Origin of the sequence: Streptomyces cinereospinus, assembly GCF_042430725.1 — a bacterium.
GTDB lineage: Bacteria > Actinomycetota > Actinomycetes > Streptomycetales > Streptomycetaceae > Streptomyces > Streptomyces cinereospinus.
This window is the reverse complement of sequence record NZ_JBHMCY010000048.1, coordinates 1-57,671: the sequence shown is the minus strand read 5'-3', so window position 1 is coordinate 57,671 and position 57,671 is coordinate 1. Positions and strand designations below refer to the sequence as shown.

Annotated in this window: 44 protein-coding genes and 3 pseudogenes; 18 read left to right on the top strand and 29 right to left on the bottom strand. The window is 71.7% G+C overall.

All coding sequences use genetic code 11. From position 1 onward, the window contains the following. Positions 1 to 193 precede the first annotated feature (193 nt). Positions 194 to 1,369, top strand: a complete 1,176-nt coding sequence (locus ACFF45_RS23355) for a PucR family transcriptional regulator (protein ID WP_381348392.1) — start codon at positions 194 to 196, stop codon at positions 1,367 to 1,369. A 19-nt stretch (positions 1,370 to 1,388) separates the two neighbouring features. Here the strand turns inward: ACFF45_RS23355 and ACFF45_RS23350 are convergent, their stop codons facing one another. Then, complete coding sequence (locus ACFF45_RS23350) at positions 1,389 to 2,600, bottom strand: acyl-CoA dehydrogenase family protein (protein ID WP_381348391.1); 1,212 nt, start codon at positions 2,598 to 2,600, stop codon at positions 1,389 to 1,391. Between the two features lie 268 nt (positions 2,601 to 2,868). Here ACFF45_RS23350 and ACFF45_RS23345 point away from each other — a divergent pair, with 268 nt between their 5' ends. Then, positions 2,869 to 3,435 (top strand): flavin reductase family protein, encoded by a 567-nt coding sequence (locus ACFF45_RS23345; protein ID WP_381348390.1) that lies wholly within the window; start codon positions 2,869 to 2,871, stop codon positions 3,433 to 3,435. A 129-nt stretch (positions 3,436 to 3,564) separates the two neighbouring features. On the opposite strand, the gene ACFF45_RS23340 is transcribed toward ACFF45_RS23345, so the two are convergent. Beyond that, entirely contained in the window at positions 3,565 to 3,987 is a 423-nt protein-coding gene (locus ACFF45_RS23340; RefSeq protein WP_381348389.1) for a hypothetical protein, read from the bottom strand. Positions 3,988 to 4,000: 13 nt separating this feature from the next. On the opposite strand from ACFF45_RS23340, the gene ACFF45_RS23335 reads away from it, so the two are divergent. The 4 genes from ACFF45_RS23335 to ACFF45_RS23320 all read left to right on the top strand — a co-directional run bounded on the left by ACFF45_RS23335 (position 4,001) and on the right by ACFF45_RS23320 (position 8,084). Then, a complete protein-coding gene (locus ACFF45_RS23335) occupies positions 4,001 to 4,150 on the top strand; it encodes a hypothetical protein (RefSeq protein ID WP_381348388.1) in 150 nt (49 codons plus the stop codon). 145 nt (positions 4,151 to 4,295) lie between these two features. After that, on the top strand, positions 4,296 to 6,194 hold the full coding sequence (locus ACFF45_RS23330; RefSeq protein WP_381348387.1) for a CASTOR/POLLUX-related putative ion channel: 1,899 nt from the start codon (positions 4,296 to 4,298) through the stop codon (positions 6,192 to 6,194). Positions 6,195 to 6,936: 742 nt separating this feature from the next. After that, positions 6,937 to 7,491 (top strand): choice-of-anchor K domain-containing protein, encoded by a 555-nt coding sequence (locus ACFF45_RS23325; RefSeq protein WP_381348386.1) that lies wholly within the window; start codon positions 6,937 to 6,939, stop codon positions 7,489 to 7,491. A 53-nt stretch (positions 7,492 to 7,544) separates the two neighbouring features. Next, on the top strand, positions 7,545 to 8,084 hold the full coding sequence (locus tag ACFF45_RS23320; protein WP_381348385.1) for a hypothetical protein: 540 nt from the start codon (positions 7,545 to 7,547) through the stop codon (positions 8,082 to 8,084). Positions 8,085 to 8,147: 63 nt separating this feature from the next. On the opposite strand, the gene ACFF45_RS23315 is transcribed toward ACFF45_RS23320, so the two are convergent. From ACFF45_RS23315 to ACFF45_RS23305, 3 genes are all read right to left on the bottom strand, one after another. Then, positions 8,148 to 9,830: a SpoIIE family protein phosphatase gene (locus tag ACFF45_RS23315; RefSeq protein ID WP_381348384.1), complete on the bottom strand. Its 1,683-nt coding sequence runs from the start codon at positions 9,828 to 9,830 to the stop codon at positions 8,148 to 8,150. Positions 9,831 to 10,645: 815 nt separating this feature from the next. After that, positions 10,646 to 10,999: an antibiotic biosynthesis monooxygenase family protein gene (locus ACFF45_RS23310; RefSeq protein WP_381348383.1), complete on the bottom strand. Its 354-nt coding sequence runs from the start codon at positions 10,997 to 10,999 to the stop codon at positions 10,646 to 10,648. Beyond that, complete coding sequence (locus ACFF45_RS23305; RefSeq protein ID WP_381348382.1) at positions 10,996 to 12,255, bottom strand: ATP-grasp domain-containing protein; 1,260 nt, start codon at positions 12,253 to 12,255, stop codon at positions 10,996 to 10,998. The genes ACFF45_RS23310 and ACFF45_RS23305 overlap by 4 nt, the downstream gene beginning before the upstream one ends. A gap of 669 nt (positions 12,256 to 12,924) precedes the next feature. Between ACFF45_RS23305 and ACFF45_RS23300 the strand changes: the two genes are divergently transcribed. Continuing rightward, entirely contained in the window at positions 12,925 to 14,214 is a 1,290-nt protein-coding gene (locus ACFF45_RS23300; protein ID WP_381348381.1) for an MFS transporter, read from the top strand. A 194-nt stretch (positions 14,215 to 14,408) separates the two neighbouring features. Further along, a complete protein-coding gene (locus ACFF45_RS23295; RefSeq protein WP_381348380.1) occupies positions 14,409 to 15,518 on the top strand; it encodes a mandelate racemase/muconate lactonizing enzyme family protein in 1,110 nt (369 codons plus the stop codon). Positions 15,519 to 15,871: 353 nt separating this feature from the next. Here ACFF45_RS23295 and ACFF45_RS23290 read toward each other — a convergent pair whose 3' ends face one another. After that, positions 15,872 to 17,302: an amidase gene (locus ACFF45_RS23290; RefSeq protein ID WP_381348379.1), complete on the bottom strand. Its 1,431-nt coding sequence runs from the start codon at positions 17,300 to 17,302 to the stop codon at positions 15,872 to 15,874. A 130-nt stretch (positions 17,303 to 17,432) separates the two neighbouring features. On the opposite strand from ACFF45_RS23290, the gene ACFF45_RS23285 reads away from it, so the two are divergent. From ACFF45_RS23285 to ACFF45_RS23265, 5 genes are all read left to right on the top strand, one after another. Next, positions 17,433 to 18,026 (top strand): TetR/AcrR family transcriptional regulator, encoded by a 594-nt coding sequence (locus tag ACFF45_RS23285; RefSeq protein ID WP_381348378.1) that lies wholly within the window; start codon positions 17,433 to 17,435, stop codon positions 18,024 to 18,026. A 690-nt stretch (positions 18,027 to 18,716) separates the two neighbouring features. Then, entirely contained in the window at positions 18,717 to 18,983 is a 267-nt protein-coding gene (locus ACFF45_RS23280) for a hypothetical protein (protein WP_381348377.1), read from the top strand. Between the two features lie 160 nt (positions 18,984 to 19,143). Further along, entirely contained in the window at positions 19,144 to 20,100 is a 957-nt protein-coding gene (locus tag ACFF45_RS23275; RefSeq protein ID WP_465269423.1) for an amidohydrolase family protein, read from the top strand. Between the two features lie 252 nt (positions 20,101 to 20,352). Beyond that, a complete protein-coding gene (gene mhpA / locus ACFF45_RS23270; protein WP_381348376.1) occupies positions 20,353 to 21,993 on the top strand; it encodes a bifunctional 3-(3-hydroxy-phenyl)propionate/3-hydroxycinnamic acid hydroxylase MhpA in 1,641 nt (546 codons plus the stop codon). A gap of 531 nt (positions 21,994 to 22,524) precedes the next feature. Continuing rightward, positions 22,525 to 25,125 (top strand): ricin-type beta-trefoil lectin domain protein, encoded by a 2,601-nt coding sequence (locus ACFF45_RS23265; RefSeq protein WP_381348375.1) that lies wholly within the window; start codon positions 22,525 to 22,527, stop codon positions 25,123 to 25,125. Positions 25,126 to 25,679: 554 nt separating this feature from the next. Here the strand turns inward: ACFF45_RS23265 and ACFF45_RS23260 are convergent. The 6 genes from ACFF45_RS23260 to ACFF45_RS23235 all read right to left on the bottom strand — a co-directional run bounded on the left by ACFF45_RS23260 (position 25,680) and on the right by ACFF45_RS23235 (position 31,987). After that, the gene (locus ACFF45_RS23260) at positions 25,680 to 26,942 is read right to left on the bottom strand and encodes an amidohydrolase family protein (protein ID WP_381348374.1); all 1,263 of its coding nucleotides are present in this window, start codon (positions 26,940 to 26,942) and stop codon (positions 25,680 to 25,682) included. After that, on the bottom strand, positions 26,929 to 27,864 hold the full coding sequence (gene kce / locus ACFF45_RS23255) for a 3,5-dioxohexanoate:acetyl-CoA acetone transferase (protein WP_381348373.1): 936 nt from the start codon (positions 27,862 to 27,864) through the stop codon (positions 26,929 to 26,931). Before kce ends, ACFF45_RS23260 begins: the two co-directional genes overlap by 14 nt. A 94-nt stretch (positions 27,865 to 27,958) precedes the next feature. After that, a complete protein-coding gene (locus ACFF45_RS23250) occupies positions 27,959 to 29,089 on the bottom strand; it encodes an FAD-dependent monooxygenase (RefSeq protein ID WP_381348372.1) in 1,131 nt (376 codons plus the stop codon). Between the two features lie 18 nt (positions 29,090 to 29,107). Continuing rightward, on the bottom strand, positions 29,108 to 29,707 hold the full coding sequence (locus ACFF45_RS23245) for an NADPH-dependent FMN reductase (RefSeq protein WP_381348371.1): 600 nt from the start codon (positions 29,705 to 29,707) through the stop codon (positions 29,108 to 29,110). Positions 29,708 to 29,733: 26 nt separating this feature from the next. Continuing rightward, positions 29,734 to 30,624 carry a cyclase family protein gene (locus ACFF45_RS23240; protein ID WP_381348370.1) on the bottom strand — a complete coding sequence of 297 codons (891 nt, stop codon included), beginning with the start codon at positions 30,622 to 30,624 and terminating at the stop codon, positions 29,734 to 29,736. Positions 30,625 to 30,631: 7 nt separating this feature from the next. Further along, positions 30,632 to 31,987, bottom strand: coding sequence for an MFS transporter (locus ACFF45_RS23235; RefSeq protein WP_381348369.1), 1,356 nt, complete (start codon positions 31,985 to 31,987; stop codon positions 30,632 to 30,634). Between the two features lie 376 nt (positions 31,988 to 32,363). On the opposite strand from ACFF45_RS23235, the gene ACFF45_RS23230 reads away from it, so the two are divergent. Then, positions 32,364 to 33,113, top strand: coding sequence for an IclR family transcriptional regulator (locus ACFF45_RS23230; RefSeq protein WP_381348368.1), 750 nt, complete (start codon positions 32,364 to 32,366; stop codon positions 33,111 to 33,113). 509 nt (positions 33,114 to 33,622) lie between these two features. Here ACFF45_RS23230 and ACFF45_RS23225 read toward each other — a convergent pair. Genes ACFF45_RS23225 through ACFF45_RS23210 form a run of 4 tightly spaced genes read right to left on the bottom strand, consistent with a single transcriptional unit; the run spans position 33,623 to position 38,317 of the window. Next, entirely contained in the window at positions 33,623 to 34,672 is a 1,050-nt protein-coding gene (locus ACFF45_RS23225; RefSeq protein ID WP_381348367.1) for a 2-hydroxyacid dehydrogenase, read from the bottom strand. Between the two features lie 24 nt (positions 34,673 to 34,696). Further along, positions 34,697 to 35,329 (bottom strand): histidine phosphatase family protein, encoded by a 633-nt coding sequence (locus ACFF45_RS23220; protein ID WP_381348366.1) that lies wholly within the window; start codon positions 35,327 to 35,329, stop codon positions 34,697 to 34,699. Next, positions 35,326 to 36,813 (bottom strand): FGGY-family carbohydrate kinase, encoded by a 1,488-nt coding sequence (locus ACFF45_RS23215; RefSeq protein WP_381348365.1) that lies wholly within the window; start codon positions 36,811 to 36,813, stop codon positions 35,326 to 35,328. The genes ACFF45_RS23220 and ACFF45_RS23215 overlap by 4 nt, the downstream gene beginning before the upstream one ends. Continuing rightward, positions 36,806 to 38,317: an FGGY-family carbohydrate kinase gene (locus ACFF45_RS23210; protein WP_381348364.1), complete on the bottom strand. Its 1,512-nt coding sequence runs from the start codon at positions 38,315 to 38,317 to the stop codon at positions 36,806 to 36,808. The genes ACFF45_RS23215 and ACFF45_RS23210 overlap by 8 nt, the downstream gene beginning before the upstream one ends. Before the next feature lie 253 nt (positions 38,318 to 38,570). Here ACFF45_RS23210 and ACFF45_RS23205 point away from each other — a divergent pair, with 253 nt between their 5' ends. Both ACFF45_RS23205 and ACFF45_RS23200 read left to right on the top strand, forming a co-directional pair. Then, the gene (locus ACFF45_RS23205) at positions 38,571 to 39,341 is read left to right on the top strand and encodes a DeoR/GlpR family DNA-binding transcription regulator (protein WP_381348395.1); all 771 of its coding nucleotides are present in this window, start codon (positions 38,571 to 38,573) and stop codon (positions 39,339 to 39,341) included. A 264-nt stretch (positions 39,342 to 39,605) separates the two neighbouring features. Continuing rightward, complete coding sequence (locus ACFF45_RS23200; RefSeq protein WP_381348363.1) at positions 39,606 to 40,925, top strand: MFS transporter; 1,320 nt, start codon at positions 39,606 to 39,608, stop codon at positions 40,923 to 40,925. 223 nt (positions 40,926 to 41,148) lie between these two features. On the opposite strand, the gene ACFF45_RS23195 is transcribed toward ACFF45_RS23200, so the two are convergent. Next, positions 41,149 to 43,668 (bottom strand): ricin-type beta-trefoil lectin domain protein, encoded by a 2,520-nt coding sequence (locus ACFF45_RS23195; protein WP_381348394.1) that lies wholly within the window; start codon positions 43,666 to 43,668, stop codon positions 41,149 to 41,151. Between the two features lie 65 nt (positions 43,669 to 43,733). After that, the gene (locus tag ACFF45_RS23190; protein WP_381348362.1) at positions 43,734 to 44,138 is read right to left on the bottom strand and encodes a hypothetical protein; all 405 of its coding nucleotides are present in this window, start codon (positions 44,136 to 44,138) and stop codon (positions 43,734 to 43,736) included. Between the two features lie 972 nt (positions 44,139 to 45,110). Here ACFF45_RS23190 and ACFF45_RS23185 point away from each other — a divergent pair. After that, on the top strand, positions 45,111 to 45,860 hold the full coding sequence (locus ACFF45_RS23185; RefSeq protein WP_381348393.1) for a class I SAM-dependent DNA methyltransferase: 750 nt from the start codon (positions 45,111 to 45,113) through the stop codon (positions 45,858 to 45,860). 63 nt (positions 45,861 to 45,923) lie between these two features. On the opposite strand, the pseudogene ACFF45_RS23180 reads toward ACFF45_RS23185, so the two are convergent. Both ACFF45_RS23180 and ACFF45_RS23175 read right to left on the bottom strand, forming a co-directional pair. Beyond that, a pseudogene (locus ACFF45_RS23180) lies at positions 45,924 to 46,209 on the bottom strand (transposase); the annotation flags it as partial. Between the two features lie 425 nt (positions 46,210 to 46,634). Continuing rightward, entirely contained in the window at positions 46,635 to 49,064 is a 2,430-nt protein-coding gene (locus ACFF45_RS23175; RefSeq protein ID WP_381348361.1) for a GH92 family glycosyl hydrolase, read from the bottom strand. 455 nt (positions 49,065 to 49,519) lie between these two features. Here ACFF45_RS23175 and ACFF45_RS23170 point away from each other — a divergent pair. Beyond that, positions 49,520 to 49,606 (top strand): annotated as a pseudogene (locus tag ACFF45_RS23170) (IS5/IS1182 family transposase); the annotation flags it as partial. Positions 49,607 to 49,787: 181 nt separating this feature from the next. Here the strand turns inward: ACFF45_RS23170 and ACFF45_RS23165 are convergent. From ACFF45_RS23165 to ACFF45_RS23125, 9 genes and pseudogenes are all read right to left on the bottom strand, one after another. After that, positions 49,788 to 50,687, bottom strand: a complete 900-nt coding sequence (locus ACFF45_RS23165; RefSeq protein ID WP_381348360.1) for a TauD/TfdA dioxygenase family protein — start codon at positions 50,685 to 50,687, stop codon at positions 49,788 to 49,790. Positions 50,688 to 50,933: 246 nt separating this feature from the next. Next, a complete protein-coding gene (locus ACFF45_RS23160; protein ID WP_381348359.1) occupies positions 50,934 to 51,239 on the bottom strand; it encodes a hypothetical protein in 306 nt (101 codons plus the stop codon). Further along, complete coding sequence (locus tag ACFF45_RS23155) at positions 51,236 to 52,591, bottom strand: LLM class flavin-dependent oxidoreductase (protein ID WP_381348358.1); 1,356 nt, start codon at positions 52,589 to 52,591, stop codon at positions 51,236 to 51,238. Before ACFF45_RS23155 ends, ACFF45_RS23160 begins: the two co-directional genes overlap by 4 nt. 90 nt (positions 52,592 to 52,681) lie before the next feature. Next, positions 52,682 to 53,716, bottom strand: a complete 1,035-nt coding sequence (locus ACFF45_RS23150; protein WP_381348357.1) for an ABC transporter permease — start codon at positions 53,714 to 53,716, stop codon at positions 52,682 to 52,684. Then, positions 53,713 to 54,564, bottom strand: coding sequence for an ABC transporter ATP-binding protein (locus ACFF45_RS23145; protein WP_381348356.1), 852 nt, complete (start codon positions 54,562 to 54,564; stop codon positions 53,713 to 53,715). Before ACFF45_RS23145 ends, ACFF45_RS23150 begins: the two co-directional genes overlap by 4 nt. 2 nt (positions 54,565 to 54,566) lie before the next feature. Continuing rightward, on the bottom strand, positions 54,567 to 55,610 hold the full coding sequence (locus tag ACFF45_RS23140) for an ABC transporter substrate-binding protein (RefSeq protein ID WP_381348355.1): 1,044 nt from the start codon (positions 55,608 to 55,610) through the stop codon (positions 54,567 to 54,569). Positions 55,611 to 55,769: 159 nt separating this feature from the next. Beyond that, on the bottom strand, positions 55,770 to 55,862 hold the full coding sequence (locus tag ACFF45_RS23135; protein WP_381348354.1) for a putative leader peptide: 93 nt from the start codon (positions 55,860 to 55,862) through the stop codon (positions 55,770 to 55,772). Between the two features lie 423 nt (positions 55,863 to 56,285). Further along, a pseudogene (locus tag ACFF45_RS23130) lies at positions 56,286 to 56,420 on the bottom strand (sulfite exporter TauE/SafE family protein); the annotation flags it as partial. A 743-nt stretch (positions 56,421 to 57,163) separates the two neighbouring features. Beyond that, positions 57,164 to 57,367, bottom strand: coding sequence for a hypothetical protein (locus ACFF45_RS23125; RefSeq protein WP_381348353.1), 204 nt, complete (start codon positions 57,365 to 57,367; stop codon positions 57,164 to 57,166). Between the last annotated feature and the right edge of the window lie 304 nt (positions 57,368 to 57,671).

The window sequence follows — 57,671 nt, the reverse complement described above, 5'->3', positions numbered from 1 at the left end:
CGCGGACCGCGCACCCGCGGCCCCGGAACATGGCGGACGCGGCGGTACCCTGCCGGATCTGCGCTGGTTGCGGCGCCTGGCGCCCCGCCGCCCGGGAGGTGTCCGTGCGGCCAGCTCCCCCGAGACGGTCGCCGAGACGACGGCGGTCCTCGGGCCGGGGCCGGTGGAGTGGGCCGTCGAGGTGGGCCATGACATGGCGACCACCATCTCCCACGAGATCCCGGAGTTCGGCAGCGGCGAAGGCCCGTTCGAGACGCTGCGCATGGGCACGGAGTCGGCGATCCTCCGGTCGCTGATCATGCTCGTCGACCCGTCGGTGAGCGCCCCGATCACCGAGGAGGCGCTCCAGGGAGACCGCGACTTCGTGCGCCGCGGTGTGCCGTTGGACAAGGTCATGCGCGGTATTCACCTCGGGCATGCCGGGATGGCCCACGCCTTCATGGCCGCGTGCGAGACCCTCGTCCCGGCCGAGCAGCGGCCGGCGCAGATGCGGCACCTCTCGTCCATGCTGTTCCGGTTCATCAACGGCTTCTCCTCCCACATGGCGGAGGAGTACCTGGCCGAACACGACCGCTGGGTCACCAGCACCGCGGCGGCGCGTGAGGCGACGGTGCGTGCCATCCTGGCCGGTGAGGCGGTGGACGTCGAGGCCGCCGCACGCATGCTGGACTACCCCCTGGCGCGGGAACACATCGCCCTCAGCGCCTGGTTCGACCGGCCCACGGGCACCAGCAGCGCCGAGCTGCAGCGAGCGGCCGTCGGCTTTCTCCGTGGTTGTCAGGCCACGGCCACGCTGGTGGTGCCGATCGGACGGACGGGGCTGTGGGCATGGGGCTCGCGGGGTGCCTGGCTCGACGACGCCGTCCCGCCCGCCGGATCGCTTCCGGTCCGCGACAACATCCGTCTGGCCTGCGGCTCGGTGGGGACGGGCGTGGCGGGCTTCCGGCAGACCCACGAGGAAGCGCTGCTGGCCGCCCGCCTCGCGCAGGCGAACCCGCGCCCGGACACCCAGGTCGTCCGCTACGAGGACATCGAGGTGGCCGCGCTGCTCAGCGCCGACCTGCCGCGCGCGCGGCGGTTCCTCCAGCGTGAGCTGGGGCCCCTGGCCGCCCGGACCGAGCAGGCCGCGGAACTGCGGGAGACCCTGCGCCACTACCTGGCGTCCGGGCGCAGCCTGAAGGCGGCGGCCGAGCAGACACATGTGGCCCGCAACACCGTCGCCTACCGGGTCAAGCGGGCCCAGCAGCTCCTGGGACACGACATCGGCGCGCGGCGCTTCGAGACGGAGACCGCCCTGCACCTGGTGTCCGTGCTGGGGCCCGCCGCCCTCACCCCGGCCGAGGCGCCCGAGAGCGCCCCGGCGTGGTGACGGCACATGGTCGCGACCGTCAGACGAGCGGGGTGACCTGCTCCTCGATCCCGAGCAGCGCCCGCCCGTAGAGCTCGGTGGAGATCGCCGGATTGATCACGGCGTGCCGGCTGCCGGTCTCCTGGTCCCGCCAGATCCGCTGCAACGGGCTCACCTCGGCGAAGCTCCCGGCACCCTGCACGCTCAGCAGCATGTCGATGGCCTCCCGGCAGCGCCGGGCCACATAACCGGTGTCCATGCGGGCCCGGGCACGGTTGAGGACCGGCATGTACCGGCCCGCGCCGGCCCACGCGTCGATGTCGTCGGCGGCCCGCATCAGATGCAGGTACGCGGTGTCGATCAACTGCGCGGCCTCTGCCACCTGCATCTGCGTGGACGGCGACTCACTGGCCCGGTCGTAGAAGGTGTACGAGATGCCCTTGCCCTTGGCCAGCGAGGCGGTCACCGTCTCCAGGGCTCCACGCGCCAGCCCCAGTTGAGGGCCGGCCAGCACCAGGGCGAGTACGGGGACGAACGCCGAACGGTACAGCGCCTCCTCCTTGTACTCCGTGGGGTACTCGCCCTCGATCGCCCGGGTCACCGACATGATCCGGTGGGACGGCACGAAGACCTCGTCGGCGACGAGCGTGTTGCTGCCGGTGCCGCGCATCCCGGCGACGTGCCAGGTGTCCTCGACGGTCAGGTCCTCCATCGGGATCAGGGCCAGACCCTGGTCCACCTGCTCGCCGGAGTCGTCGACGACGGGCATCCCGAGCAGCGCCCACTGGGAGTGCAGACAGCCCGAGGCGAAGCCCCAGCGGCCGGTCACCACCTGTCCGCCCGCCGCGGCCCTGCTGGTGGAGCTCGGGGCGATCACGCCGCACACCCGCGCCTGCGGATCGGCGCCCCACACCTCCTTCTGGGCCTGCTCCGGATAGAGGGCGGTCAGCCAGCCGCACACGTTGATCAGCGTCGCCGCCCAGGCCGTGGACCCGCAGCCGCGTCCCAGCTCCGCCCCGACCTCCAGGAACGTCCTGAGGGTCGTTTCGTGGCCGCCGAGCCGACGGGGCACGGTCAGCCGGAACAGCCCGGCCTCGGCCAGCGCGTTGATGTTCTGCTCCGCCACACGGCGGTCGCTCTCGGTCCGGGCCGCGTTGTCGCGCAGCATCCCGACCAGGCCTGCGGCCCGTTCGACGAGCTCGGCGGCCTGCCCGGTCGGCTGGGGCGGGACTGGATTGATGCTGGTCGTCATGGTGGTTCCTCAGATTGTCGGCCGCGGCGACGCGTGGTCACGTCGCACGGGGTGCGGTCTTGTACGAGGGATTCGACGCCCTGCGCGGCACCGGTGTCCTCGTGCCGGGACGGCAACATTCGGTGCGGCCGTGGGGTTGTGGGGCCGTGGCCGGACGACTGTAGGACTCGCGCCCCAGCCGTGTTCCGCACCTTTGGACCCTGAGCCCATGTCATCTCGACGTGATGGTGAGTTCACTTTCCCGAAACTCCCCTTCTTGGAGGTCGTGATGTCAGGACCGAGCACTTCCGAAAAGCCCCGGCCGGTGGAAGCGGTGGACGCGGCCCTGTTCCGCAGGGTCCTCGGCCGGGTGCCGACCGCGGTGTCGGTGGTGACGGCCGAGGGTGCCGACGGGCCCGTCGGCGTGACCGTGGGCAGCTTCACATCGGTGTCCCTGGATCCACCGCTGGTGGCCTTCTTCTGCGGTCTGCACTCGGCCAGCGCCGCGGCCATCGCGGCCGCGGGCCGGTTCTGTGTCAATGTGCTGGCCGAGGACCAGCAGCGCCAATGCGCCGCATTCGCCAGTCGTACCGGTGACCGGTTCGCCTCCGGCGCGTTCGACGCCGGTGAGAACGGCGCACCGCAGCTGCGGGACGCGATCGCCTGGATCGAATGCGAGGTCGACAGCACCTTCGAGGCCGGTGACCATCTGGCGATCATGGGCCGGGTGCAGCGGATGACGGCGGCGGGGAGCGACCGTCGGCCGCTGGTCTTCTACCAGGGACGGCTGGTCAAGCTGGACAGCGCCGCCGTACGCCATGCGCCGTCGCATCCCTTCGCCTGGTGGGACGCCTGAGGAGAAGTCACCGACCGTCCCGCGGGTCCGCGGTGCGGGGCGGGTGCCTGCCGGAGTGACGGGACGAGACCGGTGAAGCCGCCGCACTGCGGCCTCCGCGCCCGGCGAGGGCCGCCGCACGGCGCGCGATCAGGCGGCCGCTGTGCGGGCGACCTCGGCGCCGGCCCAGTCTGCCACCCGGCACACCTGGCGGTTCATCACCAGCCGGCCCGGGGCGTCGCCGTCGACGCCTCGCCCGCCCAGCACGGCACGGCCACCGGCCTGTGCGCCCACCTCGCGCCTCGTCTGCGCCTCGTGCAGTCCGACGCGGTGCCCCACCCACAGGCGATGACCGGCACGTACGACGTGCTGTACGGCATCCTCGGCGCCGTGGACCTCACCGAGCCGCGCGAGCTGCTGCCTGCGGCGGCCGGTGCTTGCCGCCGGGCGGCGGCTGGTGTTCGCGACCCTCGCCCACAATCTGAACGGGGCTCCCGCCCAGGCCGACGCGGTGGCTGCCGGCATTCCCGCGAAGACACCGGACGGCGGGGCGACGAGGATGCGCCGTTGCATCCTCCAGGAGGGCATGGGGACCGAGCTGCTCGACGAGGCCGGGTTCACCAGCATCACGGCCGACGTGCTGCCTGCCGCCACCGGCGGGCCGCGCGCCGCCGCCACGCTGCCGGTGAGCGCGTACCGCCCGTCCTGGAGCAGGGCGCTGAGCGCGCGGCGGTGATCTGCCCGAAGGTGTGAAGCGGAGGTGATCTCCGTCCGTCCGGGCGGTCCGGACAGCACACTGCTGGTTCTGAAGAGCGGACGGCCGTGCCCGCGGGGAGCGCGCCGGGCCGGCCGCGACCGGACGAACGGCGACGGGGGAGCAGGTGGCGCCACGACGTACTCCGCTCGGAGACAGGCTCCGCTACTGGTTCGACAGCACGCTGGCGCGCGGCGCCCCGGCTCTCGGGGGCTGGCTCGCCCTGCTGTGCCTGGCGGTCGTGGTGCCGGCCAGCGCGGCGGTGGTGTGGACCGACCCCGACGCTCCCGCCTCCCTGACCGGCCGGCTGTCCCAGGTCTGGCGGCTCACCGGCGAGACACTGCGGCTCGGCGGAGTCACCGGGGCGCCGCTCAGGGTCGCGCTGTCCGTGCTGCTCGCCCTCGTGGCCCTGCTGTACGTCTCCACACTCGTCGGACTGATCACCACGGCCCTGACCGAGCGGCTGATCGCGCTGCGCCGGGGCCGTTCCACGGTCCTGGAGCGCGGGCACGCCGTGGTGCTGGGCTGGTCCGAGCAGGTGTTCACGGTGGTCGGTGAGCTGGTCGCCGCCAACGCCAACCGGCGGGGAGCGGCCCTCGCCCTGCTGGCAGACCGGGACAAGACGGTGATGGAGGAGGCACTGAACACCAAGCTGGGGCCGAGCGGCCGTACCCGGCTGATCTGCCGCAGCGGTCCCACCACCGACCCCGCCGTCCTCGCCCTGACGAACCCGGCCGAGGCCGGTGTCGTCCTGGTCCTTCCCCACGACGAGCCCGACGCCGACGCCCAGGTCGTCAAGACCCTGCTGGCCTTCCGGGCCGCGCTCCCCGACCGCGACACGGGCCCGCCCGTCATCGCCGCGCTGCGCGACGACCGCTACCGGCTGGCGGCATCCCTCGCCGCAGGCCCCCACGGCATCGTCCTGGAGAGCGACACCGTCACCGCCGCCCTGATCGTGCAGGCCGCCCGCCGCCCCGGACTCTCCCTCGTCCACCGCGAACTGCTCGACTTCGCCGGGGACGAGTTCTACCTGACCGGCGAACCGTCCCTGGTCGGACGTACGTTCGGCGACGTGCTGCTGGCCTACACCGCTTCGAGCGTCGTCGGACTCGTACGCGGCCACACCCCCCTGCTCAGCCCACCACCGGACACGCCGATCGGCCCGGACGACCAGCTCGTCGTCATCTCCCGCGACGACGACACCGCACGGCCGGACGACTGCTCCCACCACGTGGAGGAGACCGCGATGGCGAGCGAGCAGCCGCCCCCCGCACCGCCCGAGCGGGTGCTGCTGCTCGGCTGGAACCGGCGGGCGCCCCTCGTCATCGAGCAACTCCGCCGCTGCGCCCGACCCGGCTCGGCCGTCGACGTGGTCGCCGAGGACGGCGAGGTCACACTCCAGCAGGTCGATGACGCCGACCGGGAAGCCGGCGCCGGTCTCACCCTGACCCTGCGGCGGGGCGACGTCACCCGCCCCGGCACCCTGTCCGACCTGGAGATCACCTCGTACGACAGCGTCATCGTGCTCGGCCGGGACCCGGCCCCCGAGCGACCTTCGGACGAACCCGACCTGCGCACCCTCGTGACCCTGCTGCTCCTGCGCCGGCTGGAGCAGGCCGCCGGACGAGAGCTTCCCGTGGTCACCGAACTGATCGACGACCGCAACCGGGCGCTGGCCCCCATCAGCCCGGGCGCCGACGTCATCATCAGCGGCAAGCTCATCGGCCTGCTGATGGCGCAGATCTCCCAGAACCGGCGGTTGGCGGCCGTGTTCGAGGAGCTGTTCTCCGCCGAGGGCGCCGGCGTCCACCTGCGACCGGCCTCCGACTACGTGCTGCCGGACCGCGAGACGGCCTTCGCCACCGTCGTGGCCGCGGCGCGGCTCAGGGGCGAGTGCGCCATCGGGTACCGAAGCCACGCCGACGCCTCCCTGAAGCCCGGCTACGGCATCCGGATCAACCCGCACAAGACCGAGCGCCGCCGGTGGGACGCGCGGGACGAGGTCGTGGTCGTCGGCCGGGAATGACCTGGACCACCCGGACGACGTGCGGGACCTCTGGTGCCGGAGCCGTCGAGAGAGACCGACATGTCGGCGATGCTGCGAGTCATGCCCGGGCAGACCCGAACCGCCGCCCGAACCCGTCGCTCACGCTTCCCCGACCTCGCGATACGACAGCCGGTGAGCCCTGGGGGCTTGCCCACGCCGACTTCGCGGACCGGTTCCGCGCGGGTCGGAATGGCGGTGGCGTGACCGTCATGACGGCTGAGAGCGGGGCGCCGGCCGGCGGGACGGTGAACGCGGGGGCGGTCCTCCGCCGGGGTGCCCCCCGGGGCATCGGCCGGCCCGACGGCTGGTGCCGTTCGTCGACGGCACCGAGCGTCCCGTCGAGGCCGGGCGGAGCGCCGCCTTGGACGGTGACGCCCCCACGCCTACCGCGGCGCGGGCGCCGGGACATGCCGCCTGATCACGACCGTGCACATCCCGCCCGGCCCTGCCCCTGCGGCTTGATTCGTGGCGCAAAAGGCAGCCTTGCGTGCAGTACCGGACATCCCCGACTCTGATGCGCAACGGGCGGGTCGAAGGGGGCGGAGGGGAGGGGCGCACCGGACCGTGGCGCCGGCACGCGCACGTCACGCGGCAGAGGGCGCGCGTCCCGCACCGGCCGCCGCCACCGTCACCGCCGGTTGACGTCAAGGACACGGTCGAAGTCCGCAGCGGCCAGGTAGGCAACTCATCGAGCGATGCCATGGGAAAGGGCGCCATCACCATGCCTGAAATCAACATCAGCGGTGTCTGGCAGAACGTGAAAGGCCCGTCGGACCTTTCGTCCTTCCGGGGCCTGGGAACCGGCAGGATCACCTGGGGCCAGCCCGCGGAGACCGAGACCAGCTCCTACGAGTTCGAGGGCGGCACCAACAACGTGGACGTCGACGGTGCCGCGTGGGTGCTGGGCACCTTCACTCACTCCAACTACCCGATCCTCACGCCGTTCGAGCGGTTCACGGTGGATCTGTACATCACGGCGAGTGTCGCGAACGGACCGACGCGCGACCTCACCATCACCTTCGACCACTACGAGTCGCCCAACCGGGGCCCCGAGGCGGCCCAGGCGGACGAAGTCACGGTGCACCCTCTCAGCGCGGAGGACAAGTGGCGGGCCCTGCGCTTCGTGAAGATCGGGGGAGTCGAGTCCGACATGATCTTCGAGGGCTTCTACTCACACGACACCCAGGTACTCAACCAGAAGTACCGCAGCCCTGAGGGCAAGAGCAACATGGCGGACCTGCACGTCCGGTTGGCCCGCTACAACGGCCCGAGGTAGCCACACCGCGCACGGACAGGGCGAGCGCCACCAGGCGGCGTATTCCCGTCGTCATGAAGCAGGCGCTCGCCGGCCCGCTCACCGAACACCCGGTCACGACAGCGATGGGACCACGCACGGTGGAAATGATCAAAAAGGTGACCGTCACGCTGCGGACGAGTACGCAGGAGGCCGGCTTCGAGATCCTCTACCGGACAGCCGAGACGCTCCAGGACAGTCGGGTCTTCGTCGGTCTCGCCGGCCGCGAGTTCCGCTGCTCGACAGGCCAGGGCGGGAAGCTGTTGGCAGGCTCGGTCGAGACCTTCGTCTTCGGACGCGACTCCAACGTCGTATCCGCCGCGGCCAACGACCCGACGCACCGCACGATGGCGGACGTCCGCGCCTACCCCGTCTACATCCGCTTCGAGCCCATGCCGAACGCGAGCGACCCCCAGGAGGACGACTGGTGCCTGGAGCACGTGCGGCTGGGCGTCGAGGGGACCGAGGGCAGCAGGGTCGACCTCGTCGGGCTGGAGGGACCGGAGCGGCTCTTCATGGGAAGTGACGGCGGGCACTTCCTCTACCTCCAGCCCGGCGCCCCTCACACCTGGTAGGGGTGGTGAACTGTCGCCCCCAGGGCCGGGAAGAGGCGGAGGCCGGCGACCGGAGGACCCACCTCATTCCGTGGCGCGCCGGCGGGCGGCGAGAACCGCGACGTCGTCCTCGTACGCACCGTTCGCCAGGCCGGCCAGGAACGTGTCGAGCATGCCGTCCAGGGGGCCGTCCGCGGGCAGGGTCAGCCCCTCCAGCGCCCTTACCGCGACGTCGATGTCCGTGCCGCGTCTTTCCACCAGTCCGTCGGTGTAGAGCAGCAGCACGGTGCCAGGGTCCGTGCGTACGGTGAGTGATTCGTAGCCACCGAGTCCGGTGCCGATGGGCGGGCCGGGCGGGAGCCACAAGACCTCGACGCTGCCGTCCGGCCGCAGGGCGGCGGGCGGCAGATGTCCCGCGCTGGCCGCCGTGCAGGTGCCCGCCTGCGGATCCAGGACCGCGAGGAGACAGGTGGCGAGGCGGTCGAGGCCGAGTTGCGCGACCTGGCGGTCGAACTCGCCGAGGGTCTTGTCGACGCTCGCGCCGGACGTGGCGACGGTGCGCAGAAGCGAGCGGTACTGGCTCATGGCGACAGCGGCCTGGAAGCCGTGGCCCATCACGTCGCCCATGACCAGCAGGGTGCGGGAGTCAGGCAGCGGAATCGAGTCGTACCAGTCGCCGCCGACGAGGACGCTGCGGCCGCAGGGGAGGTAGCGGGCGGCCACTTCGACGGCGGGGTGCGGGGTCCTGGGTTCGGACAGCAGGGCCCGCTGGAGTTCCAGCGCCATGGTGTGTTCGTGGCTGTAGCGGCGCGCGCTGTCGATGGCGAGGGCGGCCCGGTCGGCCAGCGCCTGGATCGTCACGAGGTCGTCCTCGTCGAAGGGCTGCGATGCGCCGGCCCGCCCCAGAAGGATGACACCGACCGGGCGGCCTGCCGTGATCAGGGGAGCGACGAGGACCGAGTGGATGCCGGCGGCACGGAAGAGCCTGGTTCGTTCGGGGTCTACGGTCACCTTCTGGAACAGCTCGTCCGAGGCCAGGTTGCCCAGCCAGGGCCGTCCGGTGTCCAGGCAGTGCCGCGTGGCGACGCCACGGGGAACGTCGACGTACGGACCTGGTCCGCCCAGTTGGCGCAGTAGCCATTCCATCCCGGGGGGCGCTGCGCCCCTCGCCTCGCGCAGCCGCAGGAAGCCGGGCGGGGGCGGGGGAGCACCGGTGGACTCCTCCTCGACGAGTGCCACCGCGGCCAGGTCGGTCAGTGCGGGGGCCAGGAGGTCGACCAGCTCCTGGCACGTGGTTTCGACGTCCAGTGTGGTGCCGACGCGCGTGGCGGCGGCGTCCAGCAGGGCAAGCCGCTGATGCGCGGTCTCCAGGTCGTCCAGATAACGGCGCAGACTACTGATCTCCACGCCGATCCCGCACAGACACGCGCCCCGGCCCGGCAGATCCACACGGTGATAGACCGCTCGCCAGAGCCTCTGCCCCAGCGGCGAGGAGACGTTTGTCGTTCCTGAGATGGTTGCCTCCCGAGGCTGCCCGTCCTTGAGCACCTCGCACAGGACGTCGTCCGGTCTCCGGAGGTCCGGCAGCACTTCCCCGAGCGTTCGCCCCAGGAACGCGGAGGCGGGCAGGCCACTGACCTCGACCCATGCCGGATTGACGTACAGATGACGCAGCTGGGCGTCGAGAACGGCGACGGGGGCCAAGGTCCCCTCTACAAGCTGACGCGCCGGAAGGTCATCACCTTCCGGGAAGTGCCACTGCGGCATGAACCCTCACCGTTCACCAGTTCCGTCTCGCGGCTGTCGCTGGAGCCCATGCATACCCCGTCGATGCCTGATCGTGTTGGTCAGCGCCTCCTGTACGACGTGATACGCCGCGAGGTCCACCCCGGTGGCAGCGGATCCGGCGGCAGCGACACCCGGACGCGTACGGGCGGGACCGGCGGCGCGTACGCGTGCGACGAGGGCGTCGAGCTGCGCGAGCTCCGGCTGGGCTCCAGCCGTCGGGCCTCTCGTGGTCCGGGGCGTCCGGCAGGTCCGTCACGGGGCGGAGTTCGGCCATGGCGGCCCGACCGCCCGCCTCGACGGCCGGCAGCGCCTCTTTCGACTGCTCGGCCGCCATGGCCGTCACCTTGCGGGCCGCGTCGGTCCGGACGACCGTCACGCTCACGCGTGATCAGACGGCGTGGACGCTGTGCCGAGGCCGGTGGTCAGCAAGGCCCGGCAGGCGGCGTGCGGAATTGCGACCTGCGGGCCCGGCGGGTGATGGTGACCGCGGTCGCGGTCGCGCGCGTGCGGGAACGGTGAGCTGAGCGGTGGCCGCGGTGTTCCTGTGTCCACAGCGCCGGCGGCTTCACGACGTCACCGATGTCCGGCACCGCCGGACGTTGCATGGCATCACCACCGACCTTGGGACAATCATGCGCCGAGTCGTCCGGCTCCTGGAGGCGCGCGAGGACGACCCGGACCGGCGAGCGACTGCTCCTCTTGACGGAACCACGGGGCGGCGCAGGAAAAGCGGCCCTTGTGCAGGGCCGCGAAGAGGACGAGAGGCGCCGGGTCAGGACGCGGGGGCTGGGGTGTCACACACGCGCGAACCCATGGCTCCGCTCCACTTTCGCCACATGCAGCGTGTAGCTCTGGTACCACTGAGCCTGCCCGCGCTTCTGCGCCACGCGGTGCTCGGCGTTGCACCGCCACTCCGTGAGGGCGTCGGCGTCACGGAAGTACCCGACGGTGATGCCCAGCCCGCCGGGTGTCTGCGCCAGGTCCATCCCCAGAAACCCGGGAACGTCCTTCACCAGGTCCTCCATGCGTGCGGCGGTCTCGTCGTAGCCGCTCTGGTCCTGAGCACGCACCGCGGTGAAGACAGCCATATAATAAGGAGGTTCAAATGCCTCGACAGGGGTCGGGGGAATTGCGTGCTGATCGTTCATGGAGCCACTGTACCGACCACGAACATCTCGTCGGCCAGCTTCTTCGCCATGATCACCGGAAGCCAGGTCTTCTCCTTGAACAGCTCGTCCCATTCCAGTTCGACGTAGCCCTCCCTGGTGCTCCAGTTCTTGGCGCTCTGGGACAAGTCACCGCGCCGGGCGCTGATGTTTATGTGCCGTACCTCGGGCGGCAGCGGATTGTCGTCGATCACGTCCTGGATCCGTCCGGGTGAGGCTTTGAGGAACGCGATGGCCGACGTTTTGGTGGGCACCGCGCCGGCGACGACGTCGAGGAGGTCGTGTCCGAGGTACGAGCCGACGTGGAGCCGGTAGGGATTGAGCGAGTAGGCCCGCTCGACCTGGTCCATGATCCCGTCGCCGCCCGGCCGGGCGGCGACCTCGATCACCCAGGCCGTCCCGTCCGCGGCGAACTTGATCTCCACATGGGCCAGTCCCCGGTCGATGCCCAGCGCGGCGCAGGCGCGCACGGCGAGGCCGGCCAGCACCGGGTCTCCGGTGCGGTGGCCCGGCACCAGGTGCGCCATCTCGGCGAACCAGGGGCGCGGGGACAGGTACTTGTCGGTCACGGTAAGGACCTGGGAGCGGCCGGCGCCGCAGAGGACCTCGACGGACACCTCGTCATCGGAGTCAATGAACTGTTCGACAAGATACTTGTCGCCGCGGATGTGGTACGACGATCCGTGCTGCGCGACGACGCCCTTGGCCTCCGCGAGACCGGCGACCGCCTCCTCGCGGGTGGTGGCCAGCACGACTCCGCCGCTGCCGCCGAAGTCGTACGGCTTGATGACCGCGGGCAGCCCGACGGCCTCGACGGCGTCGAGCAACTCCTGCTCCGTTTCGACCAGCTGTCCCCGCGGAGTCGAGACACCCGCCGCCAGAAGGGCCTTCTTCATGGCGTACTTGTTCCGGGCGTTGACCGCCACCGAGGCACCCAGCCCGCCCAGTCGCAGGGCACGGTTCACGGCGTTCGCCGATTCCACCGTCCAGTCGTTGAGCGGAACGACCATTCTCGGATGCCAGCCCTGCTCGGAATGCGCGCGGATGGCCTTCAGCAGGGAATCCGAGTCCATGGGATCGGCGGACAGCATGTAGTCGAACATGCGGTTCGACGTGCGTACGGCGTCCTTCGCGGCTGCCCAGACGGGGAGATCGGTAGCCTGCTTGGCCCCCAGGAGGGCCCGTTCACGAAGATACTGGTCGGCGCCGAGTAGAAGTACGTATTCGTTTCGTGGCATGGCTGCGTCCTATTTCCCGTTGATCCCCCTGCGGACGGTGCAGAGAGCGCATCGAACGGAACGAGGTTAATCATACGCATGACTGCGTGACAAGTACCCGATTTATGCTGGACTTTGGCCCATCGGGGTGCGCTATAGTCGCCCCTGCTCATACGTATGACGGACTCGCCGGGTGCCTTGTCGGCGACCGCGTCGGCCCCTCCTGTGCGGACGGAGCGAATGTGCCCTCACATGCCACCCATATGGACGGCTTACTACCCAAATCAATCATGGAATATCCTCGCCCCGGGCTGTGCTCGGAGCGGGGGTCCCACTTGGCTCGATATCGGTGGCGAATAATTGGCCGTATGGCCGAATGTGGATCCTGCACGTCCGCTCCGGGCGCTTTCGCTGTCACGATCCAGCAAAGCGGAGAACGAGATTCCGGCCCTCCTCGCCGACCGGCCGGGCAATACGACGTGAGCATCCCGTACGGCCGGACGGACGAGTCGCGTATGTCAGACGTTCGCGGCGATGCGCGCGGCGGCCGAGAGCCGGGCACAGCCGTCCGCGCCGTCCCGCGCCGGGACAGGGAACAAGACCAAACCCAGTCGAACCGCGAGGAGAACGCAGGACGATGACCGTGCCGGACGATGCCAGGACCGCGACCCCGACCGCGGCGGACCAGCGGTGAGCGAGCCGGCGATAACCCGGCCGGAGGCTCCCGCGGACTCGCCGGCCGGCCGGCCGGCCGCACCCGGCGACTTCTGGAAGCTGTGGGCGGGCCAGTCGATCAGCCTGCTCGGGGACAGCTTCATGCTGGTCGCCCTGCCGCTGTTCGCGGTGAGCACGCTGCACCTCTCGGCGGCGCAGGCGGCGCTGACCCCGTTCGCGCTGAACGCGCCGTTCCTGTTGCTGAGCCTGCCGGCCGGCGCGCTCATCGACCGGCGCAGACGCCGTACGGTCCTGCTGGCCTGCAATGCCGTCCAGGCCGCGGTGTTCGGCTCGCTGGTCTTCATCGCCTGGCTGGGGCAGCTCTCCTTCGCCCTGCTGATGATCCTTCTGTTGATCAGCGGATGCGCGCTGGTGTTCTTCCAGGTGGCCTACACGACGTATCTGCCGAGTCTGGTATCCGATCCGGACGAACTGCACCGCGGCAACGGCCGGCTGTACCTCTCCGAGGCCGCGTCGAGAACCCTCGGGCCGGTAGGGGCGGGGCCCCTGGTGAGCCTGCTCGGCCCGCTCGTCACCATCGCCGTGAACGCGGGTTCCTTCCTGGTGTCCCTCGCGGCCGTCGCGTCGATCCGGCACCGCGAGCCGAAGCCGCAGCCGGCGCCGGTGAAACGCGGGTCGATGCTCCGGGAGATCCGCGAGGGGCTGAGTTTCGTGCTCCGCCACCCCTGGCTGGAACCCGTACTCTTCGCCGGGGCGGTCTACACCTTCTTCCTCAGCATGCTGGAGTCCACCCTGGTCCTTTACCTGCACTACGACTGGGGCATGTCCACCGGGGAGATCGGCCTGGTGCTGGGTCTGGCCGGTCTGGGGTATCCCGTCGGCAGCGTGCTCTCCAAGCGCATGATGGACCGGTTCGGAACCTCTCGTGCGCTGATCATCAGCCTGGTGGTGAACATACTCGGCTGCATGGCCATGCCGGCCTTCGGCGCCATCGGCTGGACGGCCGGCCTGATCACCGGCGGGATCATGCAGGCCTTCGGCGACTCGGTCTTCGGCCCCATCTCACTGACGCTGCGCCAGACCGTCACCCCGTCCGGCCTGCTCGGCCGGGTCAACTCCGTCCAGCGATTCCTGCTGTGGGGCATGGTGCCGCTCGGCAGTCTCGGCGCCTCCGCGCTGATCTCGCTCGACGGACTGTCCACCGCCCTGTGGACGGGCGGCGTCGGTACCGCCCTGTGCCTCCCCATCCTGACCCGCCGGGGCGTACGCCGCGGCTGGCACACACCGATGGAGAAACCTGCATGACGCACCGGGCGGCCGAGGTGACGGGGCCTGTCACCCCCCGAACCGCTGGGGGCCGCCCGCCCCCGGTCCCACGCGCGCCGCGCGAACGCGCGAGGAGCAGCGACACACCGCCGGCACGTTCGAGGAGGCCGGACCACCGCACCGCGGCACCCGGCTGCGCGTGCCCCCACCCCCGACTGCAACGAGGCTGATCGATGACCATCGCCGCTGTCCATGTCCACCGCCTGGTGGCTCCCCTGCACACGCCGTTCGTCACCGCCCTGGCGAGCCTGACCCACGTCTCCACCGTCGTCGTCGAGATCGTCGACCAGGACGGGCGCTCCGGCTTCGGTGAGGCACCGGAGGTGTGGACCGTCACCGGATCCTCGCTCGCCTCCAGCGAAGCCTGCGTCACCGAGGTCTTCACCCCGCTGCTCATCGGTCGCGACGCCGACGACCTGGTGGACAACTGCCGCAGGGTCGCCCGTGCCGTGGTCGGCAACGAACCGGCCAAGGCCGCGGTGGACATCGCGCTGCACGATCTGGCCGCGGTCCGCCTCGGAATCCCGCTGGCCCGGCTGCTCGGCGGCTCCCGCCTGGCGGTGCCCACCGACGTGAGCCTGGTGGTCGGCACGGTGGACAGTATGGCCACGGCGGCGAAGAGCCGGGTCGCGGAGGGCTTCGAGGTGCTGAAGGTCAAGGTCGGCACGGACGCGGCCGCGGACGTCGACCGTGTGAAGTCGGTCCGCCAGGCGGTCGGCCCCGAGGTGAGCATCCGTCTGGACGCCAACCAGGGCTGGACGCCCCGCGAGGCGGTCCGGGTCATCCGCTCGCTGGAGGACGCCGGCACGAGGGTGGAGTTCGTCGAACAGCCGGTGGCCTACCGGGACGTGGAGGGCCTGGCCTGGGTGAGCGACCGGGTCGGGACCCCGATCATGGCGGACGAGTCCGTCTTCGGGGTGCGTGACCTGATGGAGGTGATCCACCGGCGCGCGGCAGACCTGGTCAACGTCAAGCTGGCGAAGAGCGGCGGACTCAGTACCGGCCGTACCCTGCTCGAACTGGCGCGGGCCCAGGGCATGGGCACCATGCTCGGCTCCATGCTGGAGAGCGAGATCGGCACCGGCGCCGCGGCCAGCCTGGTGGCCGCCTACGGCACCACGGCGGTGAGCGACCTCGACGCGGTGTGGTGGCTCAAGGGTCCCGCCGTCGCCGGCGGCATGCGGTACCGGGGCGCCACGGTCGTACTGCCCGACGCGCCGGGCCTCGGCGTCTCCGGCCTGCTCGCCGCGGAAGCCCGCAGCGCCCCGCGGACACGGCCCTGACGACCTCCCGCTGTCGGCCGCGATGACGTCGAGGTCCGCGGCGGTCGGGCTGCCCGCCAGCGTCAGCGTCGGCAAGGCCGTCATGGTCCTGCCGAGGGGACGCTATGCGACGCCCGCCGACGCCGTGACGCACTGCGCTCTTCCCCTCCCGCCGGAGAGCCGACGAGGAGGCCACCGTGCGGCGCTGTTCGCTTCCGCGATGCCGCACCTCCGCACGACGACCCTCCGGCTCCGCGCGCCGGCACAGGCCGCCTGTCGCCACCGTGCGGCGACGGCCGGGCGGGTGGGACGGCGCGGCGTGCGGAGGTGACGGGGCTGGGGGTGGCCGTGCGCGCCCCTCAAGGCCCACGGGCTCAGCCGGTCCGGCCTCCTACGCGGGGGTCGACCGGTGTGAGAACCCCGAGCCGGTCCTCGATCGCCTGGGCGGCGCCCAGGCACAGGTCCTCCCGGAACGCACGCCCGACGATCTGTACGCCGGAGGGGAGTCCGTCGGCCGTTCCGGTCGGTACGGCCACACCGGGTACGCCCACGAAGCTGGTCACGGTGCACAGACGCATTCCCGACCCGACCCGGTCCCTGCCTGACCTGTCGCGCGACTCCAGCCCCGGTTCGACCGGCGGCTCGGTGAAGACGGGGCCGAGCAACAGCGGGTACCGGTCGAGGAATGCGGCCCACGAGCGGCGGATGTTCAGCCAGGTGCCCATCAACTGCACGAACTCGTCCGCGCTCGCGGGCGGGGTCTGCTCCATCATCATCTCGATGTAGCGGTCCCCGCCCCTGCCGAGCAGCCCGCGCACCACCGGCCAGGTCGGAGCGAACTCGGTGACGGTGATCCGGCCGTACGCCGCGAGGGCCTCGTCCATCCGCGGCACGTCCTGCTCCTCGCGCACGTCGTACCCGGCGTCGCGGAGCGCGTCGGCCGCGGTGGCGACGGCCCGGCGAACCGTGGGGTGGGTGCCGTGCCCGCCAGGGTCCGCCACGACCGCGACCTTCACACGTCCGGGGAGCGGTGCGCCGTATGCGGGCACCGGCACGGCCCGCGGGTCTCGCGGATCGGTCCCGGCCAGCACCTCGTAAGCGAGCCGAAGATCACCCACGCGGCGGGCCAGCGGGCCGTCGGTGACCAGCATCTGGGACGCCGGGCCCGGGTCGTTTGGGCCCAGCACCCGGTGGTCGGCAGGGAACCGGCCCGTGGACGGCTTCAGCCCGGCCACGCCGCAGAACTGGGCCGGGACACGCACCGATCCTCCGGAGTCGTTGCCGAGCCCGAACGCCGCCATGCCCGTGGCGACGGCCACCGCGTCACCCCCGCTGGAGCCGCCCGGGGTCCGGCCGCTGTCCCACGGATTGACCGTGTCACCGAACAGCTCGCTGCGCGTGTGCATCCCCGCCAGGATCAGGGTGGGGATGTTGCTGTGCCCGATGGGTATCGCCCCGGCCGCGCGCAGCCGCGCCACCGGGGGTGCGTCGGCCGGCGCCACCAGATCGCGGAAGCGTTCCGTGCCGAACGTGGTCGGCACGCCTTCGACGGCGGTGCTCTCCTTCACCGTGAAGGGCACGCCCGCGAGGGGCCCCAGCGCTTCGCCCGCGGCCCGCCTGCGGTCCGTCCGCGCGGCGGCCTCGCGGGCACGCTCCGCGAGCAGTTGCGTGACCGCGTTCACCCGCGGGTTGACCTCGGCGATGCGATCCAGGTGACTGTCGACCAGTTCGACGGCCGATACGTCTCCGCTGCGCACAGCCTCCGCCTGCGCGGCGGCCGGCATCCTCCACAGGGCATCCCGCACGGCTCCACCTTCCTCCCCGATGTACCAATGCGCTTGCATCGGAACCGCAACCGTACCCTGGAACCGATGCGCGCGCATCGCATGAAGTCGCTGCGCAGGAGAGCGCAGGGAAACAGGGAGGCGACCGGGTATGCCCAGGCAGGTGGATCACGTGAGCCGACGCCGCCTCATCGCCGAGGCCGTGTGCCGCCTCGCCGACGAACGCGGACTGGAGGGCGTGACCCTTCGCGACGTCGCCGCCCGCGCGCAGGTGTCGATGGGCGCCGTCCAGCGGTGCTTCCGCACCAAGGAAGAGATGCTCGTGTTCACTCTCGGGCACATCGGCGAGCTGATCAGCGAGCGCGTACAGGCCCGCCTCGTCAGGAGCCCGGCCCAGTCGGCCGGCACCGCCCTGGGGCACGCGGCCACCGAGGTCTCACTGCTCCGGGAGGAGCACCGCGCCGAGGCCAGGGTCTGGCTCGCCTTCGTCGCGCAGGCCGCTGTCAGCGAGGCGCTCGCGACGACGCTGAAGGCGAACTACGCAACCTTGCAGAAGGCGTTCGCCCACCTCGTCTCGGCAGCCGCCGAGGGCACCGACCGCGCCGTGCCCCTCGATCCGCAGCGCGAGGCCCGCACCCTCCTCGCCCTCGCCGACGGCCTCACTACGCACGTCCTCATCGGCCACCTCACCCCGCAGGAGGCACACGACGTCCTCCACGCACACCTGGCCGGCCTCTGGGAGTAGCCGGGACAGCCGCATCGGCTGAACCCTTGCCGCGCCGCGGCGGCCCCGCCCTCGACTCGGCCGGGACCGGCGCCACGCCGTCCAGCGCGCCGGACACCTCCCCGCGGTACGGCTCGGCCGAGGAAGTCCTGTCCTGTCACGCGGGCGGCGCGCCGCCGTGGAAGGGGCGGACGCGCCGTCGGTGTGGCTCGCCGCCGCGGTGGAGGGCGGCACTGTCGGTGTTCGAGCGCCTTCGCCTCGGCTGTCGGCGGACTTCGGGACAGACGGCTCGGGCAGGTGGCGCCGGAGTCGGACGGGCAGGGGTCCTCCTGCCGGTACATCCCAGCCGGCGCCGGCTGCGACGGCGGTACGCCAGGGCCGTAGTGCTGTGGCCGGCAGACCCTCGGACCACGCCCCCACGAGCGTCCGGCCCGAGCGATGGGCGACGAGAAGAGAGCCCGGTGCCGGGTCTTCCTCGACCACCTGTGCCTCGTCGTTGACGCCTCATCAACCTGAACCCTGCTGGTCTCGAAGCCCTCGAACAAGGCCCGCACCTCCCGCCCTCGTTGATGCACCGCCCATGGCACCCGTGGGCCCAGAACGCCCCCTCACTTGCCCACGAGGACTACTGGGGCAACAGGCCGCGCAAGCTGCCCCCTCACCGACGAGTGCTGAACCGGCACAGCCTTCCCCGTGCGCCCGGTGCGGCGGGTGACGGACACAGGCCTGGTGTGTGCGACGAGGACACTCCTGGCGCCCGCGCAGGATGTCGACGCACTGTTCCCGCCGTACAGCGTCCCGAGGCAGTCGCGGGGCGGTCTCGCCACGCGACTGGAGCACGGGCATCGACAGGTCACCCTGTACGCGCGGGCCCGTGACCGGCCCGACGGGCTGGCCGCCGTCGGCGACTCCGCCGGCGCCCGCAACCCGGCCTACGCGCAGGGCGTGACCGCGGCCGTGCTCCGCGCAACGTCCTGACCACGAAGCACACCCCGTTCACGCCGCCGCCGGTGTCCGTCCGCTCCCTCCTCGCGGCGGTCCTGTCGGTTCGCTTTTCTCACGCCCCGAGGCTTGACAGCACTGTCATGTCCTTTCACCATCGGTGAAGTCGATTCACGATAGTGAAAGGGGTGTCACGTTGCGGACCATTGGTCTCGAAGAGCACTTCGTCACGCCGGACCTGCTGGGCTACAGTGCGGGGTCGTCGATCGGTCAGCCCGACAAGTGGCGGGAGGCGTCCCGGCGGCTGCTCGATCTGACCGGGGAACGTCTGGCCGAGATGGACGCGGCCGGCCTCGACATGCAGGTCCTGTCCCTCACGGCCCCCGGCATCCAGGCCGAGCCGGACCCCGCCTCCGCGGTGACACAGGCCGCCGCCGTCAACGATCTGCTGGCTGGTCTGATCGCGGAGCATCCCACCCGGTTCGCCGGCTTCGCGGCCCTGCCCCTGCAGGACCCGCAGGCGGCGGCGAAGGAACTGGAACGGGCGGTCACCCAGCTCGGCCTGCGCGGCGCCCTGGTCAACGCGCACACCCAGGGCCGCTACCTCGACGCCCCCGAGCTGCGCGGGGTGTGGGAGCGCGCCGAGGGGCTCGACGTGCCCCTCTACCTCCACCCGGCCAACGGCGTCGACACCCCGCACGTCATGGACGGGCACCCCGAACTCATCGGCCCGATGTGGAGCTGGGGTGTCGAAACCGGCTCACACGTGCTGCGGATGATCTTTGGCGGTGTCTTCGACGACTTCCCCGACGCCAAGCTGCTCCTGGGGCACATGGGGGAGGGCCTGCCCTACGTGCTGTGGCGCCTGGACTCGCGCTGGGGCTTCCACAACCACCACGGCGTGGAACTCGCCCGGGGCAACCCCTCGGAGTACGTCCGCCACAACCTCTACCTCACCACCAGCGGCGTCTGCTCGGCACCCCCGCTGCTGTGCGCGCTGCTCGCCATGGGCCCCGAACACATCCTCTTCGGGACCGACTACCCCTTCGAGGACATGGCGACGGCCACCGACTTCCTGCGCAACGCACCGATCAGCGAGGCGGACCGGGCGAAGATCGCCCACCTCAACGCCGAACGCCTGCTCCGGCTGTGACACCGGCCCACGCCAGTTCCCCCGTTCGAGGTCCCTGTCGGCGCGGACACGGCCGACGGCCGGGCGCGCCGACGCCGCGCCAGGCGGCCCGGTGTCGCGACCGATGTCAAGGCCGGGGCCCTGACCGGATACGACCAGGTGCTGACGCGCGCCCAAGGCCCGGGCGACTGGGCCCCACTGCCGCCTCCGTGATCCCTTCGCTCGCTCGGGGATCCCGCCGCCCCTGATGACCGGCACGCACAGTCACGCACAGTGAGGAACGGAAGAGCAGTGACAGAAAGTGATTCAAGGCTCCACGACGTGGCCATAGTCGGCTTCGGCCCCGTCGGTCAGACACTGGCTCTGCTCCTGGGCCGGGCCGGCCACGACGTCATCGTCCTGGAACGCTGGCCCAGTCCCTACGACCTGCCCCGCGCCGCGCACTTCGACCACGAGATCGGCCGCATCTTCCAGGCGGCCGGCGTCGGGGAGGAGGTCCGGGCGCTCACCGATCCGGTGCGCGACGACTACGAGTGGCGCAACGCGGCCGGCGAGACGCTGGTGCGTATCGACTGGTCGCGCAACGGACTCTCCGGCTGGCCCACCGCCAACTTCTTCAGTCAACCGCAGCTGGAAGCCGTGCTTGCCAACGCTGTGGAAGGCCTCGCCACGGTCACTCTCCGCCGTGGGTGCGAAGTCGTCGACCTCGAAGCGGGCGACACCTCCGTCCGGTTGACCGCCAACGGCGCGGGTGATGTCCGCGCGCGGTACGTCATCGGCGCCGACGGCGCCAACAGCTTCGTCCGCTCCACCATGGCCACGTCCGTCACCGACCTCGGCTTCTTCTACGACTGGCTGGTCGTCGACGTGCTCCCGCACGACCAGGCCGAGTGGTCGCCGAAGAACTGGCAGCTGTGTGACCCCGAGCGGCCGACCACCCTCGTGTCCGGTGGTCCGGGCCGACGGCGCTGGGAGTTCATGCGGCTGCCGCACGAGAACGCCGAGGAACTCAACACACCGGAGGCGGCCTGGCGGCTGCTGGAGCCGTGGGGGCGTACGCCGGACAACACCACGATCGAGCGGCACACCGTCTACACCTTCCAGGCCCGCTGGGTGGACCGCTGGCGCGAGGGCCGGCTCTTCCTCGCCGGGGACGCCGCCCACCAGATGCCGCCGTTCGCCGGCCAGGGCATGTGCTCGGGACTGCGCGACGCGATGAACCTCGCCTGGAAACTCGGCCTCGTCCTCGACGGCCGCGCCGACCCCGCTCTGCTCGACACCTACACCTCCGAACGCAGCGAGCACGTCCAGCACGCCATCGGCATGTCCATGGCCCTGGGCCAGGTCATCTGCGTCCTCGACCCCGACGCCGCCGCGGCCCGCGACGAGCGGATGATCGCCACCGGTGCCGATCCGCGGCACGCGCTGCCGGCCACCCCGCCGCCGGTTCTGGGCGACGGAGTCCTCCAGCGGTCCGCCGACGGTACGCGGGCCCCTGACGTCGGCCACCTGACACCCCAGTACGAGGTCACCCATCAGGGCCGTACCGCCCTGCTGGACGACCTCACCGGCGGCGGGTTCACCATCCTGTCCGACGGTGCCGCCCCGCTCGCCGCACTCGACACCGCGGACCACGACTTCCTCAGCGGCATCGGCGCCACGATCGTTCCTCTGTACACCGACGACGCACCGGCCGAGGGTTACACCGACGAGTCCGGCGGCTACCTGGCACACCTGCGCGAGCACGGGCACGTCGCCGCCGTCGTGCGGCCTGATTTCTACCTCTTCGGCGCTGCCGTCGACGGGGCTCAGCTGAAGGCCTTGGTCGTCCAACTGCGGCAGCAACTGTGGCAACCTGCCGCCACCGCCCCTTCCCTGCCGGCTCCCGACCAGCCGCTGGCCACCTTCGACTAGTTGCCGCGGCACCGGCCTCGCCGATGCGCTCGCACAGTCATGCACCGGCCCCCGCGGAACCGCTCGGGCGGCCGGGCACAGGCCACGGCGCCACCCGCCCCGGACGTCTCACCGCACTCGAGCCCGACGTGCGGTGAGACGTCGGCGGACGGTCAGTGGGCCCGGCGACCGTGCTGTCACGGACATCGGGGTGCCGGGCGGCCGGATCCGCCACGCGCAGTTCCTCCCAGGCCGGCACGGTGAAGCCGCATGCTGCCCCGACGCCGCGCGAGACCGTCGTGGGTCACCTGGTCGCCACCGGCCCGCCGCTCCCGCTCGATCGACTCGGCACCGGGTTCGGCGAGGCGGTGCCGGCCCTGGCAACCGCGCGGTGACTCGACCCGGATCAGCACCCACTCCTTGGAGTTGTGTTCACTTCTGTGCGAAGCGTTGACGTCCAATCAAACATGACCGGACACTGTGACGCACTTCCTCCCATCGAAGGGACACCCCCCCATGCTCGAAGGGAAATACAGAAGCGCGCTCTTAGCGATGTACGTGCTGGCTGTCGCCCTGGTGGCCGTCGCCCTCCCCCCGGCCCCCGCCCGGGCGGCCGAGGACGCGATCACCACGTGGACGATCGGCGGCCCGTCCGCCGGCTCACCGGTCTCGGCCGAGGTCATCCTCGAAGACGGCGAGCTGAGATTCGGCGTGTCCCGGCAGGGCACGCCCGTGCTGACCCCGGCCCCCATCGGCATCGAGACCACCGCCGCCGACCTGACGCAGAACCTGACATTCTCCGGGCGAGCGGACCGGACGGTCACCGAGTCCTACACGATGACCACCGGCAAGAGGCGCACCCAGCAGACCGCGTACACCCAGACGACCCTGTCCTTCACCGGCACGGGCGGCGCCCGGCTGGACGTGGTGGTGCGGGTGTCGAGCACCGGCGCCGCCTACCGGTACATCCTCCCCGGGTCGGGGAGCGTGACGGTCGAGCGGGAGGCGTCGTCGTGGACGGTACCGTCGACGGCGAACGCCTGGCTGGTCCCCGGCCACCGTGAGGACCAGGGCCAGTGGATCCGTACCACCGCGGGTTCGGCTCCGGCGAACGACTACGCCGTTCCCGCCCTCTTCCAGGTCGGATCGACCTATGCGTTGGTCGCCGAGACCGACCTCGACGGCCGCTACGCCGGCAGCCGCCTGACCCACCAGGCCGGCTCGGCGACCTACAGCACCACGATCACGAACGCGCCGGTGACCGCGACGCTGCCGCTGTCCACACCGTGGCGTACCGCGGCCGTCGGCGACCTGGCCACCGTCACCACCTCGACGATCGTCGACGACCTCGCCCCGCCGTCCCGGGTCGGCGACACCTCGTGGATCGAGCCCGCAGCCTCCGCCTGGTCCTGGCTGACCGAGCACTCCAGTCCCTCCGACCCCGCTCGCCAGCGTGACTACATCGACTTCGCCCAGCACCACGGCTGGGACTACGTCCTGGTCGACGAGGGCTGGCAGGAGAGCTGGCTGCCGGACCTCGTGGACTACGCCGACGCACGCGGCGTCAAGCTGATCGTCTGGTTCAACTCCTCCGCCCTCCAGACGGCCGAGCAGCGCGAAAGGTGGCTGCCCCTCGTCAAGAGCTGGGGGGTGGCCGGCGTGAAGATCGACTTCAGTTACGAGTTCACCCAGCCCACGCTGAGGTGGTACGACACCGTACTCGCCCGGACCGCGCAACTCGAACTGCTGGTCAACTTCCACGGATCCGCCACGGCGCGCGGCATGCAGCGCACGTGGCCGCACGTCATGACCGGGGAGGCGGTCTACGGCGCGGAACAGCAGAACAACCGGGCCGCGCGCAACACGGTGCTCCCCTTCACCCGCAACGTCGTCTCCAGCATGGACTTCACCCCGGTCGTCTTCAGCATGAGCAACCGGGACACCACCGACGCGCACGAGCTGGCGACCGCCGTGGTGTTCGAGTCGGGCTGGCAGCACTACGCGGACAACCCCGAGAGCTACCAGTCCCGGCCCGAAGCGCTGCGCATCCTCGATCAGCTCCCGACGGCCTGGGACGAGACGCGGCTCCTGGCCGGCGCGCCCGGACAGGAGACGTACATGGCCCGCCGGGCGGGCGGCAGGTGGTACGTCGGCGGCATATCGTCCGTCGACGCGAAGACGTTCCAGTCACCGCTCGGCTTCCTCGGCGACGGCCGGTGGCTCCTGGAGACCGTACGCGACGGTTCCGGCCCGCTGGTGCGGGAGACCCGGGTGGTCTCCCGCACGGACACCCTGTCCGTGCCGATGCAGCGCAACGGCGGCTTCGCGTCCGTCCTGTGCCCGTACACCACGGGGATCACGACCTGCGGCTCGTCCGACTACGACGGCGTGCTCAAGGGCCGGGAATCCGGTCGGTGCGTCGACGTGCCCGGCGGCGCGCAAGCCAACGGGACCGATGTCATGCTCTGGGAGTGCAACGGCCAGGCCAACCAGGTCTGGACGCAGACCGCTGCCCGGCAGCTCACCGTGTTCGCCGGCAAGTGCCTGGACGTCGACGGCGGAGGCACCGCCGACGGAACGGTGGTACAGATCTGGGACTGCAACAACACCGGCGCCCAGCAGTGGACGGTGGGGGCCGACGGGTCCGTGGTCAACCCCGCGTCGGGCAAGTGCCTCACCGCCCGGGACCACGGCGCGGACAACGGCACGGCACTGGTGATCAGCACGTGTGACGGCGGCGCCCACCAGAGGTGGACGCGCGCCGCGACGCCCGCACCCATCAGGGGCCAGGAGTCCGGGCGCTGCCTGGACGTACCCGGCAGCCGTACCGACAACGGCACCCGGCCGGCGCTGTGGGACTGCAACGGCGGCGCCAATCAGACCTGGACCTCGACGGCTTCCAACCAGCTCAGGGTCTTCCCCACCGAGTGCCTGGACGTCAGCGGCGGGGCGACCGCCGACGGAAGCGCAGTCGTGATCATGGACTGCAACAACTCGGCGAGCCAGCAATGGCGCGTCAGGAGCGACGCGTCGATCGTCAACGTGGCGTCCGGCAAGTGCCTGGACGCCTACGGCGGCGGTACGGCCAACGGCACCCAGGCGATCATCTGGACGTGCAACGGGGCCGCCAACCAGAGATGGACCCGTGGCTGATCCCTCCCGCTCCCGCCCTGGACGGACAAGACCGACCGGACACCGTCCACAGGGGTGAAGCGCTGAGCGACCCCGCGGCCCCCGGCCGGCGACAAGCCGGCCGGGGGCCGCGGGCCGGCACGGTCTCGGTGCGCGGAGTGCTGGTGCCGGCCGTCATGGCGGCGCCCGGTCCCGCCAACGTGCGGCTCCCCCCTGGCCTGTATGGCCCTGTGAGGTCGGGAACGCGGCCGGCGGGTGGCCGGCCCTTCAGCGCGGTGGGTCCGCGGTGGTGATCGCAGGTGGGCGGCCAGCCGGGGAAGGCGTCGCGTCGTTCCTGCTCCGAACGGTGGGGGCGGGCGTGGGCCCACTCGTCCAGCAGGGTGCGGTTGAAGCGTTCGACCTTGCCGTTCGTCCGGGACCGGCAGGTGCGCGCTGGTGCGTGCTGCCGGCCGCGGCCTGGGCATCGTGCCACGGACGGGACTTCGTGCAGCGGAGCCCGGTGCCGGCCGACGAGGTGGCGGCGAGCGTGGACGAGGTGCTGCTGCCTCCGGCCGCACCGCGTGCGTGACGCCCCGTCAGCCGCCCGGGCCCGCCGGGGACGGGGAGGCGGTGACGCGCCGCAGCCGCTGGCCCCGGCGCCACACGGCCCGGATCGAGAGGCTGTCGGTGATGTCGGCCGTCGGATCACCGCTCACCAGCACCAGGTCCGCCTGCCGGCCCGGCACGACGCGCCCGCGGTCCGGCAGCCGGAAGGCGTCCGCCGCCGCCGACGTGGCCGCGGTGAGCGCCTCGGCCGGGGTGAGCCCGCACTCCACGAGCAGGGCGAGTTCCTGATGCAGGCTGACGCCGTGCGCCGTGCCCAGTACGCCGACGTCGGCGGCGTCGGTGCCGGCCACCACGGTGACGCCGGCCCGGTGCAGCGCCCCCGTGGCGAGCATGGCGTTCCGCAGTGAGCTGGGACTGCCCAACTGCCAGCAGGTACAGAGGTTCTGGTGCCACGCGTCGGGGAGGTACGGCCGCGCGCGCACGTCGTCCGCGACCGACCGGCCGGTGAGCTCCCCGGCCATCGATCCCATCGTCACCAGGGTCGGAACGACGAAGACCCCCGCTTCCTTGATGGTCCGGACGATCTCCTCGCTCGGCGGCCGGTCCATGAAGACGTGGACGAGACCGTCGACGCCGGCCCGTACCGCCGCGAGCGTGTTGGCCACGCTCGTCGCGTGGGCCACCGCGAGCAGCCCGTGCGCGTGGGCCTCGGCGACCACGTTCCTGGCCGTCTCCTCGGACAGGGTCGGCGAGGGATGCCCCATCGCGGTTCCGTCGTCGATGAGGAGCTTGATGAAGTCGGCTCCCTCGGCGATCCGGTCCCGGACGAAACGCGCCGCGTCCTTAGGGCCGTCGACCACGGGGAACTGCTCGGGGAACGACAGGCCGATCAGCATCGACGGATGCCCGCCGAGGACGGTGGCGCCGGTCGACGCCGACCGGATGTCCGCGACGTCGTCACGCTCGGCGGCGCGGGTGCGCTGGTCGCCGAGGCGCTCGGGCACCGTGAACATGTCCAGCTCGGTCGTCACGCCGAACCGGATCGCCAACGCGAGGGCCTCGCCCGCCGGGTGGGTGTGGGAGTCGATGAGTCCCGGCATCAGCGTGGCGCCCGCGCCGTCGATGACGCCGTACCGGTCGGTGTCGTACGAGCGGTCGCCGGGCCGCGGAACGACCGCGGCGATCCGCTCGCCCACCACCTCCACGTCCGCCTCCTCCACGGTGTTCTCGCCGTCGAAGAGGCGGACGTTCCGCACGACGAACGCGCCGCGGTGCCGCTCAGAAGCCGACATGGTCCGCCCCCTTGAGGCCGAGCATGGCGCGGGCCTCGTCCGGGGTGGCGATGTCACGGCCGACCTCGGTGAGAATCCGGGACACCTTCGCCACCTGTTGGGCGTTGGACGTGGCCAGTTCGCCCCGGCCGATGTACAGGCTGTCTTCGAGCCCGACCCGGACGTGGCCGCCGAGCAGCGCGGAGTGCGTGGCGAACGGCATCTGGTGCCGGCCCGCGGCGAAGGCCGAGAGGTGGTAGTCGTCGCCGAACAGGCGGTCGGCGATGGTCACCATGTGCCGCAGGTTGTCGGAGTCGGCACCGATCCCGCCCAGGACGCCGAAGACGCACTGGATGAGGAACGGGGGCTTCGCCAGTCCGCGCTCGGCCATGTGCGCGAGGTTGTAGAGGTGCCCCACGTCGTAGCACTCGTACTCGAAGCGGGTCCCCGCGCCGTCGCCCAGCTCCCGCAGGGTGGTGGCGATCTGCGCGAAGGTGTTGCTGAAGACGGCCGACTCGGAGGCGCGCAGATACCGCTGCTCCCAGTCGTGCTTCCACACCCGGTCGACCTCGGCCGCGGGATACACGCCGAAGTTCATCGAGCCCATGTTCATCGACGCCAGCTCCGGCCGGGCGCGGCGGGCCGCGGCGAGCCGGTCCTCGATCGACATGGTCATGGCGCCGCCGGTCGTGATGTTCACGACCGCGTTCGTCCGCTCCTTGATCTGCGGCAGGAACCGCATGAACACATCCGGGTCGGGGGTCGGCTGCCCGGTCCGCGGGTCGCGGGCGTGCAGGTGCACGATCGCCGCGCCGGCCGCCACCGCCTCGACGCTCTGCTCCGCGATCTCGTCCGGTGTCACCGGCAGGTGCTCGGACATGCTGGGGGTGTGTGCCGAGCCGGTGACGGCACAGCTGATGATCGCCTTCGGCGACCGCTTCATCTGGGCTCTCCTCGTTGCTGCCCCGGGCGTCGCCGGGCGTGTCAGGGCCGATGGGGTGCGGGGGCGCGGGACGCGCCCCCGCGGGCCGGGGTTGTCAGTAGGGCTGTCCGAGGGCCATGAACGCGGCGGAGGCCACGGCCATGTTCTCGGTGGTGGGGGCGCCTTCCTGCTCCAGACGGGACAGGGCCACGCTCGTCTCGACGACGATGGAGACCCGCGCGTATCGCCGCTCCATGAAGGCGTCGAAGGCCGCCTGCAGGGTGGGCTCCTTCGCGACGCACTGCCCCAGGACGACGGCGTCCTCGATCGCCATCCCGCCACCCATGCCCATGTGTGCGGTCGTCGCGTGCGCGGCGTCACCGATGAGGAGGGTGCGCCCCCGGTACCAGGGGGCGGGCAGGAGGATCCACTCGAAGGGCCGGGCGATGAGGTCCGCGCCCGGGGCCAGGCGGCGCCTGAGCTCGACGACGGCGGGTGCCGTGAACGAGTCGAGGAGCCGGGTGAAGTGCGCGTAGGTGTCCTCTTCGGTCAGCCAGGTGCCCTCGGGCAGGTCGACCACGGCGGGTACGTAGATGAGGTTTCCGGGGAGATGGTAGAAACCGAGCCTGCCCTCCGGGCCGTTGTACCACCCCTCGCCCTCGATGGGCGGTCCGGACAGCATCCAGCGGAAGCTGAACTGCCCCGAGTAGGCGGGCCTGGGGCTCTCGGGGAAGATCCGGGAGCGCGTGCGGGAGCCGATCCCGTCGGCGCCGACCACGAGGTCGTAGCGGGCTTCCCGGCCGTCGGTCGTGGTGACGAACACCCCGTCTCCGCGCTCGTCCACCGTCTGGGTCGTCACGCCCCTGTGGACCTCGGCGCCGAGACCCTGTGCCGTCTCCTGCAGGAGCTCCAGCAGCGCGGGACGGTGCACGCCGAGCGGGGTCTTGGCGCCGGGCCACTGCGGTCGCTGCGGGCCCTTGCTGAGCAGCCGTCCGTGCTCGTCCATCTGATGCGCCGCGGTCGTCCCGTCGGTGAACGGTGTGCTGCGGGCGTGGAGCGCGTCGTACACGCCGAGTTCGTCCAGTGCCTCCGTGGCCCGGCCGGACAGGGCGAGCGACGCCCCGCCGGGCGCGTCGGCCAGCTCCAGGACCTCGCACTGCACTCCCGCGCGGCTGAGGGCGATCGCCGCCGAGAGGCCGGCGATGCCGCCGCCGACGATCAGTGCTGTCGAGACATCATGTGCCATGGGTGAGAGCCTTTCCGGTCAGACCGCCGCGTGCGGTCCGGTCGAAGGTGTGGGGGTGCGCAGTGGACGCAGGGCCTCGGTGACCCGGGCCAGTTCGTCGAACATGGCCGTCGCGGACGCGGTCATGACCTCGTTCGGAACGAGCGTGCCGTCCTCGCCGACGAACTGCTGCACGAAGGGCAGGGAGACCGCCTCGGACAGCGGGGTCATCTTGAGGGTGGTGACCACCTGTTTGATCATCTGGGCGGCCCGGGTGCCTGCCGAGACACCGCCGTAGCTGACCAGTCCGACGGGCTTGTAGTGCCACTCCCGGTGCAGGTAGTCGATGGCGTTCTTCAACTCGGCGTTGTAGCCGTAGTTGTACTCCGGCATCACGAACACGAAGGCGTCCGCGCCGGCGATCCTCGCACTCCACTCGCGGGTGTGCCGGTGGGTGTAGCGGGCCAGCCGCGGGTGGTGCGGCTCGTTCATGAACGGCAGGTTCACCTCGGCGAGATCCACCAGCTCGACCTCGGTGAAGCCGTCGTGTCTCCTCGCCTCCGTCTCGACCCACCGGGCGACGACCGGGCCGGTTCTGCCCGGCCGGGTGCTCGCCACGATGATCGCCAACTTGGACATGTGCGACTCCTGTCGACTCACGGGGGTCAGAAGATGGCCAGGGGGTTGACCGGCAACCCGGTGGCGCCCGTGACCGGCGCCGCGCCGACCACGAACAGGAAGGTGTGGCGGCCGAGTTCACCGCATGCCGTCGCCAGCGCGGCCACGTCGGCGTTGTCGATGAGCGGCATGCCCAGGCGGGCGAGCGCGACCTGGTGCATCACCGGCGGCCGGCCGCCGGGACGGACGGGCGGCAGGTCCCCTATGTCACCGGCGTAGACGCTCACCTCACGCTCGGCCATCCAGCGCACGGCGCTGATGTCCATGCAGGGCACCTGCTCCGTCAGATGGTCGGCGACCCGCCAGCCGCCCCGGACGACGAGCGCGTCTCCCGACGCGAGCCGAGTGCCGGTGCGCCGTTCGGCCTCGGCGAGATCCTGGCCGGTCACGGCGTGGCCCGGTTCGAGACGCCCGTCCGGTGCGAGGTCGAGGAAGACGCCCCGCGTGGTGATCCCGGCCGCGAAGGGGGTGGTGGAGCCGTGCCGGAGCGATCCGCCCACGACCGCCTCGTTCAGGGGACGACCGGGGTAGACCTGGCCGTCGGCGGGCACGTGGGCCAGGGCGTCGATGTGCGTGACGGCGCCGTGGTGCGTGTTGAGGACCAGGACGTCGGTGAGCACCCGGGTGGGTGATCCGTTGAACGCCATCATCTGCATGACCCCGGTGGGCAGACCGCCGTCCCCGAAGGGCACCGGGCCGACCAAGGGGGCGGGCCGGACGGGGAAGGCCAGCGACACCACGCGTCCGGTGGTCGCGGCCGCCACGCCACGGGCCCGTGCCTCGTCCGTGATGAAGTTCAGGGTGCCGGACTCGTCGTCGGGTCCCCACCGGCCCCAGTTCGTGGGGACGTCCCTGGTGCTGTCGGGTGATGTCGTCATCGGTCGCTCACTTGCTCTCGTGCGGGTGGTGCCCGGCGGGCGGGGATGTCAACAGGGGTCCGGTGCGCAGGGCGGCATCCGCCGTCCCGTCCTGGGCGGCGACGCCGTCGGAGCCGGTGGCGGCGGGGTAGGGGTAGGGGCCCAGGCGCAGGACGAGGACGGCGCACAGCAGCAGGACGCCGGCGAGGAAGGGCATGACGGCGTCGTAGCTGCCCAGCAGCTCGTAGCCGAGGTTGACGGCCAGCGGGCCGAACGCCGAGGTCAGCATGACGGCTGCGTTGAGGAGGCCGAGGAGCGACCCGAAACGGCGCATGCCCAGGTAGCGGCTGATGAAGTACGGCAGCAGATCGATCTCGACGCCGAAGGCGAGGCCGATCAGCGCCGCGCCGACGGCCGCGCCGGCGAACGAGACGTTCAGGAGGAACATGCCGGCCACCGGACAGAGGATCACGGCGGCGCACACGTGGGGCGCCTGGAAACGGTCGAGGAGGACGCCGCCGAGCATCCGGCCGAGCAGTGACGTCAGACCGAAGACCGTCAGCAGGGCCGCGGCCCGGCCGGAGGAGATGCCCTGGTCGGCCACCATGGGCACGATGTTTCCCTGGAGGCCGACCACGGCGACGCCGATCAGGCAGAGGTTGACCGCGATCAGCCAGAAGTCCGTGCCGCGCAGGGCTTCCCGGACGGTGAGCCCCGGCAGTTCGAGACTCACCGTGTGGTCGTCCTCCTTCGCCTCCTTGAGCAGCCGGCCGCGGACGCTGCGCTCGGCCCGGACCCGGACGAGGCCGAACACCATGACCATCGAGACGACGAGCGCCAGCAGGGCCAGCCATCGGTAGGTGGTCTGCCAGCCGTACCTGGTGAGCAGGAAGCTGGCGAGCAGGGGGGCCAGGGTCGAGCCGAGCGCGGAGAGCGAGGCGGTCACCCCGACCGCCGTGCCGCGTTTGCTGTCGAACCAGCTGAAGACGGCCTTCATGAAGGGGATCAGCGTGCCGCCGGCGAAGAAACCGGCGAGGAAGTACGGCACGTAGAAGAGCGGCAGGGTGCGCGGGACCACGGTGGCCAGGGTCAGGCAGAGGCAGTACAGCAGCCAGGACGGCACGACGACCCAGCGGAAGGCGAAGCGGTCCAGGAGGTGGCCGACGACCGGTGTTCCGATCGCCTGGCCCAAAGCCATGAAGGTGAACGCGGCCGTCACCGTGGCGCGGCTCCAGCCCGTCTCCGCGGCGAGGGGGATGACGAACAGGCTCTGCGTGCTCATGATCACCGGGCCGGCGCTGACCGCCATGGCGAGCCCGGAGCCGACGGTGACCCACCAGGGGCTGCGGACGCGCTCGGCGCGTGGTGTGAGAAGTCCGTTCACGTAATGGGCACTCCTGATCGGTCGAGGCCCCACGGAGGCGAGAGGGGGCCAGGAGACGGCACTCACCGGCCGTCGGCCGGGGTGCGGAAGCCGTCCCCGTCCCGGGCCGGCCTTCTGGGCGCGGCGGGTCAGAGCACGGACCGGCGTCGGTCTTCGACGCGGTCGGCCGCCGAGGCTGCCCCCGGGGCGGCGAGCCGACGCCGCGGTACCTGATTTCCGTTACCGCAGCGTTGCTTTGGGGTGTCGCCTACGCTAGGAGATCGAGCACTGAATGGCACCCTCTGTGCCACTGAGTGGAACGGACGTGATGATGAGAGCCGACCGGTCCGCGCCGGACCCGGACAGGGAAACACCCCGACAGGCGAGGAGCGCTCCCGTGGGCGACGGGCTCATCGAGCGGGCGTTCGCCCTGCTCGGCTCGTTCGACTCGGAGCATCGCGCACAGCCGTTGGCGGGGCTCACCCGCCGGACCGGCATGGCGCGCAGCACGGCACTGCGTGTCGCCCGTCAGCTGACCGAGGTCGGCGCCTTGGAACGTCTCGACGACGGCCGTTTCGTCGTGGGCCTGCGGCTGCTGGAGATCGCGTCGCTGGCGCCGCGCGGACACGGGCTGCGGGCCGTGGCGATGCCGTTCATGGAGGACCTCTTCCACGTTACCGGCCATCACGTCCTGCTGGCCGTGCGCAACGACGACGAAGCCCTGCTGGTGGAACGGCTCTCGACGCACGACGCCGTCCCGATCCGCTTCCGCGTCGGCGGCCGCATCCCCTTGGTGTCCACCGGCGTCGGCCTGGTGCTCCTGGCGAACGCGCCGGCCGACGTCCAGGAACGAGCCCTGGCCGGCTTCGTCCCCGGTGAGGCCGGCGACGCCATCCGCACCGCCGACGATCTGCGCCGCAGCCTCGCGGAGATCAGGAGGGGCGACTACGCGGTGGCCCGGCGGCCCAGCCCGGAGAATCCGCGTACGACGGCCGCCGCACCCGTGCGCGACGAGGACGGGGTGGTCGCGGCCCTGTCCGTGGTCGCCCCGAGTCCGCAGTTCGATCCGGCGGCCTACGTGCCGGCCGTGCGCGCGGCCGCCCGCGCCATCTCGCGTCAGCTGCGGACCGGGCAGGGCGGCCGGTGAGCGGCAACCGGGGGCGCGGCCGGCCTCCCGCTCCGGCCGCGGGACGTCACGACCGGCCGGCGGCGGTCGTGTCCGGGCAGGGGAGGAGCCGTTCCCCTCTTCCGGCCGAGCCGTCCCGCCTGGACCATCCCGCACGGCCGGCGGCGGAGCGTACGTGGACGCCCTGAACTCCGCGTACACGGACTCGGCGACGGCCGGGGCGGTGTCGGGCCCGATGCGGCCGGCCGGCCGCCGGCGGACCGCGTCGGGCCGCGCCCCGACGCGCGATCCGGACCCCGATCCATGCGCGGAGAGACCTGATGGCGCGAGTACGTCGGCGGACGGTTCCCACGCGGAGCGTCTCGAACCGCGTCTCCGCCACCTGAGGTGGGTTCGCCCCGGACGGGACACCTGGCAGTCCGGGGGAGCCGGTGCCGGCCCGGCCGGCTGTGGGGCTGCTCCAGCCGACACGACGTGCTTCCGGCCGCGCAGGGGCTCCGGCCGGTCGGCCGGAAGGCCGCCCACCGGAGTCAGTGGCGGCGGGCCGACTCCGGGTTCGCGCAGTGGAGCAGGGCCGGTGCGCCGCCGCGCAGGAACCGGGCCGCCTCGCCCGCGACGATACGGGCGGCCTTGTGGGCGACCTCGCGGCTGGCACCGGCGATGTGCGGGGTGAGGACGAGGCCCGGCGTCGACAGCAGCCGGGAGCCGGCGGGTACCGGTTCGACGGGGAAGACGTCGCAGGCCGCTCCGGCGAGCTGCCCGGAGTCCAGGGCGTCGCAGACCGCGTCGTAGTCGACGAGCGCGCCGCGGGCGCAGTTGACGAGCACGGAACCGCGCGGCATCGCGGCCAGTTCCGCAGGGCCGATCATGCCCCGGGTCTCGTCGGTCACCCGCGCGTGCAGGGAGACGATCCGGGAGCGGCTCAGCAGCTCCTTCAGGGTGACCGGCTCGGCCACGCCCGCCAGCAGTTCCGGGTTCACGTACGGGTCGTGCACCAGTACGGTGGCGCCCATCGCCGCCAGGATCCGGGCCACCCGGGAGCCGATCGCGCCGAAGCCGACCAGGCCGACGGTGGCACCGTCGATCTCGATGCCGCAGTTGGCGTAGTCGTAGTAGTCGCCGCGCCACCGGCCGTCGCGCAGGTCGGTGTGGACGTCGCCGATCCGGCGGGCGGCGGCCAGGATCAGGGCGAGCGTGTGCTCGGCGGTGGCGACGGCGTTGCGGCCGGGGGCGTAGGAGACGGCGACGCCGTGCCGGGTGGCGGCCGCCATGTTGACGTTCACCGGGCCGCCCCGGCTGACGCAGAACAGTTCCAGGTCGGGGCAGGCGGCCAGGATCCGCTCGGTGAGCGGCGCCATCTGGGTCAGGCAGATCCGTACCCCCTGCAGCGCCTCGATCAGCTGGTCTTCGGTGCCGGACGCCTCGTCGACCTCGGCGATCCTCCCGAACGGCGTGTGCGGCCAGGGCAGGCGGAGCCGGCGGACGACCGGATCGGCGCCCGGCAGGGCGTCGCGCAGTTCCTGCTCCAGCAGTTCGGGCAGGACGAAGTGGTCGCCGGCGGCGAGGACGGTGGTGGACACGGTGATACTCCGGTGGGTGGTGGGTCAGTCGGTGGTGGCGAGCAGCGAGGGCACCTGGGCCGGCGCGTTGAGCCGCAGCAGTGCCGCCGTGCCGTCGTGCAGCCGCAACTCGGTGAGCGCGCCGTTCTCCAGCGCGGGGAACACCGTGCGGTAACGGGCCAGCGGGATGCCCAGCAGGTCGCACAGCAGCAGCCGTACGAGGGTGGAGTGGGCGACGACCAGGACGCGGCCGCCGGGGAATCGTGCCGCGGTCCTCGCCAGGCAGTCCCGTGCCCGGGCCGCCGCGGCGGCGGGATCCTCGCCACCGGGCAGGTGGTGCGTGACGGGGTCGGCGAGGAAGGCGGCCAGTTCCCGGGGGAAGCGTTCGCGCATCTCGGCGCGGGTCAGCCCCTCGCCGCGCCCGAAGTCCACCTCGCAGAGCCGCTCGTCGACCCGGACGGGCAGGCCGAGCGCGGCCGCCGCGGGCTCCGCGGTGAGCCGGGCCCGGCGCAGCGGCGAGGACAGCACAGCGTCCAAGCGCTGGTCGCCCGCCCACACGCCGAGTGCGGCGGCCTGCCGGCGCCCACGCTCGGTCAGCGGGACGTCGGTGCGGCCCGCGTAGCGGTTCTCCGCGTGCCAGGGGGTCTCCCCGTGGCGTACGAGGACGAAGTCGGTCACTGTCCGGCCTTTCTGTGCGCGTGCGCCGCGATGCCCGGCTCCAGCAGCCCGCGCCCGGCCAGTTCGTCCACGAAGCGCAGGTAGACAGGGAGCAGTCGGGCGGTGCGGGCGGGGTCGGGGGTCAGTTCGGCGCCGGTGCGGACCATCGCGGCGGCGGCCTGCGGCAGCGTCACGCCGCCGGCGGTGGCTGCCAGCACCGCCATGCCGACGGCGCTCTCCGCCTGTTCCGGCAGGGCGGCCGGGCGGCCCAGCACGTCGACGCGCAGCTGCGTCCAGTAGCGGTTGCGTACCGCTCCGCCCGTCATGGTCAGCGGACCGGAGACGTCGGCGCCCAGGTGGTCCAGGCGGTCGAAGCACAGCCGTTCCACGCAGGCCACGCCGAGCAGACAGGCGTGGAACGCCTCGGCGTCGCCCGCGGTCTCGCCGAGCGTGAACGGTACGGCGTCGGGGGCACGGAACGGGAAGCGCTCGCCGCGCTCGGCCGCCAGCGGGTACGTCACGGCGGTGGAGCCGGTGCGCGCGGCCCGCTCGGTCAGCGATGCCAGGTCGGCACCGGGGAAGCGGCGGCTGAGAATGCCCGCGCCGCTGCTGGACGCGCCGCCGGGCAGCCAGGTACCGCCGGGCCCGCGGTGGCAGTAGACCACCCCGCCGGGATCGCGCACCACGTGCTCGACGGCGCCCTTGAGAACCAGGGTGGTGCCCAGGACGGAGTTCCACGCGCCCGGACTCAGCGCCCCGGCGCCCAGCTGCGCGGCGCAGCCGTCGGTCATGCCGGCCACGATCGGCGTACCGGCCGGGATGCCCGTCGTGGCGGCGGCCGCGTCGGCCACCTCCCCCAGCACCGTGCCGGGCGCCACCACCTCGGGCAGCAGGTCCGGCGGAACGCCCAGCGCGGTCAGCTCCGCCTCCGGCCACGCCTCGGCGAGCAGGTCGTAGCCGGTTTTCAGAGCGTGGCTGGCGTCGGTCGCCACCGGCCGGCCGGCCAGCCGCCAGGTGATCAGGTCGGCCTGGTGCAGCAGTCGCGTGCCCGCGGCACGCGGGGTGTGCTCCAGCAGCCACAGCGCCTTGGGCAGCGCCCACGACGGCTGCATGCTGCGGTAACCGAGCTTCTCCCAGACCGCGGCGCCCACCGTGTTGACGGACTCGGCGTACGCCGCGGCGCGTCCGTCGTCGTACATCAGCCCGGCCGTCAGGGGCCGGCCCGCGGCGTCGGCGAGCAGGACCGTGCCGGAGGTCGCGTCGACGGCCAGGTCCCGCACCCGCCGCGGGTCGATGCCGGCCAGGGCCTCGCGGCAGGCGGCCGCCACGGCGGTCCACCACTGCTCCGGGTCCTGCTCGTGCCGCACGCCGTCCCGGCGGCCGGTGAGCGGGCGGGACGCGGCGGCCAGCAGGCGGCCGGTGCCGTCCAGGGCGACCGCGCGGGCGCTCTGGGTGCCCAGGTCCAGTCCGAGGTGGACGGCGTCGGGGGACAGTGCGTCAGACATGAGCGGCCTCGGGGTCGGGGGTGTCGAGCGGAGTCCAGCCCAGCGAGCGGGCCGCGTCCCGGGCGGTGCGGAAGGCGTCGTAGAGCCGGTCGTAGTGGGCGGTACGGGCCGGATCCGGCTCCCAGCGGGAACGCGGACGCACGTACTTCGCCGCGGCCTCGTGCATGCTCGGCTCGGCCCCGGTCAGCACCAGCCCGGTCAGGAAGGCGCCCTTCGCGCCGAGTTCGGCGTCGGCGGTGCGTGCCGTGGGCACGCCGGTGACGTCGGCGATCAGCTGGCACCAGCCGTCGCTGGCCGAGCCGCCGCCGCACAGGCGCAGTTCGCCCACCTCGGTACGGGAGGCGCCCAGACAGTCGCGGACGACCAGGGACAGGCCCTCGAACACGGCGCGGGCGATGTCGGCGGGGGTGTGCTCCAGCGACAGGCCCCAGAAGCTGCCCCGCGCCCGCGGGTCCAGGAACGGCGCCCGTTCCCCGGCGGGGGACAGGTACGGAAGGAACAGCGGTCCCCGCGCGCCGGACCCGGCCCCGAAGGCCAGGTCGCCCAGGGCGGCCGGGCCGTCGACGCCCAGAGTGCGGCAGGCCCAGTCGAGAACCTCGGTCCCGGCCAGGGTGGGGAACGCCCGCAGTACGCGTCGGCGGCCCCGGTAGGCGATGGTGATGCCGCACGGCTCGCCGGAGGTGTCGACCTCGCGGCTGACGATCTCGGTGCACAGCGTGGTGCCCAGGATGGTGCAGGCCTGGCCCGGGTCGACCACACCGGCGCCGCGGGCGGTGGCCGCGATGTCGTACGGCGCCATGATCACGGGAAGTCCGGCGGGCAGGCCCAGTTCCGTGGCCGTGCGGTGGGTGATCTCGGCGATCCGCTCGTCCTCGCCCAGCACCCGTGGCAGCAGCCGCTCGGCCCAGGTGAGGCCGAACAGGTCCAGCAGCTCCGGGTCGTAGGCGCCGGTGGCCAGATCGAGGAAGGGGGCCGACGCGTCGGACTCGTCGATCGCGGTGACACCGGTGAGCTTGAGGAAGAGCCATCCGGCGGCGGTCAGTGCCGTGGCGGAGGACGCCAGGCGGTCCGGATCGTGCGCGGCCAGCCAGCTCAGAACGGCGTTGGGCATGCCGGTGGAGGTCAGTGACCCGTTGCGGCGGAAGGCCCGCTCCAGCACGCCGTCGTCCGACCAGCGGGTGACGAGGTCGCCGGCCCGCCCGTCCGACCACAGGACGGCCGGGCCGGTGGGGCGGCCGTCGCCGTCCACCAGCCAGCAGCCGTCGCCCTGTGCGGTGATCGCCACCAGCCACACCGGGTCGGCGTCCGGGCCCAGCCGGGACAGCGCGTCACGCACGGTGAACACGACCCCGTTCCACACCGCGTCCATGTCCTGCTCCGCCCAGCCGGGGCGCGGTCGCAGCACCTCCGTGGAGATGCGGGAAACCGCCGATTCCCGGCCGTCGCCGTCGAACACGACGGATTTGATGAGTGACGTGCCGACGTCGATGGTGAGGACCGACATGACTGCAATACCCGCCCTTCTCGTAGGGCGCCCGCCGCCCGGTCTGAACCGTGCTCGGCGCCCGGCACGCTCAGGGAATCCCCTGCTCCTCGGCGGAGTCAATCGGACGCCGTGAATATCGCGCCGCCGATGGCCGGGCAGGTGTGAGATCGCTTCGACGGGCCGCCACGGCAGGGCCCCGCTGATGTTATGTTCGTGTGAGTTTCACATGCTCTTGTTCTCATCAGCGAGGAGGCCGCCGACCGTGGCGCGGATGGACGTCCAGGAGGAGCGCCGGCAGCGGCTGCGCGAGCTGGTGACCCAGGAGGGCTTCGTGCGCACCGTCGAGCTCGCGCAGCGGTTCGGCGTCAGCGTCATGACCGTGCACCGGGACCTCGACGCGCTCCAGGCGCAGGGCTGGCTGCGCAAGGTGCGCGGCGGGGCCAGCAGCCTGCCCTCGACGCAGTTCCACGGCAGCGTCAGCGAGCGCATGACGACGATGGCGCAGACCAAGCACCGGCTCGCCCGCGCCGCCGCCGACGAGCTCGCGCCCGGCCAGGTGGTGATGATCGACGACTCCACGACCTGCCTGACTTTGACCCAGCACCTCACCGAGCACACGCCGATCACGGTCATCACGCACTCCCTGCCCGCGGTCTCCGCCCTCGCCCACGCACCCGGCGTCACCCTGATCGCCCTGGGCGGCACCTATTTCCCGGCCTACGACGCCTTCATGGGCCCGCACACCGCCCAGAGCGCCGACAGCTACCGCGCCGATGTGCTGTTCATGTCCACCACGGCCGTCACCGGCGGGCGCTGCTACCACATGTCACCGGAGACCGTGCAGGTCAAGCGCGCCATGATGGCGGCGGCCACGCGCCGAGTCCTGATCATCGATCACACCGGTTTCGCCAACCAGGGCCTGTACGCGCTCGCCTCGCTCAGCGACTTCGACCTGGTGCTCGTCGACGACGCCGCCCCCGCGGCCGAGGTCCGGCGGCTGCGGGACAGCGGGGTACGGGTCCGCACCGTCGCCTCGCCGTGACAGCGCGGTCACACGATCACGTGAACATCACACCCACTTCACACCGGACGGCAGAACACGGCAGTCCCAGGGCGCCTCGCTGACCTGCGGTGATGAAGCTGGACGCCAGCGGTGGCCCAGGGGCCGCCCAGGCGACTTCACACCATGGCCGGCATGGGGCGCGAGGTGTTGCTGCACACGGATTGACCCCTCCCCGCCGCGGTCTTTTCATCGTGACACCTTTCGGCACTCAGCCGCCCCGTCCCCGCAAGAAGGTGAAGAGCCGTGTCTGTCACCCAATCGCCCAGGAATTCGGTCACACGACTTCTGGACCGCGTCGGTATTCCTCCCGCCCTCTCCTGGGGATTTCTCGGGCTCCTGATCTTCATGATCGGTGACGGTGTGGAATCCGGTTATCTCTCGCCCTACCTGCTGGACGAGGGAGTGCCCAAGGAACAGGTGGCGCTGCTGTTCACCGTCTACGGCGTGACGGCCAGCATCGCGGCCTGGTTCTCCGGCGCGCTGTCGGACCTGTGGGGCCCGCGCCGGGTGATGATGCTCGGCCTCGGCATCTGGGCGGCGTTGCAGGTGATGTTCCTCGTCGCGGTGCCCTCCGGCAACGTGCCGCTCCTCATGATCACTTACGGCCTGCGCGGCTTCGGCTACCCTCTCTTCGCCTACGGCTTCCTGGTGTGGGTGACGGCTGTGACGCCCAAGCGGCGACTGGGCTCGGCGGTCGGCTGGTTCTGGTTCGCCTTCACCGGCGGCCTGCCCACCCTGGGCTCGCTGGTCGCCAGCTTCACCGTGCCCTGGGTCGGCCCGTACCCCACGCTGTGGGGAGCGCTGGCGCTGGTGCTGGCCGGCGGTCTGATCGCCCTGCTGCTGGTGCGCGAACCGACCGGCCGGCGGCGGCTGGTCCCCGCCGGGGAGCGGCCCCTGGCCACGCTGCTCGGCTCGCTCACCATCATCTGGCGCAGTCCCCGCATCGGCACCGGCGCGCTGGTCCGGGCCATCAACACGGCGGCGCAGTTCGGCTTCCTGGTCTTCCTGCCGGTGTACTTCACCGACACGCTCGGCTTCTCGCTGCAGTCCTGGCTCCAGCTGCTGTCCGCGATGTTCGCCACGAACATCTTCTTCAACCTGCTCTTCGGCCTGGTCGGCGACCGCATCGGCTGGCAGCGCACGGTCGCCTGGTTCGGCGGTGTGGGCTGTGCCATCACCACGCTGCTGCTCTACTACGGCACCCGGGCCGGTGGCGACAACTACCCGCTCGCCCTGGCCCTGGTCTGCCTGTTCGGCGCGACCCTCGCGGGCTACGTGCCGCTGTCCGCGCTCATGCCCTCGATGGCCCCCGAGCACAAGGGCCAGGCCATGTCCGCCCTCAACCTCGGCGCCGGCGCCAGCGCCTTCCTCGGTCCCGCCATCGTGGGCCTCTTCCTCGGCCCGCTCGGCGTCCAGGGCGTGATGTGGATCTTCGCCCTGCTCTACCTGGCCAGCGCCGGCCTGACCGTCTTCCTCGCCCTGCCCCGGACGGCAGCTCCGCGGACACCGGCCGTCGCCCGCTCCGTCGCCCTCACCACCGACGTGCCCGACGCCACGGTCTGACCGCCGCGCGAGGCCGGGCAGCGGTCAGGCCGGGCCGCTGAAGGGCCGGGGCGCTCAGCGCCCCGGCCCTTCGGGCTGTTCCGGCCTGGCGGGTTCCTCATTCACCGGTGGCCGCGGGTGGGTCCCGCGGCGGCCGCACCGGGCCTGCCGGTGCCGGGCGGCGCACTGACGTGGTGGACGTGCCGGGCAGGCCGGCCGCCGTCACCGCGTGCGGTCCGGGGGCTCAGGTCAGGACGAACTTCTGCGCGGCGGTGCCGTTGCAGTCCCAGATGCGCAGGGCCGCTCCGTTGTCGGTGGAGCCGTTCGGGGAGTCCAGGCAGCGTCCCGACTGCGGGTTGCGCAGAGAGCCGTCGTCCTGCTGGAGCCACTGCTGGCCCCAGGTGCCGTTGCAGTCCCAGAGCTGGACGGGAGTGCCGAGGGCCGGATTGGCGCCGGTGATGTCCAGGCAGCGTCCCAGGGTGCGCAGGGTCCCGCGGACCGCGGTGTAGTGCTGGTCCTCGGCACTGTCCTGGCAGTCCCACAGTTGCACCTTCGAGCCGTTGCCCCCGGTGTCGTCGGCGGCGACGTCCACGCACTTGCCGCCCGGACCGATCACCGTCCAGCCCCCGTTGAACTGGTAGTTCTGCGCGGCGGTGCCGTTGCAGTCCCAGATGCGCAGGGCCGCTCCGTTGTCGGTGGAGCCGTTCGGGGAGTCCAGGCAGCGTCCCGACTGCGGGTTGCGCAGAGAGCCGTCCGGCTGCGGCACCCAGCGCTGGCCCCAGGTGCCGTTGCAGTCCCAGAGCTGGACGGGAGTGCCGAGGGCCGGATTGGCGCCGGTGATGTCCAGGCAGCGTCCCAGGGTGCGCAGGGCCCCGCCGGCCGCGGTGTAGTGCTGGTCCCGGGCGCTGCTCTGGCAGTCCCACAGTTGCACCTTCGAGCCGTTGCCCCCGGTGTCGTCGGCGGCGACGTCCACGCACTTGCCGCCCGGACCGGTGATCGTGGCCCCGATCGGCGGGAAGGCGCCCACGCCGGTGACGAGCTTGTCGTTGGCGGCCTTCATCCGTGCGATGTCCACCTTCGCCACCCGCCGGTCGTAGGTGTAGAGCCCGTTGAGTTCCATCTCGACGTCGGTGGGCTGGGTGTAGATGGCGCCGGACAGGCCGTAGTCGTCCTTCCGCTGCTTGACCAGCGCGGCGATCCTCTCGTACTCGGTCGTCACGTCGTTGGTGTCGGAGGCGGCGACCGGCTGCCAGGTGTGGTCCTTGATCCGCTTGCCGATGCCGCCGTATTCGCCGAGGACGGCGGCACGGGTGGCGGACGGCGGCAGCGTGTCGCCGGGGCCCGGGTAGATGTGGTTGTCGCTGACGTCTCCGTTGCCGCCGTCGGTGCCGCAGCACTGGCCGTTGCCGCCGGAGTTGTTGTTGACCAGCCGGCTCGGGTCGAGGCTCTTGACGAGATCGGCCTGTCCGGCCGAGTCGTACTGGCCCCAGCCCTCGTTGAAGACCACCCACATGACGACCGAGGGGGCGCTGCGCAGCTGGTCGATCATGGACCGCAGGCCGGCCTCGTGCACCTGCCGTCCGGTGCCGTCGGCATCACCGGACGGCATGTCCTGCCACACCAGCAGTCCGAGCCGGTCCGCCCAGTAGTACCAGCGCATGGGCTCGACCTTGACGTGCTTGCGCACGGTGTTGAAGCCCATGGCCTTCTCGGCCTGAAGGTCCCAGCGCAGCGCCTCGTCCGTGGGGGCGGTCATGTTGCCGTCCGGCCAGTACCCCTGGTCCAGTACGCCGTTCATGAAGACGGGCCTGCCGTTGAGCAGGGTGCGCATGGTGCCGTTGACCATGCCGATGGAGACGGACCGCATGCCGGCGTAGGAGCCGACCGTGTCCGCCACCGCGCCGCCACCGTCCAGCAGGTCGACCCTGACGTCGTAGAGGAAGGGGTCGTCGGGTGACCACAGGCGGGCGTTGGGCACCGGGACCGCGATCGTCGATCCGACCGCCCCGGTGGCGGTGCCGACGACCGTCCCGCCGGCCGAGACGGTGACCCGGGCCGACCGGCCGGCGGCGTTGACGGCGCGCGGGATGATCCGCAGGGTGCCGGACGGCAGGTCAGGGGTCATGTCGAGCCGGGTGATGCGGGCGGTGGGGGTGGGCTCCAGCCACACCGTCTGCCAGATGCCGCTGGTGGCGGTGTACTTGATGCCGCCGGGATCGTGGGTCTGCTTGCCGCGCGGCTGGGGGGCGTCCGTCGCGTCGTGGACCCCGACGACGACGGTGTTCGTGCCGCCGGTGACCAGGGCCGAGGTGATGTCGAATCCGAAGGCGTCGTAGCCGCCGGTGTGGGTTCCGACCTGGGTCCCGTTGACCCACACGGTGGTGGAGAAGTCCACCGCGCCGAAGTTCAGCTGGACGCGGCGGCCGGCCCAGTCCGCCGGGACCGTGAAGGTCCGGCGATACCAGATCCGGTCGTTGGCGGTGGGATGCCGCATGATGCCCGACAGCGCCGACTCCACGGGGTAGGGGACGCGGATGGCCTCGCTGTAGTCGCCGGGCGGGCCGGCGCCGGCGGCCGTCTGCCGGAAGTCCCACACGCCGTTGAGGCTCCGCCAGTCCGGGCGGGTCAGCTGCGGCCGCGGATACTCCGGCAGCGGATGGTCGACGGGCACCTGGTCCGTCCACGGCGTCGTCAGCGGAGGTGTCTTCGGTACGAACGCGGCGGCGTGGGCCGCGGGGGCCTGGCTCGTGACGAACAGGGACATCAGCAGAGCGGTGACGGTCACCGCGCAGCCCCATCCGAACGCTTTCGATCGGGCCCGTTGCAGCACTAGAAACACGTGGTTCTCCTCAAGCCGGAGTGAGTGCCGGTCAAAGTGATCGGCACCGATGTGTGCCGGTCCGCGTCGGCGTCGGACCACCCGCCGGCGTCGGCGTACAGGTGGCAGCCGGTGGCGGTGCCGCCCGGCAGCACAGCCGGACGGGGTTCCATGGCGTCGTCCGGGCATGGGCCGGCGATGCCGGACCGGACGGCACCGCCGGTGGCCACCGGGGCTTGATCCCTCCGGATCGGGCCGATCAACGCGCGCAGCCGGCCGGTGGCCGTCGGCACCACGGGTGCCGCAGCGGTGGCCTGCGCCGGGGCGATGCGGACGCCCCTTGGCGCACCGTCCGCCCGGACGGCACCGAGCACGGCTGCCAACGCCCTGGCGGTACCCGCGAAGTAGCTGGTCATGGCCCACCCTCACGACACGTAGTAGGGGCACGCGGCAGCCGGCCCGACGCAGCGACTGTCCTGTCGGACGAGGACGAAGGGAAGCGCTTCTGACATCGTTGTCGGCCGCCATCACGGGACCGCTGGGCGGCAGATGATCAGTAGATGGAAAAGACTCGGATGTGGGAGAGCGCTCTCCGAAAGTAGCCAAGGGGCAGGTACCCGTCAAGACTGGCGACGGCGGCGCTGGGCGGCGCCAAGAGGGGAGCTCGTCGGCGCAGCGTGGTGACCGGCCTGGTCATGCCGCTGGTCCGCTCTGAGGTGCTGCGACGGTGGATGTGCCACGGGGGCGGCAGGCACCGGCGGTCCGACGGGACGTGGCACCGCGTATCAGGTGGAAGCGGATCAGCGCTGCTGCCCGACGGCCCGCGCGACGAGATCGCTCTGTTCGAGACCCGGCCGGGGGACGGGGTCGGCCCCGTGCTTCAGGTTGCTGTGAGTGCTGCCTCCGGGAAGGCCGCCGGCCATTGGCTGAGGTGTGGTGGCCGAGTCCGTGCGGGTGCGTGGACTCATTCGGTACGGCGAAGCCCCGCCGGGCCATGGCCATGAGCCCGGCGAGCGCAGAGCGCCCTGCCCCACCAGCCGGTGCGGGCGCCCCGCCTGACCGTGGGCCGACCGCGTCGCAGGCCCGACGCGGGCATGGCGTACGACTCGCGGCCATCCGGTCCCGCTCACGTCGGTGCGGTGTCCGAGCGGTCGTCGCAGCCGGCCGCCGACGATCCTCCGGTCGTCCGCGTCGACGGCGTCGTAGGTGACGGCCCCCGGTGGCGGAGGGGGTGACGTGTCGGCGTCCACGCGGTCCCGTGCCGGCGGCAGGGGGCCTGAACGCGTTGAGATCCTCACCCCGGCGGCCGGGCCGGGCCCGGCCCACCGCGTTCGACGGGGAACAACTGGTTGGCCCCCCCCGATGGTGACGTGGCAGCCTTCATCGTTATGGATGCGGACGTGTGGAACGAGCAGGTCGCGAAAGACTACGACGAGTCATCCGCACACATGTACAAGCCCGAAGTCCTGAGCCCCGCAGTCGCCTTCCTGGAACGCAGAGTGGGCAGACACCCGGCGCTGGAGTTCGCGGTCGGCACGGGACGCGTTGCTCTTCCGCTGAGCGCGCGAGGCGTTCGTGTCGTCGGCATCGAGAAGTCGCAGCCCATGGCTCAGGAACTGGGCAAGAAGCCCGGCGGCGACGACGTGGCCGTGACCATCGGAGACATGACGACGTCCCAGGTTCCTGGCGTGTTCAGCCTTGTCTACCTGGTCTACAACGCCATCACCTGTCTGCTCTCGCAGGAGGAGCAAGTCGCCTGCTTCCGCAACGCGGCCAGGCACCTGGAACCCGGGGGCCGTTTCGTGATCGAGGTCTTCGTCCCCGAACTGCAACGGCTGCCGCCGGGTGAGACCGCACGGCCTTTTCACATCGGCGACCAGCACGTCGGTTTCGACACGTACGACCTGCTGAATCAGCAGGTGGTCTCCCATCACTACACCATCGTCGACGGCCGAGGCTCCACCTTCCTGTCGCCTCACCGCTACGTCTGGCCCTCCGAGCTCGACCTGATGGCGCAGCTTGCCGGCCTGCGCCTGTCCGAGCGGTGGGCCGACTGGGCAAAGACCCCTTTCACCGCCACCAGCCGGTCTCACGTCTCTGTGTGGCAGAAGCCGTTCGACGGTTCCGTCGCTCTCTGATCAGCCGGCGGACCAGAAGATGAGGCCGGTGATGTGCAGTCCGGCGAGGTGGATGGTGGCGGTCCGCCAACCGGCTCGTCCCCGCCGCGTCCGGTTGACCCGCTGGTCGGCCCGTTTTGGGACGGGATCACCGCGCGGATACCGCGCCAGCGTAGATGGTCCCGGATCGCGCGCAAGGCGTACGCCTTGTCGGCCAGGACCATGTCCGGCCCGCTACGGGGCCGCCCCGGCGGCGGGGAGCGCGCAGGCGGGCCATCACCTCGGAGAAGGCGGGTGTGTCGCCGGCCCGTCCGGCGGTGAGAACGAACGCCGGTGGCCGGCACCCGCCGTCGGTCGCGAGGTGCGTTTCCCTGGTCGGCCGTCAGTACGGACCTCCTGACCCTCGACGGCTTTCCCCGGCCCGCTCCGGAAACGGGCGGACCGGGGAGAGCGGAACTTCGAACCGAAGGAGCCGTGATGAGGCAGGGCGGCGGTCCGGCCGTCGCGGACCTGGACGTGCTCCAGCACGCCCAGGTCCCGTCGCGCTCCAGCGGGCGAAGCCTGCGCTGGCCGTCCGTCACGGGCGACGGCGCTCGGGGGACCCCGCCGGAGCGCCCCGGTCCCCGGCCGCCGCAGCACGCCGTTCGGTACGTGCCGGTGATACCGCCGCGGCCGCCCGCGGCCGTCAACACCCGGCGGCGGAGCTGTCCGTTCCCGAGGCGCTCCGGCAACTCCCCCCCGACGTACGCGGCGATCATCAGATGTGACCTGGGAGGGGCACGGTCCGGACGGGCGTCACCCGGGCAGCGTGCCCGGGTCCGTCGCCCACGAGGTGTTCGGCTGCCCGGCGAGGTCGAAGTCGAGCCTGCCACCGTCCAGCGTCAGGCCCGCGCCCACCCACGACTGGTCCAGCGTGGAGCCGTCGTGGCGTACGGCGTCGACGTACACGTGCGTGTCGCCGGCGTCGGGAGCGCTGATGACGATGTCCTTGCCGCCCGGCCGGTCCAGGACTGCCGACGTGAAGACGGGAGCGCCCAGCAGCAGGTTCGCGCTGCCCGGCGTCTGGGGGTAGACACCGAGCGTGGCGAAGACGTACCAGGCGGACATGGTTCCGAGGTCGTCGTTGCCCGGCAGCCCCGAGGGCCCGGTTCCGTACACGGTGTCGACGATCTGCCGCACGGTGGCCTGCGTCTTCCAGGGCTGCCCCAGGGCGTTGTAGAGCCAGGGGGCGTGGATGCCGGGCTCGTTGGTGGGGTCGTAGCGCAGCGGGTCGCCGCCGCGGACCGACCAGGAGCCGTCGGCCTTGTGGAAGAAGCCGTCCAGACGGGCGGCCGCGGTCTCCCGGCCGCCCATGGCGGCGGCCAGGCCCTGCACGTCCTGCGGCACCATCCAGGTGTAGGTCGCGCTGGTGCCCTGGGCGAAGCCGCGGTCGCTGCCCGGATCGAACGGCGTCACCCACGAACCGTCGAGGTTGCGTGCCTGGACGTACCCGGCGCCGGCCGTGGCGCCGGGGTTGTAGACGTTGCGCCAGTAGGCGCCGCGTGCGGTGAACTCCTCGGCCGGCGCGTCCCGTCCGAGGAGCCTCGCCCACCGGCCGAGCGCGGAGTCGGCGACGGCGTCCTCCAGCGTCTCGGCGGCTCCGCCCCAGCAGTGGCACACGTCCTGGGCGGCGTAGCGCGAGTCCAGGTACTGGGCCAGGTTCGGGCGTTGGCCCTCGCACTGGCCCGGGCAGCCGGCGTCCGAGAGCCCGTCCGGATGCGGTACGGTCGCCTGCTGCACCAGCGAGTCGAAGGCACCCGCGTAGTCGAAGTTGCGCACGCCCATGGCGTAGAAGGTGGCCAGCGTCGCCGCCGAGGGGTCGCCCGTCATGACGTGAGTGGCGCCGCTGATGTGCACCCAGCGGTCCCAGACGCCGCCGTTCTGCTGTGCGAAGTTGTACAGGGACTGGGCGAAGTCACCCGCCACGGTGGGCCTGAGCAGGGCCAGCAACTGGATCTGGGCGCGGTACTGGTCCCAGCCGGAGAAGTTGCTGTACTGGGCTCTCTGCCCGCGCGCCAGCCGGTGCACGACGCCGTCCATGCCGTAGTACCGGCCGTCGGTGTCGCTGACCAGGTTCGGCTGCATGAGCGCGTGGTAGAGAGCTGTGTAGAAGGCGGTGCGGCGGGCGGTCGTGCCGCCCTGGACGCGTACGGTGCCCAGTTCCCTGTCCCAGGCCCGCGCGCCGGCCTCGGCCACGTCCGCGACGCTCGCGCGCGGCGCGATTTCCTCGCGGAGATTGCCCTCGGCGCCCTTGAGGCTCACGTACGAGATGCCGAGCCGCATGTGGACATCGTTGTCAGCGCTGGTGTCGAAGCCGACGTAGCCGCCGGAGCCGCGCCCGGCGCGGTCGGCGCCCGTGGCGTAGCCCTCACCGCCGGAGGCGGTGGTGGAGCCGGGGGAGAGGGTGCCGTCCTTCCAGGTGCCCACCGAGGAGAAGGCCCGGTCGAAGGAGGCGCTGAAGTACAGCTTGTAGTAGCTCTTGCGGTTGTTGGTCCCGCCGTTGGCGCGGCGGCCGCAGAACGCGCCGGTGAGCACCCAGCCGGTCACCTTGCGGTGCGCGGCGTCGATGTCGACGTGTGCGTCCTCGCTGCCGTTGAGGGAGTTGGAGACGCGGAAGAGCAGGTTGGCGGAGCTGCCGCGGGGGAACGTGAAGTCCGCGACGCCGGCGCGGGAGCTGACGGCGAGATCCGCCCGGGCGCCGGACTTCAGCCCCAGGGTGTAGCGGCCCGGCACGGCCTTCTCGTCGTCGTGCGAGAAGTCGGCGGCGTACACCGCGTCTCTGGTGTCGGCGGAGGGCGAGGAGGTCACGTCCCCGACGAACGGCATGATCGGTACGTCGCCCGCGGCGCCGGGGTTGCAGCCGGCGCCGTTGACGTGGGTCAGGCTCAGACCGCGGACGCGGGTCGTGCCGTAGTGGTAGCCATTGGCCGCACCGGTGCTCGTCTGGTCGCCCGTCGTGCTGGTCGGCGACCAGGCGATCATGCCTTGCGGGAGGGTGGCGCCCGGATAGGTGTTGCCACCGTTGGAGGAGCCGATCAGCGGATCGACGAGGGAGGACAGCGGTGCGGCGGCGGAGTACGCGTCCGCGACCGGGGCGGACCCGATCGCGACGAGTGCCGTGGTGACCAGGGCCGCCATGGTTCGGGTGCCGGAACGTCTTGCTGTGCGCAGCCGTGACAGGCGCATGCGGTGAACGGCCTTTCGACGAGGGACCGGTGGAGGGGCAGGTGGTGCGGGCCTTGCCCGACGGCGAACCGTGCGCGAGGCAGTCGGCCCTGGCCAGAGGCTAGGAAGCCGCGCCGTGGGAAGGAAGAGCCACCGGCGTCGACGGAGTGAAGGAGGGGTGAACGGCACGCCGGGAGCGTGCCGCTGCGCGCGTCACGGAGGGGATGTTGCCGGTACGGGAATCGCCTGCCGCTGCCGCAACTGCCCGACGTGTACCAGGTCCTCGATCCCGCGCACCGCGCCGTACGGCGGGGTGTTCCGCCCTGCGGCGGGGGCGGCGCGATGCTGACGACGGGCAGGCCGGTCAAGGGTGTGGACGCGTCCGGCTGCCCGGCAACCGGTGGCGCACCGTCGGCGGAACCGGTCTCGGCCTGTCCCTCGCCGCTGCCCCGGTGCGGCTGGGCAGCGCGGTGCGCATCCGTCACCGCGTCGCCCGCCAGGGGACCGAGTCCTCACGGTGGCTCGGCCGTCACCGCTGGGTCGTCGGGAGGACGGTGTCCTGGCCTGCCGGCTGTCGACACCTGCACCGCTTGCTGGCGCAAGGCTGAACCAGTCCTCGCCTTCGCCGGCATCGCCGCACCCCTCATCAGCCACCGCGGACTCGTCGACTGGCAACGTTACGGGCAGGCCGCCGGGCGGGAGGGCGTGTCCCCGCCCGGCGGCCGCGCGTGGCGGGTGCGGTGCTCAGGCCGCGGCCGGGGTGTAGTGGGCGGCGTCGTCGCCCTCGATGATGCGGCTGAGCGTGCCGTCGACACCGGCCGGGACGTCGCCCGCGACGGTCACCCGGTGCAGCAGGCGCGGCAGATCGCCGTAGTCGTCGGGGGCGTAGTGCTGGGTGATGCGGTTGTCGAACAGGACGAGGTCGCCGGGCGTCCAGGCCACGCGCACGATGTTCTCGGGGCGCGTGACGTACGACTGGAAGATGCGCAGCAGGTCACGGGAGTCGGACGGGCCGAGGCCCACGATGCTCTGGGCGAAGCCGCCGATGAACAGCCCGCGCTCCTTGGTCTCGGGGTGAACGCGGACGACCGGGTGGGCGGTGCGGTACGTCCGTGAGACGAACCGCCTGCGGTACTCGGCCGCCTTCTCGCTCTTCGGGGCGGCGTAGTCGTAGTCGTTGGTGTGCACCGCCCACAACCTGTCCGCCAGCTCCCGCAGCGGCTCGGGCAGATCCCGGTACGCGGCGGCCGAGTTGGCGATGAGCGTGTTGCCGCCGTAGGGCGGGACCACGATGCTGCGCAGCGTGGAGGCCTTCGGGGGCGTACGGACGAAGGTGACGTCGGTGTGCCACTGGTTGGCGCGGATCCCCTCGTCGCCGTCGACCGGCAGGATCTGCGGCCGGCCGTCGACGGAGGGGACCGTCGGGTGCGCGGTGGTCAGCTGGCCGAAGAGGGAGGCGAAGCGGAGCTGGCCCGCGTCGTCGAGGTGCTGGTCGCGGAAGACGAGCGCCTTGTGTTCCAGGAGAGCGGAGTTGATCTCGGTGACGACGGCGGGGTCGAGGTCGGAGGAGAGATCGACGCCGAGGATCTCGGCGCCGATACGACCGCCGATCCTGCGGATGTCGAACTCGGTGCTGGTGGTCATGCGCGGGTGTCCTTTCGAGGGGTGATCGGTCGGGATGTGATCGGTCGGAGGCATCGGTCGGGGAAGTGACCGGTCGGGTGGTCAGGACGTGATGGCCGGTGAGGTCCACCTGGTCCCCGGCGGACTGAGGGGAGGGCGGATGACCCGCAGCGGGCCGGTTGTGCGGCCCCGTCCCCGGCCGACGTGCCGGCGGTAGCGGCCGGGCAGCCCCGCACGGTCCAGGTATTCCGCGTCCCGGACCTGGGGTCAGCGGACCGCTTGCCCCGCCCGTACGGTGTGCCCGCCCCCGGCGTGCAGGGAGGCGCGCGACTGACTGCCGCCAGACGCTGTCGAGGGCCTCGGCGAGGCGGTGAGCCGGTCACCGGGGCGCAGGTGGTTCCTCCCGTACGGCGGCACCCCGGCCTGGACCGCGGTGACGACCTCGTGGAAGCCGCCGGCCGGACCCGCCGCCCCGGTGGGCCGGAGCCCGGTTCCGGCCGCGGCCGCCAGGCCTCCGGCGGCGGGGCCGCCGCCGGCCACCGGGACGCCCGTGATGAGGCGGAGACCGGTCACACGGCCACCTCCCCCGCGGTGGCTGTCGCGGTCAGCCGGTTGGCGGGGCGGGCCAGGCCGTAGTTCTCGCGCAGGGTGCGGCCGGTGTACTCGGTGCGGAACAGCCCGCGCCGTTGCAGGATCGGTACGACGTGATCGACGAAGTCCTCCAGGCCGCCCGGCAGAAGCGGCGGCATGATGTTGAAGCCGTCGGCGGCGCCCTCGGTGAACCACTGCTCGATCTCGTCGGCTGTCTGCTCGGGAGTGCCGGCGAAGACGCGGTGGCCGCGTCCGGCGCCGAGGCGGGCGATGAGCTCACGCAGGGTGAGGCCGTCACGGCGGGCGAGTTCGGCGACGAGCGTGAAGCGGCTCTTGTTGCCGTTGATGTCCCGTTCCTCGGGCAGCTCGGGCAGTGGCCCGTCCAGCGGCAGTCCGCTCAGATCGGTGCCGAGCATCCCGGACAGCTGGGCCAGCCCGTACTCCGGGACCTGGAGGTCCGTCAGCTCCTGCTCCAGTGCGCGGGCCTCGGCCTCCGTGGAGCCGATGACGGGCGCGATGCCGGGAAGCACCAGCAACTGGTCCCCGGTGCGGCCGTGGCGGGCGAGCCGGGCCTTGACGTCCTTGTAGAAGGCCTGGCCGTCGCTGAGTGTCTGCTGGGCGGTGAAGACGGCCTCGGCGTACTGGGCGGCGAACTCCTTGCCGTCCTCCGACGAACCGGCCTGCACCAGCAGCGGGTGGCCCTGCGGGGTGCGCGGTACGTTCAGGGGGCCCTGCACCGCGAAGTACTCCCCGCGATGGTTGATCTCCCGCACCTTGTCGGTGTCGGCGTAGATGCCGCGCTCACGGTCGAGCAGGACGGCGTCGTCCTCCCAGCTGTCCCACAGCTTGGTGGCGACCTCGACGAACTCGCGCGCCCGCTCGTAGCGCAGCGCGTGCTCCAGGTGCTCGTCCTGCCCGAAGTTGCGGGCCTCGTTCACGGTGCCGGAGGTGACGATGTTCCAGCCGGCCCGGCCGCCGCTGATGTGGTCCAGGGAGGCGAACTTGCGGGCGGTGTGGAAGGGCTCGTTGAAGGTGGTGGAGACGGTGGCGATCAGGCCCACGTGCTCGGTGACCGCCGCCAGGGCCGACAGCAGGGTGAGCGGTTCGAAGCCGCCGAGCGCGTTGTGGCGGACCTTGCCCCACAGGGCCAGTCCGTCGGCGAGGAAGACGGAGTCGAGCAGGCCGCGCTCGGCGGTGCGTGCGAGGTGCTGGAAGTAGCGCAGGTCGGTGACACGTTCGGGCTGGGTGCGCGGATGCCGCCAGGCGGCGTCGTGGTGGCCGGCGTTCATCAGGAAAGCGTTGAGATGCAGCTGACGGGGTCTGGGCGCGGTCATGGGGTTCCTCGGATCTGGGGCAGCGGGAGGAGCGGGTGAGAGGGGGAGGAGGGGAGGGGGCGGCGAGGGGAGGGGCGAGGGCCGGGCGGGTCAGTTGCCCGCGGGTACGCGCCAGGAGCTGAGCCGCCGCTCGACGGTCACCAGGAACTGGTTGAAGAGCACGCCGACGGCGGAGATCGTGACGATGCCCGCGTACATCTGCGGGATCGCGAAGTTGTACTGCGAGGCATTGATCAGATAGCCGAGGCCCGCCTTGGCGCCGATCATCTCGGCGGCGACCAGCACCAGGATCGACACCGCTCCGGCCAGCCGGATGCCGGTGAACATCACCGGCGCCGAGGCCGGCAGGATCACCTTCTGGAACAGCCGGGGCGCGGACAGGTCCATCGACTTCGCCAGCTTCAGCAGGGTCGGATCGACGTGGCGGACCGCGCTGATGGTGTTGAGCAGGATCGGCCAGGTGCACGCGTACACCACGATGGATATCTTCGAGGTCTCGCCGATGCCCAACAGCAGGACGAACACCGGCAGCAGGGCCAGCGCCGCGGTGTTGCGGAACACCTCCAGCAGCGGTCCGAGGAGGTCGGCGACGGGCCGGTACCAGCCGATCAGCAGCCCCAGCGGGACGGCGACGGCTACGGCGACACCGAATCCGCTGAACGAGCGCGCCAGGCTGGCGCGTGCGTTGTCGGCGAGCTGACCGTCTGTGGCGAGCCCCCACCAGGCGTCGGCGACCTCGCTGAACGGCGGCAGGAAGGTCCGGTCCACCAGACCGGCGCGGGGCGCGATCTCCCACAGCAGGAGCAGACCCACGATGGCCGCGGACCTGGTCGCCCCCTTGAGCAGCAGGTACGGCAGCCGGCGCACCGTCCGCAGCGCCGTCCGGTGGACACGGGCCGTGGGCGGGAGGGCCCGGCGTGCGTCCGGGTGCGACGAGGCGTCGCGCGTGGCAGCGGCGGACGAGGCGGGCTCAGTGGACGTGACGGGCTCGGCGGACTCGGCGGATGCGGTGAGGGAAGGCGCCTGAACGGTGTTCGTCGTGTCCGTCGTGTCCGTGGTGTTCGTCGCGTCGGTCCCGTGGGTCGCGCCGGCCTTCTCTTCGGTCGTGCCGGTCGTGGAACTCATACGGAGGCCTCCTCCTTCTCCAACTGCTGGGCCCTGGTCACCTCGTCGTGCAGCAGCGACCAGATCTCACGGCGGTGACGTGCGAACTCGGGACTGGAGCGGAGGTCGTCCGTCGCCGTACGGGAGCCGAGCGCGACCGGCACGATCTGCTTGATCCGGCCGGGCCTGGACGTCATGACGGCGACGCGCTGTCCCAGGTAGACGGCCTCGTCGATGCCGTGGGTGATGAAGACGACGGTCTTGCCGGTGCGCTGCCAGATGCGCAGCAGTTCGTCCTGGAGCGACTCCCGGGTCTGGGCGTCCAGCGCGGCGAACGGCTCGTCCATCAGCAGGACGTCGGGGTCGTAGGCGAGACTGCGGGCGATCGCCACCCGCTGCCGCATCCCGCCCGACAGCTCGTGCGGATGCCGTTCCTCGAACCCCGACAGGCCGACCAGATCCAGGAACTCCCGGGCGCGTGCCGCACGTTGGCGCCGTGGGACGCCGGTGGCCTCCAGGCCGAACTCGACGTTGCCCTGTGCCGTGCGCCACGGCAGCAGTGCGTACTGCTGGAACACGACGCCCCGGTCCAGGCCCGGGCCGGTGACGGGTTCGCCGTCCAGCAGGATCCGCCCGCCGGTGGGCCGGGTGAGGCCGCCGAGCAGCTCCAGCAGCGTCGACTTTCCGCAGCCGCTGGGACCGACCAGGACGACGAACTCGCCGTCCGCTATCTCCAGGTCGATGCCGTCCAGGGCGGTGAACCGGGTGGCCCGCTGCCCGGCCCCCGTCCGGTCCTTGACGGTGAAGTCCTTTCGTACGTCCTCGAACACGATCCTGGGCGCCGTGGAGCGCGCGGTGGTTTCCGGCATGATCAGCTCCCGTTCTTCGCGGTGGAGGACGTCTCGTACTCGTTGAACTCATTGGTATAGAGGTCCGACAGCGTGACCTGGCCCTTCTTGATGTCGCCCCGCTCGGCCAGCCAGTCGATCCACAACTGGAGTTCCTTGCCGGTGATCCGGCCCGCCCTCTCGGCGACGCCGTACGACCGCCAGAACTGCAGCGGTGCGGTGTCCTCGTTGCGGCCGCGCTTCTGCACGATCTCCGTCATCCGGTCGACGACTTCCTCGTGCGGAGTGGAACGGGACCACTCGATGGCCCGCCCCACGGCGGTGACGAAGGTCCGTGCCGTGTCGGGGTTCTCGTTCAGGAAGCGGTCCGTCATCACGTACGTGCCGGCGCTGAACGCGCCGAGCAGCTGGTAGTCCGTGAACAGTGGGCGGATGCCGCCGGTCTCCAGGGCCTTGTCGCGCAGGATGCCGCCGAGTACGGCCACGTCGATCTGCTTCTGGCGCAGGGACTGCGCGGTGTTGACCGGCGGCACCACGAGCGGCTCGACCTTGTCGATGTCCGCCTGGGACAGGCCGCCCCGCTGAAGGTAGATGTCGAGCATGGCCTCGGAGTGGGCGCCGAGGGTGTTCATCCCGACCTTCTTGCCGATCAGGTCCCGGGCCGAGCGGATCGGGCTGTCCGTGAGGACGTAGAAGCCGTTGTAGGCGTACCTGTCGGCGCCGTAGTAACTGATGACGGCCTTGACCGGAGCGTTGTTGGCGGCCAGCTTGACGACCGCGCCGTTGAACGCGCCGCCGAAGTCGACCTGACCCGTGGCCGCGGACTGGATGTCCTGCGGTCCGCTGATCGTGTTGCCGACCCACTCCAGCTTCACGTCCTCCAGGTAGCCGAGATCCGCGGCCAGTTCGGGCAACGTGACCTGACCGGCCCAGCCCTGATATCTCAGCGTCTTGGTCTGGTCCTTGGCGGCCGGTGCTCCGGACGCGGTCGTGCCGCAACTCACCGACACCGCCGAAAGACCGAGCAGGGTGAGGAAGTGACGTCGGGTCGATGCCGTCGTGACCATGGAAGGGTCCTGTTCAGAGAATTGGGTCAGAGGAAGTGCAGACGTCGATCGGCCGAAAAGAGACTTCGGCGAAAAGGGCTATGAGGAACGCCGACATCTGTGAGAACAGCGGCTTGCGCACAAGCCGGCTGTGCAGGGGAGCGAAGTGAGCTGTGCCGGTCAGTAGGTGCAGCGACCGACGGCACAGATGGCGCTGGCCTGGCGTCGCAGATCGACGTGCAGGCGGGCGGCGAGGATCTCGGACTTGCTCACAGTCACGAGAGTTGCAGCGATATCCAGCCAGGTCAATGTCGCTTGCGTATGCGTTTCACGTTCTCAACGGTCCGACATGCGCAGGAAGTGCGGCGTTCACATTTCTCTGGATGGGCGGTGGCGGTGGTGACTGGCGTGTGCGCCGCCACCGCCGTCAGCGCAGTGACTGCGCGGTGCAGAGGGCACCGAGGACGGTGGCCGGAGCGGCGAGCAGCGGACGCAGGGCCGTCTCGGGCAGACGAGGGTGCAGGTGTGTCCCGAGGCAGCCGCCATCAGCTGTGCGGCAGGCCCCCGCGGTAGTGGCGCAGCGGGGCGCCGGGCCCGGCCACCCCGTTGAACAGCACATCGGTGGGTCCCCGCCCGGCCTCCGGGGCGGTCGCGTGCAGCGCCGCGGCGCCCCGGTCACGCGCGCCAAGGTGCGCCCGCCGGGCCGGGCACCCCGAGGACGCTCAACTGGACGGGCAGCGGGAACACCGCACCCGACACTCCCGCCTGCGCGGTCACCACCGCTGTGAGCGGGCCGACGGCCAGAGCGGTCAGCCCCGTCGACCATGTCACCGCGGGCCTGCGATGCGCACGTCCGGCCGGTGTCGCCGCCGTGGCCCCCGCCTCCCGGTCGGGCGGGCAGGACGAACGGAGGGCGGGCGCCGTTGAGGACGTACTCCCCGGCAGCGCGGAGCCGGTGGACGACAGGCTCCTGCGAGGTGTGAGTGCGGGCATCGCGCCAGAACCGGTCGACACCCAGCCGCGTGGAGGCGGAGCGGGCGCGGATGACGTCGAAGGCGCGGGTGGTGGACTCCTGCGCCCCGCCGGACGCGGCGGGTCAAGCCGTGGCCCCGAGGGCGGCGACGGCCGCGGCGGTTTCGGCCGTGCCCCGAGGGCGGCGACACCGCGTACTCGTCGTGGGTGTGGTCTTCGCCGCGCTCACGTCCGCCTCGCACGGCTTCGAGTGCTTGATCGGTGCGTGCGGACGCAGAGCGGGTGAGGGCGGTGAGTTCTCCGTAGGCGGTCCGCACCTGCCGGCCGTGCGGAGTGCCGGCCGGCCAGGCGGGGTGCCAGGGCGCGTGGCCCGTCCTGCTGTGATCACGGGCTTCGGCGAGCGCTTGCTCGGCCACGCCGAGAAGGAGCCGGGCGGAGAGGAGCCGCCCGACCGGAGCTGCCAGGGCGGCCCGCGGCGACCGCAGGTCCTCGTCCGGGGACGGGTAACCGAACTCGTCGTCGGTACCCACCGCAACGTCGTCGAACTCCACGCTGCCGCCGGCCGCGAGCCGCTGGCCGAAGGCGTCGGCATCGAACGTCGATCACCACACCGCGACGGGTGGGGCACCCGTGTCCTCCCACACGGCGAGACCGCCGGCGACCAGGACCCCGGTGGTGTGGGCCTGCCGACCGTCGAGCACCAGTTCCTTGGCGGTCCCGGCCGGCGTCCGGAGCGTCAGCGGTCCCGCCTCGCGCAGCGGGGACGCCTCGCCGGTCCGGGCCTTGCCTGCCTGCTCCCCGGCCACGGGGTCCGTGGCCGGGTCGTCCCCTGCGTCGTCTTCCCTGTTGGATCGACGTGTTGAAGCGGATCGAGCAGGGGTGGATGCGTGCCGAGTTGGCGTACGTACTGGGTGCCGAGAGACCGCCAGGTGGCGGGGGATCGCGTGCCGGTTCTGGCTGGGTGGAAGGACCTGGGGGAGCGTGAGGATCGAGTTGGAATTCATCCTGGGGATCCGATTCTTTCTTTCTCCGGACTACCGGATCGATGAAGCGCTTAGTACTCCAGTCTGACTTCGCGATCTTGTCGCGGACCCGGCTGGGAACGGGTAC

Coding starts and splice junctions, on each gene's coding strand:
- ACFF45_RS23355 (WP_381348392.1), top strand. CDS start 194: ATGGCGACCACCATCTCCCACGAGATCCCGGAGTTCGGCAGCGGCGAA.
- ACFF45_RS23350 (WP_381348391.1), bottom strand. CDS start 2,600: ATGACGACCAGCATCAATCCAGTCCCGCCCCAGCCGACCGGGCAGGCC.
- ACFF45_RS23345 (WP_381348390.1), top strand. CDS start 2,869: ATGTCAGGACCGAGCACTTCCGAAAAGCCCCGGCCGGTGGAAGCGGTG.
- ACFF45_RS23340 (WP_381348389.1), bottom strand. CDS start 3,987: ATGCAACGGCGCATCCTCGTCGCCCCGCCGTCCGGTGTCTTCGCGGGA.
- ACFF45_RS23335 (WP_381348388.1), top strand. CDS start 4,001: ATGGGGACCGAGCTGCTCGACGAGGCCGGGTTCACCAGCATCACGGCC.
- ACFF45_RS23325 (WP_381348386.1), top strand. CDS start 6,937: ATGCCTGAAATCAACATCAGCGGTGTCTGGCAGAACGTGAAAGGCCCG.
- ACFF45_RS23320 (WP_381348385.1), top strand. CDS start 7,545: ATGAAGCAGGCGCTCGCCGGCCCGCTCACCGAACACCCGGTCACGACA.
- ACFF45_RS23315 (WP_381348384.1), bottom strand. CDS start 9,830: ATGCCGCAGTGGCACTTCCCGGAAGGTGATGACCTTCCGGCGCGTCAG.
- ACFF45_RS23310 (WP_381348383.1), bottom strand. CDS start 10,999: ATGAACGATCAGCACGCAATTCCCCCGACCCCTGTCGAGGCATTTGAA.
- ACFF45_RS23305 (WP_381348382.1), bottom strand. CDS start 12,255: ATGCCACGAAACGAATACGTACTTCTACTCGGCGCCGACCAGTATCTT.
- ACFF45_RS23295 (WP_381348380.1), top strand. CDS start 14,409: ATGACCATCGCCGCTGTCCATGTCCACCGCCTGGTGGCTCCCCTGCAC.
- ACFF45_RS23285 (WP_381348378.1), top strand. CDS start 17,433: ATGCCCAGGCAGGTGGATCACGTGAGCCGACGCCGCCTCATCGCCGAG.
- ACFF45_RS23265 (WP_381348375.1), top strand. CDS start 22,525: ATGTACGTGCTGGCTGTCGCCCTGGTGGCCGTCGCCCTCCCCCCGGCC.
- ACFF45_RS23260 (WP_381348374.1), bottom strand. CDS start 26,942: ATGTCGGCTTCTGAGCGGCACCGCGGCGCGTTCGTCGTGCGGAACGTC.
- kce (WP_381348373.1), bottom strand. CDS start 27,864: ATGAAGCGGTCGCCGAAGGCGATCATCAGCTGTGCCGTCACCGGCTCG.
- ACFF45_RS23250 (WP_381348372.1), bottom strand. CDS start 29,089: ATGGCACATGATGTCTCGACAGCACTGATCGTCGGCGGCGGCATCGCC.
- ACFF45_RS23245 (WP_381348371.1), bottom strand. CDS start 29,707: ATGTCCAAGTTGGCGATCATCGTGGCGAGCACCCGGCCGGGCAGAACC.
- ACFF45_RS23240 (WP_381348370.1), bottom strand. CDS start 30,624: ATGACGACATCACCCGACAGCACCAGGGACGTCCCCACGAACTGGGGC.
- ACFF45_RS23215 (WP_381348365.1), bottom strand. CDS start 36,813: ATGTCTGACGCACTGTCCCCCGACGCCGTCCACCTCGGACTGGACCTG.
- ACFF45_RS23210 (WP_381348364.1), bottom strand. CDS start 38,317: ATGTCGGTCCTCACCATCGACGTCGGCACGTCACTCATCAAATCCGTC.
- ACFF45_RS23205 (WP_381348395.1), top strand. CDS start 38,571: ATGGACGTCCAGGAGGAGCGCCGGCAGCGGCTGCGCGAGCTGGTGACC.
- ACFF45_RS23195 (WP_381348394.1), bottom strand. CDS start 43,668: ATGTCCCTGTTCGTCACGAGCCAGGCCCCCGCGGCCCACGCCGCCGCG.
- ACFF45_RS23190 (WP_381348362.1), bottom strand. CDS start 44,138: ATGACCAGCTACTTCGCGGGTACCGCCAGGGCGTTGGCAGCCGTGCTC.
- ACFF45_RS23185 (WP_381348393.1), top strand. CDS start 45,111: ATGGATGCGGACGTGTGGAACGAGCAGGTCGCGAAAGACTACGACGAG.
- ACFF45_RS23175 (WP_381348361.1), bottom strand. CDS start 49,064: ATGCGCCTGTCACGGCTGCGCACAGCAAGACGTTCCGGCACCCGAACC.
- ACFF45_RS23165 (WP_381348360.1), bottom strand. CDS start 50,687: ATGACCACCAGCACCGAGTTCGACATCCGCAGGATCGGCGGTCGTATC.
- ACFF45_RS23155 (WP_381348358.1), bottom strand. CDS start 52,591: ATGACCGCGCCCAGACCCCGTCAGCTGCATCTCAACGCTTTCCTGATG.
- ACFF45_RS23150 (WP_381348357.1), bottom strand. CDS start 53,716: ATGAGTTCCACGACCGGCACGACCGAAGAGAAGGCCGGCGCGACCCAC.
- ACFF45_RS23145 (WP_381348356.1), bottom strand. CDS start 54,564: ATGCCGGAAACCACCGCGCGCTCCACGGCGCCCAGGATCGTGTTCGAG.
- ACFF45_RS23140 (WP_381348355.1), bottom strand. CDS start 55,610: ATGGTCACGACGGCATCGACCCGACGTCACTTCCTCACCCTGCTCGGT.